Genomic DNA, 56176 nt, shown 5'->3' with positions numbered 1-56176 from the left:
ACGACAAAAGCGTCACCACCCCCTAGAATGAGTCGCCTGTTTCGAAAGGCCCCCCCTGATGATAGCGATTCTCGAGATAACGCCCCTGCCCTACGGTGAAGATCCACTGGCCTATTTCCAGGCGCTGCGCGACCTTCCCGGGGCCGTCCTGCTCGACAGCGGCAAGCCTGCCGCCCCGGGCGGGCGCTATGACATCATCAGTTGCGACCCCGTGTCGGTCATCACGGTCGACGGGCAGGGTGTGGTCCGCATAGATGACGAGGTGCAGCATGGCCTCAATCCTTTCCTAGCGCAGCAGGCCTTGCTGGATAGCCTGACGCACGAACTCCCCCATAGTGACCTGCCCTTTCTCGGCGGCCTGATAGGCTACTGGGGCTACGACCTGGGGCGCACCCTCGAGCCGGTCGGGCAGTCGGCAAGGCAGGTGGTGTCCCTCCCGGACAGTCGTGCGGGACTATACGACTGGGCGCTGATTCAGGATCATCAACGGCATGAAAGCTGGCTTGTGGCCACGCCCGAGAGACGCATACAGGTACTCGGCTGGCTAAAACGCAATGTCGCCCCCCTAGGCGACTTCCAACTGCTCGCCCCTTTCGAAGGAGAAATGGACCGCGACGGCTATGCACGGCGATTTTCCGCCGTTCAGCATTACATCCGCGCTGGCGACTGCTATCAGATCAACCTGGCTCAACGGTTCAGTGCGCCGTTCAGCGGTGATCTCTGGAATGCTTACCTGCGCTTGCGCCAAGCCACGCCGACGCCGTTTGCCGGCTATATGTCATGGACAACAAGCCAGGGCCGACAGGCCATCCTGTCACTCTCCCCGGAACGCTTCCTGCACTGCGATTCCGACGGCCATATCGAAACTCGGCCGATCAAAGGCACGCGACCTCGAGGGGGCACACCGGAAGAGGATGACAAGCTGGCCAGAGAGCTGACCGAAAGCCTCAAGGACCGTGCCGAGAACGTGATGATCGTGGACCTGCTGCGCAATGACCTGGGACGCGTATGCCGACCGGGCAGCGTACGGGTACCGCAGCTCTGCGGGCTAGAGAGCTACGCCAACGTGCACCACCTGGTCAGTATCGTGTGCGGCGAACTGGCGGCGGGAAAGCGGCCGCTGGATCTGCTGGCGGCCGCTTTTCCCGGCGGTTCGATCACCGGTGCGCCCAAGGTGCGGGCCATGCAGATCATCGATGAGCTGGAGCCCAGCCGGCGTAGTGTCTATTGCGGCAGCCTGGGCTTCGTCGACGTGCGGGGCAATATGGACACCTCCATCGCCATTCGCACCGCGGTCGCAGATGACGAGAGGATCCATCTTTGGGGCGGTGGCGGATTGGTCGCCGATTCCGCTGTCGAAGCGGAGTACGTCGAAACCCTCGACAAGATTCGCCACCTCATGCAGGCATTGACGGCTCACGGTTTGGAATAAGCCGCACCGATTTACCGCTCATTTGGCTATATTTATCCAATGAAACGATATTGGGGTCCGCTCTGTCGCCTTTGATAGGGTATGGCCAACGCCGTCAACGACCCCGGAGCCATAATGGCAGACCTCGATACCATCAATCAGGAACTCGGCAACGACCCGAGCGCGCTGATTCGCTGGGCTCTCACCCAGGGCCAGCGCCCCATCGTCACCACCAACTTTCGCCCCTTCGAGGCGGTGATCCTGCACATGGTGATACAGCAGCAACCTGACATCCCCGTGGTGTGGATGGACCACGGCTACAACACCGATGCGACCTACCGTTTCGCCGATGCGCTGGTCGAACGCCTGAATCTCAACCTGATCAGCTACCTGCCGCGGCGTACCCGGGCACATCGTGAAGCACTGGAAGGCTCCATGCCGGGTATCGACGACCCCCGCCACGAGGCCTTCACCCAGGAGGTCAAGCTGGAGCCGTTCGAACGCGCCCTGCGAGAGATGGCGCCAGACGTCTGGTTCACGGCACTGCGTGCCGAAGATACCCCGGAGCGTGCCCGCATGGCACCGGTCAGTCGTAACGCCAGCGGCCTGCTCAAGGTGTCACCCCTGCTGCACTGGAGTGCCAAGGAGCTGTATGGCTATCTGCAGCAGCACGACCTCCCCAACGAGTTCGACTACTTCGACCCCACCAAGGTGGAAGCGAAGCGCGAGTGCGGCCTGCACCTGCAACACTGAGCTTTCCCCCATACCTACCTAGCGGACCGACCCAGACACGGTCCGCTTTTTTTGCTGCGGGACCCGTGCGCAGGCCCGGCTGCCGGCAGAGTGCTTAGCGCATCGGCAGCGCAATGTCCTTGAACAGTTCGGCTTCGTGTCGTGGCCCGGCGGCAAGGGCGGCATCGACCAGGTCGCGGTCGAGATGACCAGCGAATCCCTTGACGAAATCATACATGTAGCCGCGCATGAAGGTGCCACGACGAATTCCGATCTTGGTCACCGAGCTTTCGAATAGATGCCCGGCCTCCAGGGCCACGAGGTCATCATCGAGCGCTTCGTCGTAAGCCATGTGGGCGACGATCCCGACACCCAGGCCCAACCGCACATAGGTCTTTATGACATCGGCATCGGCCGCAGTGAGCACCACATTGGGAGTCAGGCCATCGGCGCGGAAGGCGTCATCGAGCTGTGAGCGGCCGGTAAAACCGAATACGTAGGTTACCAGCGGCTGCTCCGCCAGGCGCTCGAGGGTCAGTTCACCGCCATCCGCCAAGGGGTGGCCCCGCGGTACCAGTACGCAGCGGTTCCAGCAATAGCAAGGCAGCAGCACCAGATCGTTGAACAGTTCCAACGATTCGGTGCAGATGGCAAAGTCTGCCATACCGTCGCTGACCATCTGGGCGATCTGTTTTGGCGTTCCCTGCTGCATATGGAGAGCGACGTCGGGATACTTGCGAGTGAACTCACCGATGACCGGGGGCAAGGCGTATCGGGCCTGGGTATGAGTCGTGGCAATGGAAAGGCTGCCCCGCCGCTCGTCGCTGTGCTCCTGGGCGACCTGCTTGATGTTCTCTGCTAACCTCAGCACCTGTCCAGCCAGCTCGACGATGGCTTCCCCCGCCGGCGTGACCCGTGTCAGGTGCTTGCCACTGCGTGCAAATATTTCCACCCCGAGCTCGTCCTCCAGCAAACGTATCTGCTTGGAGATACCGGGCTGAGACGTGAACAGACTCTGGGCGGTCGCCGAGACGTTGAGATTGTGGCGGGTCACTTCCCACACATAGCGCAGCTGCTGTAATTTCATCGTCGACTCGGCTCCCTGATGCCCAGCGAAACATGCTCGATAGCGATTAGTGTTTGGCGTCTAAGTACAAAATAGCATAACGCTAATCACTATCGCGACTGAGGGGAGTTTCGTCGAGGGACAGGCAAGGGGCGACGCGTTTTCCGACAACAATTGGTACACAGCTATAACGAGAGCTGACGAATTCGAGGCATACCACTACAGCACGGCACAAGGAAGCCAGGGAACACGACTAATCTTCATTCAAGAGGGTACAAGACCGGGCGCCGCAGAGGGTATTTGCCAGCGGCACGGCCGACCGCTAACATCTGCCGACCGGATATGCCGATGCATGTCACCCCGATTCGCTCGATGTAGCGCAACGTAACTGGAGAATCACATGGCCAATAACGTCGATGTCACCAATGCCAACTTCGAGCAGGAAGTCCTCAAGGCCGAACAACCCGTGCTGCTGAAGTTCTGGGCTCCCTGGTGCGGCCCCTGCAAGGTCATGGCCCCGGTGATCGACGAGGTTGCCGAAGAACGTTCCGACAGCCTCAAGGTGGTCAGCATCAATGTGGACGACGCACCGGAGATCGCCGCCGAACAGGGCGTACGCGGCGTACCCACCGTGATGCTGTTCAAGTCGGGTTCCAAGGTCGCCTCACTGGTCGGCGCCCAGTCCAAGTCTCAACTGGTGCAGTTCATCGACCAGAACGGCTGATAGCCCCCAAGCCTTACTCCTCGTCTCGCCCCGGCCCCGGCCGGGGCGATGTCATTGGAGCACGGCGAGAAGCGTCCGGCTCATCCGAAGAGGTATGCTGCGTACCATCCGGCGCGATCCTGTCCGAGATGGGCCGCCTGCCTGGCCCCAGCATATAAGCGATCCAGCGAGTCTGCGGATGGCTGTCCAGGGCGATCTTCAGCGTCATGGTCAGCACCACCGAGAGCAGCATGCCCACCACACCCAGCATCCACCCCCAGACTACCAGTGACAGGAAGGCAACGAATGTCGAGAGGCCCAGGGCGCGACCCATCAGCCGAGGCTCGACCAGGTTGCCCAGTACGAAATTGATTCCCAGGTAGGCCATGGCCAGGCCGAAGGCCTCAACCAGACCGCCGTCTCGGGACACCAGCAGTAGCAGGACCGGTGGCACCGCGGCTATGGCGGAGCCGATGTTGGGGATGTAATTGAGCGCGAAGGCCAGCACGCCCCATAGCAGCGGAAAATCCACGCCTGCCACGACGCAGGCAAGCCAGGCCATGACGCCGGTAAGCAGGCTGACGAAGGTCTTCACCGCCAGATAGCGCTTGAGCGTGACACTGAACTCCTGAAAGCGGCGCAGGCTGGCTTCAGGGTCATCGAGGGCGTAGGCCACCTTGCGGCGAAAATTGAGTGTCTCGAACAGCATGAAGATGACCAGTAGCGCCACCACCATGCTCTGCATCAGCAGGTTGCCCAGGCCGCCGAGCAGGGCCGAGAGCCAGCCCCCTTCATCCTCGCCTTCAACCAGGGCCCCGAGGGTTTCCGGGTTGATGGCAAGGCCCATGGAAGCGAGGCTGTCGAGGATGTTGAGATAATGTTCGTAAAGCCGCCCTTCGATACCCGGCAAGGCTTCGATGAAGGTGCCGAAGGCATTGACCGCCAGCAAACCGACCAGCGAGAGAAAGCCGCCGATCACCAACAGCGTGACAACCACCGCCAGATGCGGCCCGAGCCCCAGTCGTTGAAGTGCATTCACCGGGGAGGTGCAGATCACGGCAATGAAAAGCCCCAACAAGATCGGGATGATCAAATCGGCCCCGGCACGAATGCCGGCTACGATGACGACCAGCGCCGCCAGCGCCAGTGTCAGAGTGAGCGGAAGCCCATAGCGTACATTATCGTCACGGTGCAGCATGCCATCTATCCATGTCTGGCGAGTCCTGCTTATCATGACCCCTAGCGGGCTAGTGCACAAACTTGCCGTCCTGGGCTCGGCCGACTGCCCTACCTGCTCCCCTTGATCTAGTCATCATTGCCGTATGGAGGCTACTGATGTTCACGATGCGTTTACGCTGCCTGTTGCTGGGCGGCCTACTGATGACAGCTCCGCTAATGACGACCGCCACTCTGGCCGATGAGCCGCGCGGTCGATTGGTCGTTCAGGCCGAAGCCCAACTCGATGTGGTACCGGATCGAGCCACGCTCAGCGCCCGACTTTGGGAGCGCACCCCAGCGGTGGCGCAACATGAGGAAGAAACCGATAGCCATGCCCTGCGCGAGGCCAGGGATCGACTGGAGGAGCGGGCAGCAACCTTGATTCAAGCCCTGGAAGAAGCCGGGGTGGAGCGTGACGATATCAGTGCAGGCTCGCTTGCGGTGCAGCCGGAATACGTGTCCCCGCGGCGCAGCGACAGCGAACAGGAACTGCTGGTGCGCACTCGTCTCGAACGCCCTTTCCAGGTTCGGGTCGATGACCTGGAGCGATTGCCGCGACTGCTTGACGCGCTGACCGAGGCTGGCGTCAATGCCATGGATGGCATCACCTACGACCTCACCGATCGCGACGCCGCGACCGACGAGGCACTGGTGATGGCACTGGAAAAGGCAAGCCGCAAGGCCGAGCTGATGGCGCGCACCATGGACGTGACGCTGGGGTCGGTGGCTCATATCAGCGAGACACGCTCACCGATCTACGTACCGCGCATGATGGCGATGAGCGCCGACGCCCGTGAGAGCGCCGGACAGGTCGACTACAGCCCCGGGACGATCGTCATCGAGGCGGGTGTCAGCGTCAGCTGGGAGATCGAGAATTGATGGTGGCGATGCCGCCCAGATAGGGGCGTAGCGCTTCAGGCACGGTGATGGAGCCATCGGCATTCTGATGGTTTTCCATCACCGCAATGAGGCAGCGTCCCACTGCCAGGCCCGAGCCGTTGAGGGTATGCAGCAGCTGCGGCTTCTTCTGCTCGGGATGGCGAAAGCGCGCCTGCATGCGCCGCGCCTGGAAATCCTCACAATTGGACACCGAGGAGATCTCGCGGTAGGTCTGCTGGCTTGGCAGCCAAACTTCCAGGTCGTAGGTCTTGGCCGCCCCGAAGCCCATGTCACCGGTACACAGCGTGACGACGCGATAAGGCAGCTCGAGCGCCTGCAGAATCGCTTCGGCATGACCGCGCATCTCTTCCAAAGCGGCATAGCTTGTCTCGGGCTCCACCAGTTGCACCATCTCGACCTTGTCGAATTGATGCTGACGGATCATGCCTCGGGTATCACGACCGTGAGAACCTGCCTCGCTGCGGAAGCACGGCGTATGGGCAGTGAGCTTCAGCGGCAGTGTTTTGTGATCGAGAATCTCGTCACGGGCAAAGTTGGTCAGCGGCACCTCGGCAGTGGGGATCAGGTGGTAGCTGCGTTCGTCGTCCAGCCGGAACAGATCTTCGCCAAACTTCGGCAGCTGTCCAGTACCGTAGAGTGAGGCCTCGTTGACCATGTAGGGGACATAGCACTCCTCGTAGCCGTGCTCCAGGGTCTGCTTGTCGAGCATGAACTGGGCCAACGCCCGATGCAGCCGGGCGATCTGCCCGCGCATGACAGCGAAGCGCGAACCGGTCAGCTTGGCCGCCAGCTCGAAGTCAAGCTCCCCCTTGAGGCCCCCCAGATCGACGTGGTCGCGCACCTCGAAATCGTATTCACGCGGTGTGCCCCAGCGGTGAAGCTCGACATTGTCCTCTTCGCTGTCGCCTTGTGGCACGCTATCGTGAGGCAGGTTCGGAATGCCGCTGACCAGCGCGTCCCACTCCGCCTGTACTTCGGCGAGCTGATGCTTGGCAGCATCCAGCCTATCGCCCAAGTCGCTTACCTCGTCGAGCAGCGGCTGGATATCCTCGCCGGTGGCCTTGGCCTTGCCGATCGCCTTGGAGCGGGTGTTGCGTTCGTTTTGCAGCGCCTCGGTCTCGGTCTGCAAGCCACGACGCCGGGACTCCAGCGCCTCGATTCGATCGGCGTCGAGAACGAAGCCTCGCTTGGCCAGTCGTTGGGCGACCGAATCTAGGTCGCTGCGCAGCAATTTGGGATCGAGCATGGCGTCCAGCCCCTGAAAAGCGAAACGGTAAAAGACGGTAAAACGGCGAAACATTGTAGGCAAAAGGCCGCCCGGGTGCCACGCCAGCCTGACGGCGGGGTGCGCGCGACCACCCAGACACGATAAAATAGGCCCATTCTCCTGACTGACCGGCTCGCCCGGCAGCGTTACCCGACGAACCAAAACCATGATCGCACGACTGGACAGCAAGACACCGAGCGGCACGGCAGCTCTCGGCGCTCACTATCTCCGCTTCCTCGACGCCCTGAGGGCTGCGGGTTTCGAAGGCGAGATCGCCCCGGACTACGCCAGTCGCACCGTGCTGGCCACCGACAATTCGATCTACCAGCGGCTGCCCCAGGCGGCGCTGTTTCCCCGTCATGTAGATGATCTCGAGCGGATTGCTCGCCTGGCCGGTGAAGCGAAGCATCGCAAGGTCGTGCTCACTCCGCGGGGCGGCGGCACCGGTACCAACGGCCAGTCGCTCACCGACGGCCTGGTGGTCGACCTTTCTCGTCATATGAATCGAATTCTCGAGATCGATGTCGAGAACCGCCGGGTGCGGGTTCAGGCCGGCGTGGTCAAGGATCAGCTCAACGCGGCACTGAAGCCTCATGGGCTGTTCTTCGCCCCGGATCTCTCCACCTCCAACCGCGCCACCATCGGCGGCATGATCTCCACCGATGCCAGCGGCCAGGGCAGCTGCGAATATGGCAAGACCCGCAACCACGTGCTCGAACTCGATACCGTGCTGCTCGGCGGCGAGCGTCTGACGACCCAACCCGTGGACGATGCAGTCCTCGAGACGCTATGTCACCGCAACGGCATCATCGGCAATGTCCACCGCACCGCCCGGGAGATCGTCGATACCCAGCGCGAGCTGATCGCGGCCAAATTCCCGCCGCTCAACCGCTGCCTGACCGGCTACGATCTGGCGCACCTGAGGGATGCGGAAGGCCGTCTAGACCTCAACAGCCTGCTGTGCGGCTCCGAGGGCTCGCTCGGGTTTCTCAACGAAGCGGTGTTGAACGTGCTGCCGATCCCCAAGCACTCGACCTTGGTGAATGTGCGCTACGCCGGTTTCATGGATGCCCTGCGCGACGCCAAGGCGTTGATGGCCGGCAGTGCCGCGCCGACCTCCATCGAAACGGTAGATGACAAGGTACTGCTGCTGGCCATGGAGGATTTCGTCTGGGACAGCGTGGCGGCATTCTTCCCCAACGAGGCGCCCGTCACTTCCACCGAGGGCGATACCGCCACCGCCGAGCGCCAGGCAGTGACCATCCGTGGCATCAACCTGGTGGAGTTCAACGACGACGACCCCAAGCGGCTCGCCGAACGGGTGGCCACCTTCTGTCGTCACCTGGAAGCCGACGAAAGCGTGCCGCGCCTGGGCTACACGCTGGCCGAGGGGCGCGACCAGATTCAACAGGTCTACGGCATGCGCAAGCGCGCGGTGGGGCTGTTGGGCAATGCCAGAGTCGACGAGAAAGGCGAAAAGCGCCCGATCCCCTTCGTCGAAGACACCGCGGTTCCACCGGAGCATCTGGCCGACTACATCGCCGAGTTCCGTGCCCTGCTCGACGCCCGCGGGCTCAGCTACGGCATGTTCGGCCATGTCGATGCCGGCGTGCTGCACGTGCGCCCCGCCATCGACATGAAGGACCCGGTACAGGAGCGGCTGATTCGTGAAGTTTCCGACGAGGTCGCCGAGCTGACCCAGCGCTACGGCGGCCTACTGTGGGGCGAGCATGGCAAGGGCGTACGCTCCGAGTATGCACCCAAGTTCTTCGGCGAGCTCTACCCCAGCCTGCAGCGGGTCAAGGCCGCCTTCGACCCACATAATCAGCTGAACCCGGGCAAGATCGCCACGCCTGCCAACGCCGATGCCGAAGCACCCGTCAAGCTGGTCGACCCGGGCCTGCTGACCATCGACGGCGTACCCACCCGCGGCCAGCTCGACCGACAGATCGACGAGCGGGTATGGCAGGCCCACGCCGCCACGGTTTACTGCAACGGCAACGGCGCCTGCTACAACTACGACCCCAATGACGCCATGTGCCCGTCGTGGAAGGCGACCCGCGATCGCATCCACTCGCCCAAGGGTCGCGCCAGCCTCGTTCGCGAATGGCTGCGCCTGCAGGGTAACGCCGGGGTCGACCTGGTAGAAGAAGCCCGCCAGCAACGGGAGCAAGGGGTATGGGGTTTCTTCAAGCACTTGCCGACGCGCGTGCGCAACACTTGGCGGCGGCGCGACGAGACCGATTTTTCTCACGAGGTCTACGACGCCATGGCGGGCTGTCTGGCGTGCAAGTCCTGCGCCGGTCAGTGTCCGGTGAAGGTCAACGTGCCCGACTCGCGCACTCAATTTCTCGAGATCTACCACGGCCGCTACCTGCGCCCGGTGCGGGACTACCTGATCGGCGGCATGGAGTTCTTCGTGCCCTATCTCGCTCATGCCGCGCCCCTGTACAACGCAGCACTGGGCAACCGCCTGGTAGACAGGCTGCTGTCGCAGCACCTCGGCCTGGTCGATAGCCCACGGCTCTCCCGGGCGCGGCTGGCTAAACAGCTGCGCGCCTGGGGCGTGGCCGAGGCCACGCCGGTCTCGCTGAGCTTGCTCAGCGAGGCACAGAAGGCCAGAAGCGTGGTCATCGTGCAGGACGCCTTCACCAGCCACTTCGAGGCCGAGCTGGTGATGGATATCGTCGAGCTGCTCTCTCGGCTCGATGTGAAAGTGTTCGTCGCGCCCTACTCGGCCAACGGCAAGCCTCTGCATGTGCAGGGCTTCGTCGGCGCCTTTGCGCGCACCGCGACAAAGCAGGCGCGCCGACTGCGTGCGCTGGCCGAGTTCGGCGTGCCATTGGTGGGTATCGACCCGGCCATGACCCTGACCTATCGACAGGAGTACGTGAAGGCGCTGGGGTCCGACAGTGTGCCCGAGGTGCTGATGCTGCAGGAATGGTTGGTGGCACAAGGCAAGCGCCTGGTACCCCCTGCCCTGACAGGCAAGCTGGAAACGCTCGACGACCCGGAATACCGCCTGATCTCCCACTGCACCGAGAAGACCAACGCCCCGGGAAGCCCCAAGGCGTGGCAGCAAATATTCGCCGCCTTCGGTTTGGAGCTCGAACTCGTTGCCACCGGCTGTTGCGGCATGTCCGGCACCTACGGCCACGAAGCGCGCAATGTGGAAACCTCGAAGGCCATCTACGCCCAGTCGTGGCAGCCGGTGGTCGAGGACGATACCAATCGGGGTCGTCTGCTGGCTACCGGCTATTCCTGCCGCAGCCAGGCCAGCCGTCTCTCCGGCCAGGCCTTGCCGCACCCGCTTCAGGGGCTGCTCGCCCATCTGCGCCAGCTGAACTGGTAACGAAAAAGCCGGTGGCGACCCAAGGTCGCCACCGGCCTGTCGAGCTAAGAAGCCGCATTCACATCGGCCAACTGATTGCTCAGAACGACTCCCACTCCGCCTCACGAACAGCAGAAGGTCGAGCCGAAGCCAAGCGCGGCTGGATGCGCTGCACGACAGGTACGGGTGTCACGGGCTTCACCGCACCGCTCTCCCGCCTGTTCTCTTCGCCCCTGACTGCGCCCACTTCATCGCCCAGTACGAAGGAGCCGATCAGAGCGCTGAGCTGTTCGGCATGATGGCGCATCTCACCAGCGGCAGTGGTCGACTCCTGAACCATTACCGCGTTCTGCTGAGTCATGGTATCCATCTCGGCGACGGCGGTATTGATTTGACCAATACCCGCGCTCTGCTCCTTGGCGCCGGCCGTGATTTCGCCAATCACGTCCGTCACCTTGCTCACGCTGGCCACGATCTCGCGCATGGTTTCTCCTGCACTGCGCACCAGTTCGGCGCCGGAATGCGTGTGCTGCACGGAGGCATCGATCAAGGCACGGATCTCCTGAGATGCGGCACTGGAACGGCTCGCCAGCGTGCGCACTTCCTGAGCCACCACGGCAAAGCCACGACCGTGCTCACCCGCACGAGCCGCCTCGACCGAGGCGTTCAATGCCAGAATGTTCGTCTGGAAGGCGATGGCATCGATCATGCTGATGATTTCGCTGATGCGCGTGGCGGAGGTATTGATATCCTGCATAGTGTGCTCGACCTTTTGCATCGAGACTTCACCCTTGTGAGCCACAGACGCCGTGGCTTGAGCCAGCGTATTGGCATGCTGAGCGCTGTCGGCGCTGTGATTGACGGTCGCCGTGATCTCCTCCATGGAAGCCGAGGTCTCCTGCAGGTTCGCCGCCGCCTGTTCGGTACGGGTGGCGAGCTCCTCCGAGCTGCGCGACATCTCACCGGCAAAGTGATGCACGCTATGCGAGCTCTTGCGTATTTCGCGCAGCGTCTCCTGAATGCGTGAGGCGAAGGCATTGAACTGATTGGCCAGCTCACCCACCTCGTCGTTTGTGTGCGCGGCAAGGCGCTGTGTCAGGTCGCCCCGGCCCTGGGCGATGTTGCGCATGGCCTCGGCCGTCTGACGAATGGGTCGCAGCGAGCGACGTACCAACAGGGCAGCGAAAGCTGCGATGCCCAGTACAAACACAATGGTGAGGATTGCCGAGGCGATGATCGAACGACGCAGCTCCTGGCCGAGTTGCGCTTCGGCGGTTGCCATGGCCTCATCGACTTCGTTGAGATAGATTCCGCTTCCCATCATCCACTCCCACTCCGGGATGGCGACGGAATAGGAGTACTTGGGCTCGACTTGCTGGGTGGCAGGATTCTCCCAATCATGTCGATAGAACCCGCCCCCCTGGCGAGCCCTGGAGACGAGCTCCTGGACGAGGTAGTCACCGTCTGGCCCCTGTAGTTCCCACAGGTTTCGGCCTTCCAGATGCGGCATGAAGGGGTGTACCACCACCACCCCTTGATAGTCATAAACGAAAATGTAGTTGCCGTCGTCGAAGCGCAGGCTGCGGACGATGTCATGCGCGCGAGCCTGAGCTTCCGCTCGGCTCAACTCCCCTGCTTCCACCAGGTGGCGCAAAGAAGTCTGCGCCGATTCGACCACATCCTTGATACCCTGCTCACGCGCCTTCACCAAGGCCTGGCGCTGGTTATCCAGCATTGAGCGGGAGTCGGAGAGTTGAGTGGTGATGTTCATGACCTGTAGCGCCAGCGCCAATAACATCAGCGGCAGCAATACCAGCAACAGCATACGAGTCTGCAGACGCATGGTCCGTCTCGTTCTCTTGGCGAAAGCTTTCATTTCCCAGATCCTCGATAATCAGCGCCGCGGGCGTGGTTCGCCCATCTGGCATTGCGACAGTACCGCTACCCACCTGCCGTCAGGAGGAGAGGGAGAGTGGTGGTATGCGTCTCGACGCGGTCTATGCCGCGTTTCGTCCGCCTGACATCGGCCGAAGCGAACAGAACTTGAGCAGTGAGTCTTACCTGGCTCAAGACGGGTATCGCCAGGAGCTGGGGCTTCCAAAAGGGTTTCTCCACCGCCTCGGCTGAGAAGAGAGAAACCGACAGGAGCGCTATCGGGGTGAGGAAGGAATCAATGGGCAAACCAGGAGCACGATCTCTAACCAAGCCTGGCCGCATCCGCTTCTGGGCCTGCGTACCCATCTACGCCCGCTGAGCTGGTAAGCTTGTAGGCTCGATCACTAGATCTTACATGGACTTATCGACAGGAGACGGATGATGAAACTCAAGCCACTAGTGACTGCCACGGCTCTCGGGCTCGGACTGGGTCTTGGCATTGCAGGCCTGGCCAGTGCCGCTCAGGTTACGCATCTGGGAGGCGACATCACCGAAGAAGAGGTGCTGGCGACACAGCAAGCCTGGGGCGACGCCCTGGTCGCGATCTCCAATACCTACCAGGCGGAAGGCATCGAAGCCGCCAGAGAGCTAGCGCAGGAAGTGATCGACAGCGCCTACGGATACGACATGGCCGCTGTACTCTTCAAACCCACCCTGGCCGCCGCCCCGCAAACCTTCCGCACGACGCCCGAAGGCGCCCTGGCCTACTTCGTCGGTCATAGCGACGAATACAGTGAAGACAGCGGGTTTGCCCTGAAGGGCTGGCAGGAGGTCACCATCGAAAACGCCGCGATCCTTATCAGCGGCGACGTCGCCCTGACGATGGGTAACGTGTCCATCCTCGATGCCGATGGCAATACCACCACCGTGGACAAGACCTGGGGCTACCACCTGGACGACGAAGGTGTTCTGCGTATCGTGCTGCACCACTCATCCCTGCCCTTCAGCGCGGAAGAGTAAGCACGAGGCAACGACTGGTGTAGCCAAAGGTTGCACCAGATGGGCCGATGAACACACGAAGGCCGGCGGAAACGCCGCCGGCCTTTGGAACCGCACGTAAGCGTAGGATACGATGATGGTGATCTGCGTAGTGCTCGGGACTGCTTTGGCTGTTCAACCGGTAGAGTGATCCCAGCGAATATCCCCAGCCGTACATGCTGAATCGATGACTAGGGGCCAGTTTTAACAACATACCGTCAGGTCAAGCCAACAAGTATCAGGATGTCATCTTCGTACGCCGGCTAGTACTTTCAGCTTCCGCAAATGACATGCCTCAACTCCCTTTAATCATTGATTCTCTCTACATTTTCTAACGGCACCCAGCCCGGCTGCGTATCGTCAGCTTTTTCACACCATAGCCAGCCGTTCAACGCCTGCTTGCCGAAGAGCACTTCACCTTGCTCAACATCGAGCTCTCTTGCCGTGTAGTCAGCGAGAGCACGGCCGGCTGAACCATCAAGAAACTCTATGACCTGGCCCGGCACCCAGCCGGGCTCCTGCCCCGATACACTGCAGAAAAACCAGTTCTCCCACCCCACCTTCCCGCCGTATCGTTCGCCAACGGTAAGCAGAGCTCCTTTGTCGAAAGTTATGGGATTAGGAAACTCACTTACATGAGGACTGATAACAAGGTATTTCGCGCCACTCATATACCCTCCTTGCCTTGCATTCAGCAACACGCAGACTGTGCAATCGCTGCTGCAAAAACGCCGGTTACCTCAAGCCTCAGGCTCGTGGCACACCACCTCGATGTTGTGCCCGTCCGGACCGAGGACGAAGGCGGCATAGTAGTTCTCGTGATAGTTCGGGCGCAGGCCGGGAGCGCCATTGTCCTTGCCACCCGCCAGCAGGGCGGCATGATGGAAGTCCACTACCTGCTGTCGAGTGTCAGCCTGGAACGCAATGTGGAGGGGAGCAGGCTTCTCCGTAGCTTGGTATAGACACAGCGAGGCATCGCCCTTACCGCAAATCTCTATGCCATACGACGGCTCGCCGCCCCCCATTGCCACCACCCCAAGCGGCTCGAGAGCTTTCAGGAAGAAGGCTTTGCTAGCTTCATAGTCGCTGACGCCGAATTTGACGTGATCAAACATGATTCCTCCTTCCTATCTCAAGCTAATGGCAATCTCACGCCTCGTGCGCCTTCCAGCGACACGCATCAAGGCTCATATCAGAAAATCTGGCTGTAAACGACGATTCCAAGGGACTACATGCATACAAACCAAGACGCACTGGCTCTCGAGCCGGGAGCGGCGGATTGCTCTTCCCCATTTCCACCGTTGTCTCGCCAAGCTTATGCAGATGGAATATACGCATCTGGTTGAAACCAATACCATCGAAAGAAGACTCAAGCAGAAAGTCCGGCCCTCTCCGACTAAGCCTAAACCAAATACAGGGTGGCAAGGCAATGTCGGACGTTGCCCAATCTGAATAACCAAAATTAGTCACCACGCTTCCCAGGCGGGAATACTCATCACTCTCGTACTCAATCGATGCCTTGAACCAGTTCTCCGTATCCAGATAGACCACCACCCCACACTGGTCGAATCGATTTTTGTACTCAAAAGAAACCTTTACTGTGAAAGTGAAATTCTCATCGATGTCGAGCAACAAGCTGGGGGCATTGTCATTTCTGAATCCATAATAGGAACCCTGCCAAAAAATCGGTCCCGGGCTCTGTTGTGATTTCCACGAACTCTGATGTGGCACGCCATCTTTCCGGTGCAAATATCCATTTACCTTCAGTGAAATCCGCCATGACTTCAGCTCCAACATTCCCCAGAATCGACCTAACCCACCTTTAAGTTCTAATGTTAACCAGGCAAGGAGAGCCAAAAGTATTGCCAAATAATGGCACTTAATGAAAAAGGGCTGCCGCGCGGCCGCCCTTTCATTACGATGGCTTTTCGATTAGAAGAACAGCCGTCGCAGCGCCTCACCGGGATCGGCCTCGCGCATGAAGGCCTCACCAACCAGAAAACCGTTAACGTCATGTTCGCGCATGCGCAGCACGTCGGCCTGGGTGTGGATGCCCGACTCCGTCACCACAGTGACCTCGGCGGGAATGCGCGGCAACAGTTCCAGAGTGGTCTCCAGGCGTGTTTCGAAGGTATGCAGGTTGCGGTTGTTGATGCCCACCAGGCCGATACCCAACTTGAGTGCACGCTCGAGTTCCAGAGCATCGTGCACTTCCACCAGCACGTCCATGCCCAGGGCTTCCGCCTGCTGCTTCAGATCGGCCATGCGGGGATCGTCGAGGGCAGCAACGATCAGCAGGATGCAGTCGGCGCCGATGGCGCGCGCCTCACTGACTTGATAGCCGTGGGTGATGAAATCCTTCCGAATGACCGGCAGCTGACAGGCCTCGCGGGCTTCGATCAGGAAATCCTCATGGCCCTGGAAGAAGTCGGCATCAGTCAGCACGGAGAGGCAGGCGGCTCCGCCTTCGGCGTAGCTGATGGCGATATCGGCCGGATGAAACTCTTCGCGGATCACGCCCCGAGAGGGAGACGCCTTCTTGATCTCGGCGATCACGGCAGGGTCTCCTTCGGCGATATACCGGTCGAGTGCCGCAATGAACCCGCGTGGGGCGCTCTGCCGTTCGGCCAGGGCCAGCAGCTCCTGCTCGGTGACGACGCGACTGCGTTCGGCCACCTCCTCGTCCTTGCGTTTCAGAATGCGGGTGAGAATGGTCGGGGCGTCCTGGGATGGGCTCATTGGGCTATCTCGGTACGGGCGGCGCTGGCCGCAGGTGAAACCGTTAGGCGGATCATCTTACCTACCAACGGATCGACATGGAAAGTTGCAGCTATCAATGAGGCGCTTGTCACCATCGGTCCATCCTCAGCGTGGCATGGCGTCTTGAGGAGGGCCATGACAAAATTGCCCCATGGACGCGCCCCCCGCCTTTGTCGGCCCCTTCACCAGCGTATGGCCCTGGGCCTCGCCCCTACCGGGCGCCCGCCTGGTAGCGACTCGCTTTGACCCTGCTCTGTTCGTCGAACAGGGAGATGATGGCTGTCATGGCATTTTTCTTCCGCCCCGCCTGCGTAGTGCCGTTGCCAAGCGGCAAGCGGAATTCGTTGCCGGTCGCCTCTGCGCACGCCGCTCGCTGCACCTGCTGGACGGTCGGGATGCGGTGCCCGGCATGCACGAGGATCGTTCGCCGCACTGGCCCGACGGCTGCGTGGGGGCCATTACCCACAGCGACGGCTGGGCCGCGGCGGTGGTCGCCCATCGTCAGGCCTACCTGGGGATCGGGCTCGACGCTGAACGACTACTGGACGAGGGCCAGGCCCGTCGACTGGTCAGAAAAGTCCTTACCCCGCAGGAAGCCGACCGTCTGAATGCAATGGCAAATGCGGACATCGGGCTCATGGTGAGCGCGACCTTCTCTCTCAAGGAAAGCCTGTTCAAGGCGCTCTACCCAGTGGTAGGCCGGATGTTCCATTTCCAGGCCGCGGAACTGGTGGCCTGGCACGGCATAGGCACGGTTCGCCTGCGCCTGCTCACTGACCTGGGGCACGGCTGGACGCCGGGTCGCGAGGTGGCGGGAGAGGTCTGCATGTTCGAAGGACGTCTGCTCAGCCTCGTGGCCGTGCCCGCCCAGCACTGCGATGCCGATTGAGCAGCGCTTGCGGCAAAGCAGCATGCCTGAACATGCATGAGATATATTGCCAATCGCACCACAACCACATACGATAACGATTATCATAACGCATGGAATGGATGACCTATGGCCTCAGTCGCTCAGCGCCGGCCACGCATCCTAGTGGTCGAGGACGACCGGACGCTGAATGCTCAGATCTCCAGTCTCCTGGAAGGCAAGGGATACCGCACACAGCAAAGATACGAAGGTGAAGGAGCACTGTTATGCGCTCTCAGCCAGCACTTCGACCTTATTCTGCTGGACGTGCTACTGCCGACGCTTGACGGCTTCGAAGTGCTGGACAGACTTCGCAAGACGCGCCAGACCCCAGTGATGATGCTTACCGCTTGCGGCGCAGAAGAGGAGCGCATCCTGGGCTACCGACGCGGCGCCGACGATTACGTGCCCAAGCCGTTCGGCTTCACTGAGCTACTGCTGCGCATTGAGGCCTTGCTAAGACGCACCTTGGGCAGCACCGATCAACGCGCCGATCCCGACGAGCTGACGCTGGGGCCGCTCAAGCTCGACCGAAGCACGATGGATGTGCGTCACGGCAGCGCTGACATCACGCTCACCCCCATCCAATTCCGTCTTCTCTGGTCCCTGGTGCTTCACCAGGGGCAGGTCCTGAGCAAGCCCTACCTCTACCAGTTGGTACTCGAGCGTGAGTTCAGTCGCTACGACCGCAGCCTCGATATGCACCTGAGTCGTGTCCGTCGCAAACTGATAGAAGCGGGCCTGGCTGCCGACCGACTGCAGACGGTACACGGCAAGGGGTACTGCTTCCTGTGACCCGGCCTCTGTTCTGGAAACTGTGCGGCCCGTTGGTACTCGGTGCCATTGTCCTCGTCTGGACGGTCACTTTTCTTGGCACCGAAGCCGAGGAACGAATGAGCTTCATTGCCGAGCACCACCAGCAGACTTTGAAGCAGTGGGGCGAAACGGCGGAGCGGCTATATATCAGCGGCGACGTGCAGGCACTTGCTGACTGGCTGGTGGAACTTCAGGCGCGCGAGAACACCTGGGCCGCCGTGGTGCGTTCCGATGTGACGCCCCTGGCAGGCAGCACGCTGTCGGCACAATTTGAGGAAGGCTTTCGGCTTGGGCGCAACGTCGAATGGAAGATTCATCTCTACTTTCCCGACAACCCCATCATGGACCTCACTTTCGTCGATGGACGGACGCACTTCCTGATCACCTTGCCCCAGCGCATGCGCCCGGGGAACCACCTTCCCCAGGCCACGCTGTTCCTCAAGGTAGCCTTGCCCTTGGTCGCATTGGTACTGCTCACGCTGGCCATCTACAACGTGTTGATGGGGCCGCTGCGTCAGCTGGAGCTGGCCACCCGGCAGTTCAGCGAGGGCAACCTGGGCGTCAGGGTGCGCTCCCACCTGGGCAACCGCAATGATGAGCTCACTGCCCTGGCGGAAACCTTCGACAGGATGGCAGAGCGAACCGGCGAACGCATCCTCACCCAGCGACAGCTGATTGCCGATCTCTCCCATGAGCTGAGAACCCCACTGACCCGTATCGACATGGCAGTGAGCTGTGCGGAGGAGGGCATCGATACCCAACATTTCCTGCCCCGGATTCGCCGCGAATGCCGTCAGATGCGCGGCCTGGTGGAAGATGCTCTGACACTGGCTTGGCTGGAGAATGAAAACCCCAGCCTCGACCAGGAGAGCCTGGATCTCACCGACCTGCTCGACAGTGTCTTCGACGATGTGAGCTACGAGTTTCCGAGTCATCGGTTCGTTAGGGAGTGGCCTGCTCAGGCACGAATCGAAGCCACCAGCCACCGGGCCCTGTCCCAGGCGGTGGAGAACGTGATTCGTAACGCCTGCCATTACACGCCGTTCGGCGGGACCATACGGTTGCGCCTGTGCTCGCAGGACAGCGGTTACCTGCTCAGCGTCGAGGACGAGGGACCCGGCGTTCCAAGCGATCAGCTGGAGCTGATCTTCACGCCTTTTTACCGCACCGCCCGGGGTCGTGACGAACGACCAGATGGCTATGGCCTGGGGTTGGCATTGGCCCGTCGCCAGGCCGAAGCGGCGGGTGGCTGGATACGTGCCGAAAACCGCCACGAACGTGGCCTACGCATGTTGCTCTGGTTTCCCGGGAAGCGTTCTGCACAGCCTTGAAGCCCCTTGTGTAACAAATGTAAAAGCAGTTCACATTGCTCATGACTTAAACAAGAATGCGCTCCAAATAAGAATACTTATCACTCAATGGAGCGCAGTCACCCTATGCACAACGTCTATCCCGGCAGCAGCACTTGGCCACGAAATCCCTTATGGCTGGCCATCGCGCTCATCGGTGCCAGTACTACCGCCCTGGCGCAGGCCCCAGATCAGTCGCTCGACACCCTGCAGATTACCGCCGAACGCACCACCGAAAGCGACCAGGTTGTCAGCGCTGAAGAACTCGAGCGCCGCCAGGCCAGCGACCTGCAGGACATTTTCGCCGATATGCCCGACGTCGCCGTAGGCGGCGGCGCGCCGGCGGCTCAAAAGGTCTATGTGCGTGGTCTGGAAGACACCATGCTCAATGTCACCGTCGACGGCGCCACACAGTCAGGCTATCTCTTCCATCACCAGGGCCGCCTGGTGGTCGAGCCGGAGCTGCTCAAGCAAGTCGACGTCGTTGCCGGCGCCGGAGAGGCGACCAACGGTCCCGGAGCCTTGGGCGGGGCCATACGCTTCGTGACCAAGGACCCCGAGGACCTGCTGCGCCCAGGCCAGAACTTCGGCGCCCTGCTCAAGGGCGGCTACTTCAGCAATACCGACGGCTACAGGGCCTCCACCTCGCTCTACGGCCGCCTCAACGATGACTGGAGCGCCCTGGGAACGCTGACCCAGACCGACCATGGCGACTACAGGGACGCCGAGGGCAATAACCAGCCCTACACGGGTACCGAGAGGTTCACGGGGTTCGGCAAGCTGGTGGGACATCTCACCGATGAACAGCGCGTCCAGCTCAGCTATGAGCGAACCGAGGACGAAGCCTATCGCCTGCATCGCCCCCACTGGCGGCCCAGCGCACGCAACGCTCCCATCGACCAGCAGGTGGTTCGCGAAACCGTCACCGGCCAGTACGGTTTTACGTCGAACGCCAACGACTGGCTCGACCTGGACCTGACGCTCTACCGCACCGAGGCATCCCTCGAGCACATCGACGGCCCCTACGGCGACTACATCGGTGCCATGGAGAGCTATGGCGGCGACCTGCGCAACCACAGCCAGGTTGGCAATCTCACCCTGACCTACGGGATCGACTACCGCAAGGACGAGGCCAGTCTGCGCAGCCCGCTCTACGGTACCGATCGTGAAGAGGGCAGCGTGGTGGGGCTCTACCTGCAGAACCACTATCAGTTGACCGATAGGCTACGGCTCAGCGCCGGCGCCCGCCACGACTGGTTCGAACTGGACGAGCAGCTTACCGGCAACAGCTTCAGCGAGTCCGGCTGGAGCCCCAATGTGGGCCTGCGCTTTGACGCCACCGAGCAGCTCACCCTGCATGGCGGGTGGGCCCGTGCCATACGCGGCACCCAAGTGAAGGAGCTGTACGTTCTCGACTACTACCGCAATGCGGAGGATCGCAGCGAAGAAGTCGCCGATAACGTCGAGCTGGGCGCCACCTATCGACACGGCAACCTCTATCTTGCCGCCGAAGTGTTCGAGACGCGTATCGACGACGTGGTGGGCCAGGTCGCGCCAAGCACGCTCGGCAACCTCGGCGAGCTGAAGACCCGCGGCTTCAATGCGCGCATTGGCTACGACTGGGATCGCTTCGACGCGTCCCTGGCCTTCAGCCGTGCCCGGCCCGAGCTCGACGGGCAACCGCTGACCGACAACGACTGGTCCCTGGGCACCAGCATCGGCGACAGCTGGGTGGCCAACGTCAATTTCCAGGCCACCCACGCTCTCGATCTCGGCTGGACGGGGCGCTTCGCCGAACGCCTGACCCACGTGGCCGATGACTTCCCGCAGAAAGCCGGCTACGGGGTCAACGATGTCTATGCCAGCTGGCGCCCCCTGGCCGGCGACCACCTGACGCTTTCGCTCAGGGTCAATAACCTGTTCGACAAGCAGTACTTCGACCACGCTAGCTACGGCGATGCCGGCGACATCGCCCACGGCCTGCCCGACCCGGGACGCGATTTCCGCCTCAGTGCGACCTATCGCTTCTGAGCCGAGAGGTAGCAGCAACATGACGAGAAGGGGCGCCGTTGGCGCCCCTTCTCTTTTTTGCTTCTTCAGGCTGGCCGCGTCTCAGCGGAAAGCCACGGCCGACGGCAAGGTGCTGGCTACAGGGTTCAGCCGCTCACGCAGCTGCTGCTGATCGCGCTTCAACACCTCATGGCAATCGCCGCCGAACCACTCCAGCGAGACATCCATCGGCTCGCGGCTCTCCATCAGCCAGTCGAGCAGCGGAGCGTAGTCGCAGGCGCCCTCCAGTATCGGCACCATGCCCTGACGACATCCTGCCGGTGAGTAGACGTTAGCCGGAGCAAAGACGCCAAGCTGACTGCGCTGGGCAATGTTCTTGAAGTGGTAGTGCCGTACCCAGGGAGCCAAGTCTTGCAACGCCCCCAGCGGATCGACGCCGGATTCCCATACGTGCAGCACATCGAAGTTCACCCCGAGATTTGGGTGATCCACCGTCTCGAGCAACTCACGGGTGGCGGTCAGATCGTCGGCCAGGGTATTGGGGTGTGTCTCCACAACCAGGGACAGCCCTTCGTCTGCCACACATTGAGTGAGGGAGCGCAGTCGGTTCGCCAGCTCACCGCGCTCGGCCAAGCTGAGTGCGGCACTGCTTCGATGCCCGGCAAAAGTGCGCAGCTTGTCGGCTCCCCAATGACGAGCCAGCCGGCACAGCTCACGGGTATAGGCCTGTGCGTCTCGCTCCGCACCTTCCAGAGGCAAGTAGTCGCTGATCATCGGAACGCAAAGCCCTTGACGACGTATCCATTCGCCGTCGACGGCAGCGTGTTCGAGCAGATGACGGGCGTGCACGCCCCATAGCTCGATGCCGTCGAAGCCCGTGCGCGTCGCCCAGGCGGCGAGCTCCGGCAATGAGACGAGATGATGGCGGAAGGAGATGGTGCACAGATGCAGGCGGATCATGACATGACTTCCTTGTGGGAGATGGCTTGGGGCAGCGCCTGGGTCGGCTGACCCAGCCACCAGGCATCGAACAGCGCCTGCAATGCCCGCTTGATACGAAATTCCCTTGCGTCCTGCTCGTTCAGCAATTCCTCCACGCCAGAGGCCAGTCCCGGCTGGCGGGTCATCGCCAGTTTCATGGCGCGATACTGAATCCGCGTGTAGGTCTTCACCAACGCCTCGATCTCCTCGCACCAGGCTTCGAACCAAGGGTCGCCCTCGGCCTGCCGCCCCTGTTGCTCCAACAGCCAGGCGAAGGCGTGCTCGTAGGCGTACTTGCGGATCGCCATCACCGGAATCTCGCGCAAGGCGGGAGTGAGGTGCACCAAGGGCTCTTGCGCCGCGGGACCGACGTGAGCACGCAGGATGTGCCGCAGTGCGTCGGTGAAGGGGTTCTCGTCGCGCTTCATGCACTGTCGAAAGTAAGCCGCCACGGTGTCCCGCGGCGTGTGACGAATCTCCAACCCATCGAAGTAGAAGCCACCCGCAGCAGCCGGCGAACGCACGGCGTCGAGAATCCGCGTCTTGGGCAGCTCACCTTCCCAGCGAAAATCGGGGTCGGACATGAACCAGATATCGGGGTCGCCGGTGGTCTCGAGCATCACATAGTGGGGAAAGGGATTCTGATGGAACTTGTTCTCCCGCTCCGGTAGCCGGTACATGTCCAGCATCACCATCACCTGGCGATCCGCGGGGCGCTGCTCGACCAGCTCCACCAGGCGGTCAACGTTGGCCTCCTTGTCCAGGCCATGGGCATACCACTCTTCGATACGAATACCGTAGAGCAGCCGATACCACTCGCGGAAGCCCTCGTGACGGGTATGCGGCGAGTGATAGGAGAGTTCGTGACGCGCGTTGACCGAGAAGTCGGCGTCCCAAACGCCGAAGTAGAAAGGACGATGATCCACCCCCGGGGTGCGCTTGATGATCTCGCACACACAGCTGACGAAGCAGTGCACCTTGATCATGAGGCCAGCTCTCCCTGCCAGCGCTCCAGCAGGTCGACGAGATCCTCCACCCGCTGCAGGTCATCGCCGATCACGGCGTCCTCGGGTACCGCCAGGCCATGCTCGAGTTCCAGGTGCACGAAGAGCTGCAATAGCATGATGGAGTCCAGCGCCAGATCTTCATTGAGCCTGGCATGGGGACTGAAGCGGCTAAGATCGGCCTGAGGCAGGTGCCGTTGCAGGACCTCGGCGATAACCTCCAGCAGACCCTCATTGCTGCGATTCATGACGCCACCTCATCGGCCTGAACGCTCGCCTCACAGGGATCGCAATGGGCCTGGGCCAGCCGATGGCGGCTGATCTTGCCGTTGGGAAGTTTGTCGATGTGCTCCACCTGCTCCAGCACCATGGGCACCTGATGCGGCGCCAGCCGTTCACGGCACCAGCGCCGCAGGGTTTCGCTGTCCAGCATCTCGCGGGCCACGAACTGCAGGCAGACTCGCTCGCCGGCGTAGAGGTCGGGGCGCTTGAAGGCCACCGCTTCCTCTACCAGCGGATGACGCAGGAAGACGTCCTCGACGTCACCGGGGTAGACGTTGATGCCCGCCACGTTGATGGTGTCATCCAATCGTGCCAGGAAGTGCAGCTGCCCCTGATCGTCGAGAAAACCCAGGTCGCGGGTTTCGATGACGCGCTCAGTCTCTGCTTCGACGACGCGAATCTCCTCCGGTACCTCGGCGGAACGTCCCGCACTGACGCTGAGGTGGGCCAGGGGCCGTCCCATCAGCCCGGGGGAGTCGGCACGCGGCGCAATGGCGATGCAGCCCGCCTCGGAGCAGCCGTACTGCTGACAGACGCGTCGGGCACGGGAACCGATGGTCTCGAGCAGCGGGCCCGGCAGGGCCGCACCGGATAGCATCACGGTATGAAAGCTCTGCTCCTGCGGCAGCATGCGCACCAGCAGGCTTACCAGGGTGGGCGCTGCATACAGCAGATGCCGCGGATGGTCGCGCAGGGTGCCGAGAATATAGCGCGGATTGAGGTTGGTGATGATGCGAGGCGCCACACCACGCCGCAAGCCGGCGAGAAAGCCGCAGATCAGTCCGTAGGAGTGAGTGACCGGGCAGGCGACGATCGGGATGAGGCCTTCGGCCTCGATGAACTCCGTTACATAGCTCTCCAGCTCCCGATCGATGGCGGTCCACGCGCGTGCGATGGTCTTGGGGCGACCGGTGGTGCCGGAACTGAGCTGAATGAGCTCTCCGCCGGGAGCGGGCTCGGCGACATGTCGCCCAGGCATGGGGGCCAGGGGCTCGAGAGTGGCGTCATCGCCGTGCAGCAAATGTTCGCAACCGGTCTCCCGGGCCAGCTCGCGAGCGGCCTCCAGGGGCGTGCCGGGGTGAATGGGCAGGACGCTGCCGCCCTGCGCCTTCAAGTGCAGGCAAAGCGCCAGCCACTGGAAGCTATTCCTGAGGCAGACGGCAAGGCGTCGGCCCTGCGGCGCGGCAACGACTCGATGACGACACAGGGCCTCGATGGCCCGGTCGATATCGGCACGGGTATAGGGGGTGGTATCCACGACGAAAAGGGGATCGGTATGTGTCACGCTAACCTCGGTGTACGGCTCGGTTCTCGGGAGCCCCGGCATCTGCCAGAGCGTTGGGAACAAGGTGATGACATTCGGCGGCTTCGGCCCCCCGTAACTTGTGAGTGATCAGCGCCTCGGCAGCGATCCATGGGCGCCGGTAATCCAGGCACACCAATCGCTCGGACAGTTCGGGATGGGCTTGGGCATAGCCCGCCAGACAGTCGTTGACATGCGTCCAGAAGAGCGCCTCGGGCAGGCGGTAATAGCGCTCCATGAGCAGTGCCAGCTCGCTGAGGTGAAACACGAAGAGCGTATCCATCACCAGCTCGCGCAGGGCTTCCACAGCCCCCATGCGGTAGTAGCGATCATCGGGAGCAGAATCATAGAGGGGTTGACGCACGCCGAAATCGGGGCGCGGAGCGCCCTCGGGCAGGAAGGCATCGACATACTCCACGCTGTCGTGAAAATCGCGCAGCAGCAGAGCCACCGGCCAGCCTTCGCGCACTACCAGCAGCCCGTTCTGAGCGTGGGCTTCGACGGCGATACCGTGGGCTGCCAGCAGGTGCCATACCGGCAGTATCACGCTGCGGATCGCCGCTTTCAGCCAGGGCAAGACACCGTGACTCTCGACCCATGGCTGGATGAAAGGTCGACCGTCGGCTTCCACAGTAAACAGCGCATTGAGAGGCACTGCGCGCTCCCCGGCCGACAACTGGGAGGCGATACTGCGGCGCCAGATGGCCCCCAGCTCACCGGCCAGAGCATTGCTCTCCTCCGGGCGCGCGGGGTGGCCGGCATAGATAAGTCCGGCATACTCATCGAGCAGGCGCAGCGGGTAACGCCGTTCGAAGCGGGGGTCGCCCTCGACGGTCGCACGCAGCCAGCGGGAGATCGCCGGCGCCGAGGGCACTGAGTGAGGCTCCAGGTGCCGCCTCGCGGAGGTGTTGCCGATGCCCAGGGGAAGCTTGATGCAGGCCTGGCCCGGGCGGCTGGCGTTGAACAGCGAACGCAGCGACTGACTGGGGCGGTAACGATCGCCTAGCGCTCCCAGGGCGATGATATCGCCGCGCGCCAAGGCCGGCGCCAGGACACCGTTGCGCAGCGCCTGCCACTGCCACGGGTGCACCGGCAGCACGCCGTGGCGATGCGGATCACCGCCCGCTCGCTGCAGCGCCACTCTCAGCGCCTGGGCTGTCTCCATCCCCAGCTCATGGCGCCAGAAGAGATCCTCTTGCAGTGGCAGGCAGGCCAAACGCTGATCACGCGGCACGGCAAGCCAGTGCAAGCGAAAGGTGTTCCCCGCCTCGGGGCCGAACACTACCTGATCATGCTGGCTGAACCCCAGGCGGGCCTTGAAACAGGGGTGATAGGGGTGCCCCTCGTGGAGCGCGCTGTCGAGCGCCTCCGCATCCAGTGTCCGACGTTCGGACTCCCGGCGGCAGTCGCGGGCATTGCAGACGGTCGCCTGCAGCTCGTGCAAGAGGGCCGAGCGACGCTCTGGCGGCGCCGCCAGCCGTTCGACCAAGCCTTCCAGACCAAGAAAGACCCGCTGCCCGTCGCGCATCAGGCACAGGCTCTGCACATTCAACCGAATGCGCCCGAAGCCCCGGACCTGCCCCTTGCATCGTCCTTGCAGCTCGCCCAGCGAGAAGTGCAGCCACTGCCAGCCGGTCATGCAGGCAGCACCACGGTGAGGCACCAGGCCTTCGAACAACAGCGCCTCCAGCAGCTGGCGGATCACGCGTGACTCTACCGGCTCGGGGCGGGCGCAGCCCTCGACGGCTTTCGCCGCCGCCGTTTCAGGCCACGTCATGACGAAGATCGCTCGCCACTTCGCGAATAGCCTCGGTGCCGAGGACGAGCGAGGCCAGCAGCGGGTTGGGAATGCGTGTGTACACTGCCATCTCGAGTTCTGCGTTCAACTCGTCCACGTCATGCACGCGAGTCAGCAGGTTACCTTTGTAGGGCAGGCTTGCCTCTTTCAGCAGCATGTCGACTAGGGGTCCTGCCGCCCCCACCAGACTCCTGCGCCACCGCTCCAGAGCGCCTCGCACCATGTCGAGCAGGACCCTCTCCTCCACCAGTCCATCCTGGCCGAAACGCGCAATCACCGAGAACAGCTGATTGGCTATCAGGTAGTAGCAAAAGCGGTCTCGAATCATCTCGTCCCGATAAAAGAGTTCCGGCGTCTCGGCAACTTCGGGACACAGCGTTTCCAGGCTCGGGCGGCACGCTTGCGAGAGGTAGAAACCCTGATTGTCGCGATAGTAATAGCGGGACGGATAACCGCCACTGAGGTCCAGCAGGCTGTTCTGCTGATGCGCCTCCAGGGCGATACCGTGAGCATCGTAGAGACGAAGCGCGGGCTTGATGGCACAGCTCAGATAGTGACTGAACCAGTCAAGGCTGACGGCGGTCAAGCTACGCCCCTCGTTGAGCGCCAGCCCTTCGACGAGGCAATAAAGGCGTGAAGGACGACCCTCCAGCGGGTCCTGGGTCAACGTTGCCAGGGAGATCACGCCTCGGTCCCGGCCTTGAGTGAAAGGGTTCTCCCGCAGAATCAGCTCGAAGCCGCTCTCGCGCAGACCCGGCAGGCGCACGGTGAGATAGGCGGGATCCTGGAGAAAGCAAAAGTCGGGTTCGGCCGACAGAAAGCCGGTGCGCGCCAGCAACCGCGCCATGACCATGCCCGCACGCAGCTCGTGGGCCTTGTTGACACGCAGGGAGTTGGTAACCTTGACGGGGATGGAGAACTTGATCATCCAGTCCGCCTCTTCGCAGTAAAGCGTACGTACCGAAGATGTCGCGGCAAACATCGGGCCCAGGCTACCCAAGGGCTGAATCAGGCCGCTGGCCATCGCCTCGATGACTGCCGGCTGGGTGAGCAGCCACTGGGCCTGTAGCGGATGGGCCGGCACCACGACCTGCTCGGCAGACAGCCTTGGCTTCACCGCGCCTTTCGCCATGATGGCCGCCACCAGCCCAGCGGCATCGGCGTCGAGACAGGAGCCCTGCTCGATGAGATCGCGATGCACCGCAAAACACGTCAGTTGAAACGTACCTGCCATCTCCGGGGCATAGGCGGCGTGCTGCCACTCGGATAGGCCCTGGCGGCTCTTGGGGGTGGGATGGGCGGAGTGACCGAACAGCAAGGCTTGCTCGGTATCGATGAAGCGGTCCGAGTCCAGCCGGGGGTCATGGCGGCGCGCCTCCACGTAGCGCATCATCACGCTGTAGCTGTCGGCGAGGCGGTACATCAGTTCGAGCTCACGAACCTTGCGCAGCTCCGGCACCATCCCTGAGGGCCGCGCGTAGAGTTCACGCACCAGCATGGACATGGCCTGGAGCGGCTCCAGCCGTTGCCAGCGGTGCTGGGCAAGACGCCGATGCCAGATCCGGCCGAAGCGATGGCGCCCCGCGCAGGAGCGGTAGAGCACCTCGATCGCCAGCCTTGCTTGCTGCGAGGCCAGCTGGAACTCACATATCTCGCTCTCCAGGCCCGCTCCCACCCCTGCGACCCGTTCAGCGGCCCCGCCCCAGCAACCGGGATCGACCTCTCTCAAGTAGCAGTGCATGAGCGCCTGAAAGCTGGCGTGTTCCGCGATTGCCCTGGACGACGGTCCCATTGTGATACCCCATGACGATTGCCTGGGGTAAAACTAAATGAGAATCATGATCAAACGAATCGGTTTTACAACTTTTACATCCTGCCGCTCTGGGGCAATAGCCGAGCAGGCCGGAAGCGTAGAAAGAGGGCCAGAGCCAAGGCGAAGGTGAGCCACTCGGCAAGGGGCAGTGCCACCAGCAGCGGCCATTGGGGAAAGAAGTTGGCAATCGTCAGCAACAGCAAGGCCGGCAAAAGCAGGCTTCGCGCCAGGGCCACGGCGGCAGAAGGCAATGGCTTGTGCATGGCAGTCAGGTAAACCGACAGCAGCACATTGAGACCGTTGATCAGAAAGAGAGGCCAGAGAACGATGAGAAAACCATCCGCCAGCCGCGCAGTTTCCGGATCCGCGGCAGGATCCAGAAACAGACGCACCAGCCATCCCCCCTGGAACCAGACCGCAACGACCAATAACCCGCCCAGCGCCAGAATGACGCTGGCCGCGCAGCCCATGAAGCTGCGGATCCGCCGGGCGTTGCCCACCCCCAGGTTGTGACTGAGGAGTACGTGCATGGCATCGGCAATGCCGTAGAACACCATCAGACTCATGAAGATGAGGTAGTTGACCACAGTAAATGCCGCCACGCCCGTGGCCCCCAGGCTGATCATCAAAAGCCAGTTGATCACCAGCATTACCAGACCAACCGAGGCCTCGTTGACCCACTCCGAAACCCCGTTGGCGCCCGCTTTCACTACCTCACCCCAATTGCGCTGACGCAGGCGGAAGCGCAACCGCCTGTGCCCTATCCCGAAATAGCACAGCAGAATGGCAAGCTGCAGGAGCTGAGCGATTCCGGTAGCCACGGCAGCTCCGCGCAGTCCATATCCGAGATACCCGATCAGCAGAGCATCAAGCGCGATATTGGTACCGGCGCCGACGATCAGCGCCGTCGTGGCCAGGCCGGGGAAGCCATCGAGGCGGACGAAATAGTAGAGCACCATGGTGACAAGCTGTATCACCAGCACCCAGGCGAATATGAGGAAGTAATCCGACATGAGAGGGAAAAGATCGCTAGACCCTCCCAGCAGCCGATAAAGTGACTCGTGAAACCACAGGCCCAGCCCCGCCGCACTCAGCGCCAGTACGAAGGTGGCGATCAGGCATTTACTGAAAATCGCCGAGGCCGCCGCCGGGTCGCCCTCGCCCAAGGACTTGCCGGCGCGCACGGTACCGCCCACTGCCAGCGCCAGCGCCAGGCCGAACAGCATGGCGAAGCAGGGAATCAGCAAATTCAGCGCGGCCAGCGCCTCGCCGCCGACGAAGTTGCCTATGAAGATTCCGTCGACGATGTTGGCCGTGGTCAATGCCAGCAGGCCCGCCACCGAGGACAAGGCGTAGCGGAGAAAAACTGGCCAATGAGGTCCGGACAGGATCGGATCTTGCCGCTCAGGGGGGCTGCTGGTAACCATGATAAAGACTTCCTGGCCCATCGAGATCCGTCATGATCGGCTCGGTCCTGCGATGCACGAGGACAGGCTCCTCAACACGCTCTCCGACGTCATGACGATCATCGAAATGAGAATGATAAGCAGCCACAATAGCGCATTATGCGCCTATCAGGAAATCAATACGCGGGTGAAGTCCGCCAGCTCCTTCATTTTCTCCAGGGGGAGCTTCGAGGCCTGGGCATCCTGGGCCATCAAGACGCCCTCTTTGAGGGTATCGGCGATCCCTGCGCAGTAGAGAGCGGCCCCGGCATTCAAAGAGACGATATCGGCCGCTGGCCCCTCGCCGACCAGCGCCTCGCGCACCAGCCTGAGACTGTCCTCGGCGCTGACCACCTTGAGCGGCGCCAGCTCCTGACGTTCGATATTGAAATCCTCGGGCGTGACACTATAGCGGCGTATCTCGCCATCCTTGAGTTCGGCAACGTGGGTAGGCGCGGCCAGGGAGATCTCGTCAAGCCCGTCCTCCGCATGTACCACCATGACGTGGCGACTGCCGAGATACTTCAGCACTTCGGCCATTAGCGGCACCAGCTCGGCCGAGTAGACGCCAAGCACCTGATTCGGCGCCCCGGCGGGATTGGTCAGAGGTCCCAATATATTGAACAAGGTACGCACGCCCATCTCCCGCCGCGGGCCGATGGCGAAGCGCATGGCGGGGTGGTGGTTGGGCGCGAACATGAAACCCACGCCCACCTGCTCGATACAGCGTGCCACCTGCACCGGCTTCAAATCGAGGTGGATGCCGGCCATGTCGAACAGATCGGCACTGCCGGAGGAGGAGGAGACGCTACGATTACCATGCTTGGCCACGTGGGCGCCGGCAGCGGCCGCAACGAAACTGGACGCGGTAGAGACGTTGAACAGGTTGGCCCCATCGCCGCCCGTGCCGACGATGTCCACCACGTTCTCGGCATGAAGATGCACTCGCTTCATCAAGTCACGCATGACCTGAGCGGCGGCGCCGATCTCCTCGGGGGTCTCCCCTTTCATCGCCAGCCCCACCAGCAGCCCGCCAATCTGGGCATCGGTGGCTTCACCGGTCATGATCTGGTGCATGACCGCGTGGGTCTCGTCGAAACTCAGGTTCTCACGGCGCATCACCGCAGCAATGGCGTCTCGCATCTGCATGGGCAGTCACTCCTCTTTGGGGCGGGTCAGCGACGCTTCAGGAAATTGGCCAGCAGCTCATGCCCCTGGCGAGTCAAAATCGACTCCGGGTGGAACTGCACGCCCTCGATGTCCAGCTCACGATGACGTAACCCCATGATCAAATCAGGCGTCACGTCGTCAATATCGGTCCTGGACGTCACTTCAAGACAGTCGGGTAACGTTGCGGCCTCAACTACCAGGGAGTGATAGCGAGTGACCTCCAGCGGATCTTCGAGCCCGGCGAAAACGCCCCGACCATCGTGCCGAATTCGCGAGGTCTTGCCGTGCATCACCTGGGGTGCACGCACGACCTTGCCACCGTAAACCTGGCCGATGGCCTGATGCCCGAGACAGATGCCCAGAATGGGCAGGCGACCGGCAAAATGCTGGATCGCCGCGAGTGAGATACCCGCTTCGTTGGGGGTGCAGGGGCCCGGCGAAATGACCAGATGGGTAGGTGCCAGCGCCTCCATCTGTTCCAGCGTGATGGCGTCGTTGCGGTAGGTCACCACGTCGGCACCGAGCTCACCCAGATACTGCACAACATTGAAGGTAAAGCTGTCGTAGTTATCGATCATCAGCACGGACATGGCGTAAGGTCCTGTTCCAGCGTATCTGTCAATTCCAGTCGTAGGGGGCGACCAGCCGTGCTGGGCTGCTTCAGGCACAAAAAAGCCGCCCCGACGGCGGCATTTTTTCAGTCGTCAGCGTGCCGCCCCTCGCTCAGGAGCGCCACCACTGGGTAGAGTTCGGCGTATAGGCATCTGCGTTCATGTTGCAATAGTGCCGTCGTGGCAGTCGGGCTGTCAACGCCGGAAACGCGGCTCGACCTGGGACCCGACGTGCGTTGGTCTCAGGCAGGCAAGTCTCAGCTGGTCAGCTAACCTCCCAGTCTCTATCATCGGGCAGTGCGCTACCGCAAAAAGGAGATTGACGATGCGCTCTTCCCGCCTTGCCCGCATATGGCTGACGTTCCCTTTGGCCGCCATGGTCGGCAGCGTTACCGTAGCGTCAGCCAATCCCAAGGTAGTGGCCAGCTTCTCGGTTCTCGGAGACATGGTCAAACAGGTAGGCGGCAACGATATCGAACTGGTGTTATTGACGCCTATCGGCGCCGAGGTGCATGAGTGGGAGCTTACCCCCAACAACTTCATCGCCCTGGAAGATGCCGACATCGTCTTTTACAACGGCTACCAGCTCGAACAATGGATGCGTCAGGTGCACGCCACGGTGGGCAACAGAGCGCCGCTGGTGCCGGTGGCGGAGGCCTCTGAATATCCGACCCAGCCGATCGTCACGGGGGAATATACCGGAGAGCCGGACCCACATCTGTGGATGGATCCGCGTGCGGTGGCGGCCTACATGCAGGTCATTGCCGATCGACTCGGCGAGCTTTACCCACAGGCAGCGGACAATTTCCAGGCGCGCGCCGCCGCTGCCAGAGAAACGCTTGTACGGCTGCATGAGGAAATAGAAGAGCTGCTCGCACCGATTCCCGACGAACACCGCCTGCTTGTCACCACGGAGGCGGCCTTCGTCTACTTCGCCCAGGCCTATGACTTCCGCCACGACGGCATATGGGGCAGCAATTCCGAGACCGAGGGCTCTCCCCAGCAGTACATGCGCATCGTCGAAATGATCGAGCGATCCCAACCGGGCGCGCTGTTCTGGGAAAGCACCCTGTCGGATCGCTACATTCGCAGTATCGCCGCCGATACGGGGGTTGAGGTGGCCGGCCCACTCTATGTGGATTCAATCGGCGAATCCGGCAGCGAGGCCTCGAACTACGTCAACATGATGCGTCACAACGCCAGTCTGATCCGCAGCGCCCTGGCTGGCGATGGCGATGGCGACGACATGAAAGAAGACAAAGAAGAAAAGGAAGAAGAGAAGGCCGCCCGGAGAAGCAGAACGAAGAACGAATGAGAGCCTCCTGTAGGATTGTTCCACCGGCCCTGTCGCTCATCGAGCAGCAGGGCCGGTTGCCTTCAGCGACTAGAGATTGTCCAACCCCCTCTCGGCCATGGCCACGGCTCGGAAGATGGCGCGCCCCTTGTTGAGCGTCTCCTGCCACTCCATCTCGGGTACGGAATCGGCCACCACTCCGGCCCCGGCCTGTACATGCAGCTCGCCGTCCTTGATCACCGCGGTACGAATGGCAATGGCGGTGTCCATGTTGCCGTGCCAGGAAAGGTAACCCACCGCACCGGAATAGATGCCGCGCTTGACCGGCTCCAGCTCGTCGATGATCTCCATCGCCCGGATCTTGGGTGCCCCCGAGAGCGTGCCCGCCGGGAAGGTGGCGCGCAGTACGTCCATGGCGGAAAGCCCCGGCTTCAGTCGCCCGGTGACGTTGGAGACGATATGCATGACGTGGGAGTAGCGCTCCACGGCCATCTGGTCGGTCACCTGTACCGACCCCGTCTCGCATATGCGGCCAACGTCGTTGCGCCCCAGGTCGATCAGCATCAGGTGCTCGGCGATCTCCTTGGGGTCGGCCAGCAGCTCGGCCTCGAGCGCACGGTCCTCCTCCTCGGTTTTGCCGCGTACCCGAGTGCCGGCGATGGGTCGTACCGTGACCTCGCCATCTTCCAGCCGCGTGAGAATCTCCGGAGAAGAGCCCACCACGTGGTGATCGCCCAGGTTGAAGAAGAACATGTAGGGCGAGGGGTTGAGGCTGCGCAGCGCACGGTACAGGTCCAGTGGCGAAGCCTGATATGGAATCGACATGCGCTGGGAGGGCACGCACTGCATGACATCGCCGGCCAGCACGTACTCCTTGATCTTGTCTACCGCCGCCTTGAAGCCGTCTTCGGTGAAGCCGGAGGTGAAATGCCCCTCCTCTACCGCAACGCGCCCGGTGCCTGGGCTGACGGCTTGCGCAACGGCGCTGCGCAGGCGCTGCTCCAGCCCTTCCAGACGCGCTACGGCCGATGCATAGGCATCCGTAGCCGCGGGGTCGGCATGGGTCCACAGCGTCAGTCGTCCGGACAGGTTGTCGAACACGACCAGTTCGTCGCACACCATCAGCAGAATGTCAGGAACGCCGAGAGGATCGGGCTTCTCGACACCGCGCAGACGCGGCTCTATATAGCGAATGGTGTCATAGCCGAAGTAGCCCACCAGACCACCATCGAAGCGGGGTTGATCGTCGAGCTGTGGCACTCGGAAACGGGTCTGGAACTGCTCTATCCAGGCAAGAGGGTCGCTCACTTCAAGCGCTTGTCGGCATTCGCCATGACGGAAGTGGCTGACATGGAAACCACGTACCTCGATACGCTCATGACTCGGCAGCCCGATGATCGAATAGCGCCCCCACTTCTCGCCGCCCTGAACCGATTCCAGCAGGAAGGTCCAGGGCTCGTCGGCCAGCTTCAGATAGGTCGAAAGCGGCGTATCGAGATCGGCCAGGACCTCGCGAGTGACCGGAATGCGGTTATAGCTGGCCTCGGCCAGGGCACGGAAACGATCGGGCGTCATCATGACGAATTCCTCGAGAGTGGGATGGTGTCGACGAGTTCTGCCAGGGAGTCAACCAGCGCATCGGGCCGGCTATCGCCTATCGGCTCACCATGGTTGTAGCCATAGGTTACCGCCAGGGTTCGAAAGCCGGCAGCGTGCCCTGCCGCCACATCATGGCGAGAGTCCCCCACCATCAGGCAGGCCGCAGGCGCCCGGTCGAAGCGTTCGGCCACGTGGCGCAAGGGAGCCGGATCGGGCTTCTTCTGCGGCAGGCTGTCGCCACCGAGGCAAAGCGCGAAGTGATGCTCGAGGCCAAACTGCTCGAGGATGGGCTGAATGAACGCGGCAGGCTTGTTGGTGATCAGCGTCAGCGTCAGTTCTCTGTCCCGCAGCGCATCCAGGCACTCGCGCACCCCGGGATAGAGAGAAGTTCTCGAACCGGGGTCGCGTCCGTAGTACTCGAGAAAGGCCGTATGGGCTCGGGCCAGAAGCTGCTCGTCGGGCATCTCCTGCCGAGCAAACGTCAGCGCCCGCTCCATCAGTATGAGAGAACCGTTGCCCACCCAGTCGCGTACCCGAGTCTCGCCCGCCAAGGGTAGTTCCAGTTCAGCCAGGCTGGCATCGACGGCCGCTGCCAGGTCGGGGACGGAATCTATCAGGGTGCCGTCCAGGTCGAAGCTGACCAGCCGTATGCCGCTCAAGATGGGGTGCATGGTGATTCCTCGTGACTCGACCGGCCTGCCAGCCAGGCCCTTTTGCGTGCTGCCGTGAGCCGCTTGATCTCGGCCTCGAGACGCAGCGCTTCCGCATGACCGCCGACCGGCTCCTGATGCACCAGCGTCAGCGGGCTCCGTCCGCGCAGCGACTTGGCCCCGCGCCCGGCGGCATGCTGAGCCACGCGCCTGGCCACGTCGGTGGTGATACCGGTGTAGAGCGCCCCTCGAGGCGTTTCCAGCATATACAGGTACCACAGTGGCGACGGGTTGGTCATGGTGCCGGCCTACACCGATGCCAGCTGCTCGCGAAAATCGCGCACTACGCTGTCGTAGCGGTGCGGATCGCTATCACTGCCGGCATTGAAGATGGCCGAGCCTGCCACGAAAGTGTCGGCACCCGCGCGGGCAATGTCGGCAATGTTATCGACCTTGACGCCACCGTCGATCTCGAGCCGGATGTCCCGACCCGAGACGTCGATGCGCCGGCGCACCTCACGCAGCTTGTCCAGCGTGGCGGGAATGAAGGCCTGTCCACCGAAGCCGGGGTTGACGCTCATCAGCAGGATCATGTCGACCTTGTCCATGACGTAGTCGAGATAGGAGAGCGGCGTGGCGGGATTGAATACCAGCCCGGCCTTGCAGCCTCCGCTGCGAATCAGCTGCAGCGAGCGGTCGATATGCTCCGAGGCTTCCGGGTGAAAGGTGATATAGCTTGCCCCGGCATCGATGAAGTCGCCGATCAATCGGTCCACCGGCTTGACCATCAAATGGGCGTCGATGGGAGCGGTGACGCCGTGCTTGCGCAGCGCCTCGCAAACCATCGGGCCGATGGTCAGGTTGGGCACGTAATGGTTGTCCATGACGTCGAAATGAACGATGTCGGCCCCGGCGGCCAGCACGTTGTCGACTTCCTCGCCCAAGCGGGCAAAGTCTGCGGAAAGGATCGAAGGAGCTATCAGAAAGTCGCGTTTCGCGTCACTCATGGGAGAAACCAGCCATCGCTCGTGGAAAGGCGCCATGGTACCAGACTGCTCCGAGAGCCGACTCAAGACAGCCAATGAAGCTTATAGAAAAAAAGAATAAAAACCCGGATTGTAATTCCACATGCGCAGACATACCCTTGCACTCAATGACCTTTCCTGTCGGAGATATGCGCATGTTGCTCCCCACCCTACGCCGTACTCTCATTGCCGCCGCCCTGGGCCTAAGCCTGGCCACTCCGGCCATGGCCGCAGAGCGCGAAATCCTCAACTCTTCCTACGACATTGCGCGTGAGCTTTTCGCGGCGATCAACCCCGAGTTCAGCAACCACTGGCAGGGGGAGCAGGGCGAGGAGATCGGCATTCAGCAGTCCCATGGCGGCTCCTCGGCCCAGGCCAGAGCCATCCTTCAAGGGCTGCGTGCCGACGTGGTGACCTATAACCAGGTGACCGACGTCCAGGTGCTGGCAGACGCCGGACTGGTGGCCGAGGACTGGCAGCAACAGCTGCCCAACAACGCCTCGCCCTACTACTCCACCACTGCATTCCTGGTGCGCAAGGACAACCCCAAGGGGATCGAGAGCTGGGACGACCTGGTACGTGAAGACGTGAGAATGGTCTTTCCCAACCCCAAGACCTCGGGTAATGGTCGCTATACCTACCTTGCCGCCTGGGGCTTTGCCCAGCAGGAGTTCGACGGCGACGAGGAACGGATCCACGATTTCATGCGCACCTTCCTGCGCAACGTGGCGGTGTTCGATACCGGCGGCCGCGGTGCCACCACCAGTTTCATCGAGCGCGGTCTCGGTGACGTACTCATCAGCTTCGAGTCCGAGGTCAACAATATTCGCCAGGAGTACGGCAGCGACGACTATGAAGTGATCGTGCCCCCGGTGAGCATTCTGGCCGAATTCCCGGTAGCCGTGGTCGAGCCCAACGCCGAGCGCAACGGCAACCTCGACCTGGCCCAGGCCTATGTCGAATATCTCTACAGCGAAGAGGCCCAGCGTCAGCTGGCCGGTTTCAACTATCGCGTGCATCACGAGACGGTAGCCGAAGAGTTCGCCGATCATTTCCCCGAGACCGAGCTCTTGCTGGTCGAGGATATCGCCGGCAGCTGGGAAGAAGCGATGGAAACCCATTTCGGCAGCGGCGGCCTGCTCGACCAGTTGCAGCGGCGTCGCTGATGCTTGCACCGCATGACCGATACGACGTGAGCGAGGCAGTATGAGCAGCCGTTCCTTCGCCTTCGCCCTCGGCCTCGGCAGCACCCCTACGCGGGTGCTGCCGGGTTTTGGCCTTTCGCTCGGTATCAGCCTGACCTTCGTCTCGCTGATGCTGCTGCTGCCCATGACCGGTCTGTTCGGCCAGTTGGCTGGGCTGAGCCTGGCCGAGTACTGGGCGATCGTCACCAATGAGCGGGTGGTGGCGAGCTACGTGGTGACCATCGGGGCCGCTGCCGTGGCGGCCGTCGTCAACGGCGCCTTCGGCCTGCTGCTCGCCTGGGTACTGGTGCGCTACGAATTCCCCGGCAAGCGTCTGCTCGATGCGCTGATGGATCTGCCCTTCGCCCTGCCCACCGCCGTGGCCGGCATCACCCTGGCCACGCTCTACTCCAGCAATGGCTGGATGGGCCAGCTGCTCGAACCGCTGGGGCTGCAGGTAGCCTACACCTGGGTCGGCATCGCCCTGGCCATGTCCTTCACCAGCATCCCCTTCGTGGTACGCACGGTTCAGCCGGTACTCGAGGACATGCCCTACGAGATGGACGAAGCGGCCCTGACCCTCGGCGCCTCCGACTTCACCGGCTTTCGCCGCGTTATCCTTCCCCATTTGTGGCCGGCGCTGGTAACCGGCACCGGGCTTGCCTTCGTGCGCTCGCTGGGGGAGTTCGGCGCGATCATCTTCATCGCCGGCAACATGCCCTACGAGACCGAAATCACCGCGCTGATGATCTTCGTGCGCCTGCAGGAGTATGACTGCGCCGGCGCTTCAGCCATCGCTTCGGTGGTGCTGTTCGTCTCGCTCGCCCTGCTGCTCGCCATCAACGTCTGGCAGGGACGCTTCATCAAGCGTCTGCATGGAGGACACGGCTGATGCAACGAATCGGTGATGGTCGTGCCGTTCGGCGCCTGCTGATCGGCGCCGCCGTGGTGCTGGCAGCGCTGTTCCTGCTGCTGCCGCTGGTGGCAATCTTCGCCCAGGCCTTCGCCCGGGGCTTCGACGTATTCTGGGCCAACGTCACCAACCACTACACCCTGGCGGCGATTCAACTGACCCTGGTCATCGCCTTGTTGACGATTCCCGTGTGCCTGGTGTTCGGTGTGGCCCTGGCCTGGCTGGTGACACGCTTTCGCTTCCCCGGCCGGCGTATCCTGCAGACGCTGATCGACATACCCTTTGCCGTCTCTCCGGTGGTAGCCGGCCTGGTCTATCTGCTGCTCTACGGTCGCACCGGCTGGCTGGGCAGCTGGCTCGATGGCCATGACATCCAGCTGATGTTCGCCTGGCCCGGCATCCTGCTGGTCACCATCTTCGTCACCTGCCCCTTCGTCGCCCGTGAGTTGATTCCCCTGATGCAGGCCCAGGGCTCACGCGAGGAGGAGGCGGCCGTTACCCTGGGCGCACCGGGCTGGACGATCTTCCGCCGGGTCACACTGCCCAATATTCGCTGGGCACTGCTCTACGGCGTGATCCTGACCAACGCCCGGGCAGTGGGCGAATTCGGCGCCGTCTCCGTGGTCTCCGGCGCCATTCGGGGCCATACCAACACCCTGCCGCTACATCTGGAGCAGCTCTACCAGGACTACAATACGGTAGGCGCCTTCGCCAGCGCGTCGCTGCTGGCTCTGATTGCCCTGCTCACACTGGTCGCCAAGGCCAGTCTGGAATGGCGCGCCGCGCGCCGGGAGGTTCACCCTTGAGCATCCGCCTACAAAACATCGGTAAGCATTTCGGCAAGAGCCGGGCGCTGGAACCGATCGATCTGAACATCGCCGAAGGCGAACTGGTCGGCCTGCTCGGCCCCTCCGGCTCCGGCAAGACCACGCTTCTGCGGATCATCGCGGGGCTGGAAGTGGCTGATCGCGAGCCTGTCGGACGTATCCTGTTCGGCGACCGAGACGTGACCCACCTGCACGTTCGCGACCGCCGCATCGGTTTCGTGTTTCAGCACTATGCGCTGTTCCGGCACATGTCGGTGTTCGACAATGTGGCTTTCGGCCTTACCGTCATGCCGCGCAAGAGCCGCCCTTCCAGCGGCGAGATCCGCAGCCAGGTGCACCGCCTGCTGGAGATGGTCCAGCTCGAGCACATGGCCCACCGTTACCCCGCCCAGCTCTCCGGGGGGCAACAGCAGCGCGTCTCGCTGGCACGGGCCCTGGCCCTGCGCCCCGACGTGCTGCTGCTCGACGAGCCCTTCGGCGCACTGGATGCCAAGGTCCGCCAGGAGCTGCGCCGCTGGCTGCGCCATTTGCACGACGAGCTCAACTTCACCAGCCTGTTCGTCACCCATGACCAAGAAGAGGCGCTGGAGCTTTCCGATCGGGTGGTCGTGATGAGCAACGGCCGTATCGAGCAGATCGACACACCCGACCAGCTCTATCGCCATCCGGTCAACCGCTTCGTGTTCGAGTTCCTGGGCGATGTCAATCACTTGGAAGGTCGCGTTCGCAACGGGGTGTTGACCTGCGGTGACGCCCGTCTGGCAGTCGACTTCGCTGACGGTCAGGAAGAGCTGCTGCTACGCCCCCATGAGCTCGAACTGGCGACGAGCCCCTCGCCCGAAGCGCAGATGCCGGTGACCGTGACGGCTATCTCGCCAGTAGGTGCCGAAGTTCGCGTAGAGCTGGAAGCGGACTGGATGGGAGAGCCTTGGCTGGCCACGGTGAGTCATGCCGATTACGAAAGACTCGCCCTCACTCGGGGCATGCGGCTGTATGCCCTGCCCCGACGCTGGCATCGATTTCCCGCCGAACGAAGCAAGCAAGGCAAACGCAGGGCTGCCACGGTGAACTGAGCACTGCAGTGGCGCTCAGGCTGTCGCATTTTCTTGGCGAGACCAGGCCATGAGCGTTTCCTGTTCGCCGCTATGGGGCTCGCGGCGCTCTTCCACGACCTGGAAGCCGAGCCGGCGATAAAAGGAAACCGCCCGAACGTTGCGTGAGTATACGCACAGGGTGATGCGCTCCCGCTGGCTCATGGCGTACGCCATCAGTTGGCTGCCATGCCCGAAGCTCTGCAGCTCGGGCTCGATGAACAGTGCTTCCAGATGATCGTCGTTGAGGGCGGCGAATCCCACCGGGCGACCAGCGGCTTCGAGCACCCAGGTTTCCGCTCCGGGCAGGTAGATCTGCTCCATGTCCTTGGCACGCTCACGCCAGAAACGTGAAGGGATGAAGCTATGGGCCATCAGTGAGGCACGAAGCCAGATATCGATGAGCTGCGGAATATCCTCTCTCGTGGCGGGGCGTATCATCCGGTGTACTCCTGTCCTGAGAGGGGGTGGGAATTGTCAATAACAGGCACGAAGCCAGTGTAACCGTATTGCCGTCGTACGGTGCAACGCTGTTGCCCTCCGTCACCTGGCGATATACTGCGCAAGCGACTGAAGCCAGCGTCTTTCGCTGCTTTACGCAAGGCCAAACGCGGGCCCAACCCCCTGGCCCGAACGACGAATTCCAGGAGCAACAATGAACCGACGTCATGCCCTGTGTGCCATGGCAGCCCTATTGGCAACTGCCCTGCTGGCCGGCTGCGCCAGCCCTCACTATCTCCAGCTCAATCCCCAGCGCAGCGTCTCGGTCCATCAGACCGGCAGTGGCCAGGCCGTCACGGTGGCAGCCGTGGACGAACGCGACAGCGATGTCATCGGCACCCGCACCGGCAGCGCCATGTCCACCGCCGTCATCACGGTCAGCGCACATGAGCTGATACCGCAACTGCAGCGCGAGGCCGAGCTTGCCGTGCGTGACATGGGCTATTCGCCAACCACGGAGCCCGGCAGCGGTCGCCCCAGCCTCACGGTTACCCTGCTGCACCTCGGCTATGAGCGCGGCGACAGCCGCCCCGTCATCGATGAGGCACGCCTGGAAGCCGTCCTGGAGGTCAAGGTAACCAATCAGGGCACCACCTATACCGGCACCTATACCTCACGGCGTAGCCAGAGCTATGCCGTGAGGCCTGGCCGTGACGCCAACCGACGCATGCTCAACGACCTGATCGGCGACGCCCTGGATCGCGCCTTCAGCGACCCGGAACTCGCTCGCCTGCTGGCCCGCTGAGGGCCACGAGTCGCATGGACGACGGGGCCGCCCGCAAGCGGCCCTGATCGCCTCGGTCAGACCGAGGGCCCCCGCCTCACCAATGCCCAGACGCTTTCACGAAAACCACTCCCCTCCTCGGGCTCCCCGTCTTCCAGGTGGGTGACCTGAAAATTGGGTTCGAAGAGTTCGCGAATTTCGTCGCCAGGAACGTGAAATGGCGGTCCGCCCTCCTCGTCACCGGGCTCACGTGCAAGCGCGATCAGCAGGCCGCATGCACCGGGCGGAATCAGCTGAGCGAGGTGAAAGGCATAGCGCTGCCTTGTGGCAGGCGGTAAGGCAATCAAGGATGCGCGGTCATAGAAGGCACCAATCTCGGCCGCCTGATCGATATGAAAGTGGAAGAAATCGCCGCACCACAGCTCGACGCTGCCTTGTCGACAGATCGAAAAGGGGTCCTGCCGATAGCGGGAGATCTCGCCAACGCCCTCGTTCACGAACTGTTCGATGGCTTCACTGGATAGCTCGATCCCCAGCACGGGGTGATCGCGCTGCGCCAACCAACGCATGTCCAGGCTCTTGCCGCACAAGGGGACCAGCACCTTGGTGCCTGCCCGTACCTGCAGCGCAGGCCAATGGCGGATCAGCGCCGGATGCGCCTCGTGGCGATGAAAACCGATACGCCCTTCGCGCCAGCGATCGAGCCATTCTCGGGTCATGTCACCACCTCAGAACCAGCGATCGCGCTTGCGCCGCTTGCGGGGCAGGTGCGGAACGATCAACCCCACCAGCAGTCCGGCGCCGGCCACCCCGCCGCCGTACATGAAGTAACGCATCAGCAGGTCTTCTTCCTGGGTATCCAGGCGTGCCTGCAGCTGACGGATGGTGCTACGCGAGCGGTCGGCTTCACTGTCCAGCTGATGATTGCGCTGCTCAAGCTCGGCAATACGTTGCTCGCGCGCGTCGAGGGTCTCGGTCATGGCTGAGACCCTTCCCTCCCAGGTCTCGTTGATGCCACCCAGCTCCTCCTCGAGCTGCGCAACCTGTTCCTCGAGTCGCGGTAACTGATCGCGGGCACTCGGCGACCCCTGCAACTCGCTACTCAATATCCACACGCGGTCGCCCTCGGCGCTCTCGACCCGGCTGTAGTTGCCGCTGGTTTCAAGCAGGGTAACCGGCTCGCCAGCGGTCAAGGTGCCAACGATACGGTAGCCGTCAGTAGGGCCACTGCGTACGTAGGTGCTCAACTCATCCGAAACCCAGCGCTCGGAGCCCTCTGGCTGCTGAGCATGCAGAGGCGAGCTCACCAGACCCAGCGCGATACCCGCGAGAATAAACTTGAATCGATGCTTCATGCCGTTGTCCTGGCTATCCAGGCCACGCATCCATAATCATGGCATGCCCGTGGCGAGTGTCGTTCAGCGGCCTGTCCACAGAATCTGTGGATAAGCCCCGGGAAAACCGCTGGAAAGGCAGCGTAGCGGCGCCCAGCCCCGGGGCTGCGTCAGGTTGATCATTTCCTGAGCAGGGTATGGCCGGGGTCATAAATGCGGGCGTGCCGCTCAGCGCTCGCCCTTGGGCGGTAGCATCGGGCCACGCGGAAATTCCGCCACGCGCCCCTCGCTCTTGACTGCTCTGGCCGGCCCCTCACGCTCCACCTCGTCGATACGCACGATGGCATTCAGCGGCAGGTAGCTGCGCTTGACGCCATCGAAAGTGTGTCGCAGGCGATCGGCGGAGGGGTCGACCACCAGCTTCGAGCCATCCTCGAAGACAAATTCCTCGACCTCGATGAAGCCCCAAAGTTCGCTCTGGAAGATTTCCCTGGCGTAGAGCTCCCAGATTTCGCCCTGCTGGTGAAAAACCACCCGATAGATCGGCTTGGCCGCCATAAGGCCGTCTGTCCTCAACGTTCTGTTACGCTTATATATCCCGCTATGGGACTGCCAAGCGCTAGCGTACCACAGGCGCAGCATGCCGCGGTGCCCCACTGGCCCCATCAGGCCGCCTTCCGTATAATGGCACGCACCTTCGAGAACGGCTTGATAAAGCCCATTCCCGCGACACTCCACTCACCGGTGACGCACGCGTCGGACAACCGACCCTCTATCCTATGGCGAAGAAACTCTTCATCAAGACCCACGGCTGCCAGATGAACGAGTACGACTCCGCACGCATGGCGGATCTGCTCGGCGAATCGCACCAGCTCGAATTGACCGACGACGAAGGCGACGCCGACGTCATTCTGCTCAACACCTGCTCGATTCGCGAGAAGGCTCAGGAAAAAGTCTTCCACCAGCTCGGCCGCTGGAAGAAACTCAAGGAAGCCAACCCCGATCTGGTGATCGGCGTGGGCGGCTGCGTGGCCAGTCAGGAAGGCGAAGCGCTGCGCAAGCGTGCGCCCCATGTCGACATGGTGTTCGGCCCGCAGACTCTGCATCGGGTACCGGCGATGCTGGATGCCCGGCGGGACAACCAGATTTCGGTCGTCGACGTTACCTTCCCCGAGATCGAAAAATTCGATCACCTACCCAAGCCAAGCTCCGACGGCGCCTCCGCCTTCGTATCGGTCATGGAGGGCTGCTCGAAGTACTGCACCTTCTGCGTGGTGCCCTATACCCGCGGCGAGGAGGTCTCGCGTCCCTTCGAGGCGGTAATGGAAGAGGTGATCCACCTGGCCGACCAGGGCGTGCGCGAAATCAATCTGCTGGGCCAGAACGTCAACGCCTATCGCGGCGAAAACCAACTGGGCGACGAGATCGACCTGGCGGAACTGATCGCCTGCGTGGCAGCGGTGGATGGCATCGACCGCATTCGCTTCACCACCTCACACCCGGTCGAATTCAGCGACAGCCTGATCGAGGCCTATGGCGAGATTCCCGAACTCGTCAGCCATCTTCATTTACCGGTTCAGGCCGGCTCCGACCGCATACTGGCGGCCATGAAGCGTGGCCACACGGTCGAGGAGTACGTGGAGAAGATGGAACGCATCCGCGCGCTACGCCCGGACATCAGTTTCTCTTCCGACTTCATCATCGGCTTCCCCGGCGAGACGGAGGAGGATTTCGAAGCCACCATGAATTTGATCCATCGCATCGGCTTCGACCACTCCTTCAGCTTCGTCTACTCGGCACGCCCCGGCACCCCGGCCGCGGCACTGCCAGACGACACCCCGGAGAGCGTCAAGAAACAGCGTCTGGCGATCTTGCAGGAACGTATCAACCAGCAAGCCATGCAGATCTCGCGCCGCATGGTGGGCACCACCCAGCGCATTCTCGTCAGCGGTTTTTCGCCCAAGGACCCCGGTCAGCTGTCGGGCCGAACCGAGAACAACCGCGTGGTCAACTTCCGTGCCGCCAATCCCACCGAGCTGATCGGCTACTTCGTCGACGTCACCATCACCGAGGCGCTGCCCAATTCTCTACGCGGCGAATTGGCGTCGCCGGCACTACAATGACGACAGGAGATGCCCCGGTTCTGAGATTCGAACCGGGCTCCGCGATCTGAAAGCATTGCCCTGCCGAAAGGCAGGGCAGTAAGCTGGGTGCCCATACACGCAACGGATGGATTTCACCACCTTGAGTCAACTCGCCTCACAGGCCAACCGCATCATCACATTGAGCCTCGAGCCCAATGATCCACAGCGCCTCGCCAACCTTTGCGGTCAGCGGGACGAGCATCTCAAACTGGTCGAGTCGCGCCTTGGCGTGACGCTGCGCAATCGCGGCAACGTCTTCCAGCTCGCCGGCCCCGGCCACCGGGTAAAGGCGGCAGCCAACGTGCTGGAGCACCTTTATCGCGAGGCCGAAGCCAGTGAGTTGACGCCGGACACCGTGCATCTCTTCTTGCAGGAATCCGGACGTGAAGCGCTCGACGAAGAGGAAGGGCCCGTCGACGACGAGGTGCTGCTGCGTACGCCCAAGGTACTGATCAAGCCCCGTGGCCAGAATCAGCAGAATTACGTCTCGAGCATACGGCAGCACGACATCAACTTCGGCATCGGTCCGGCCGGAACCGGCAAGACCTACCTGGCCGTCGCTGCGGCAGTGGAAGCGCTCAATCATCAGGAAGTGCGCCGCATCCTGCTGGTACGCCCGGCCGTAGAGGCCGGCGAGAAGCTCGGCTTCCTGCCCGGCGACCTGGCGCAGAAGATCGATCCCTACCTGCGCCCGCTCTACGATGCCCTCTATGAGATGCTTGGCTTCGAGCAGGTGGGCAAGCTGATCGAACGTCAGGTGATCGAGATTGCCCCGCTGGCCTACATGCGCGGGCGCACCCTGAACAATGCCTTCATCATTCTCGACGAAAGCCAGAACACCACGCGCGAGCAGATGAAGATGTTCCTGACCCGTATCGGCTTCGGTTCCACCGCCGTGATCACCGGTGACGTCACCCAGGTCGACTTGCCTCGCGGCCAGAGCTCCGGCCTGATCCAGGTGCTCGAGGTGCTCAAGGGGACCGCCGGCATCGGCGTGACTCACTTCGCCGCCAAGGACGTGGTGCGCCACCCACTGGTACAGCGCATCATCGAAGCCTACGAAAGCTTCGAGGCAGATCAGGAAGTTCAGGAGCGCGCTCGTCGCGAAGTTCGCGAGCGGGAACGGGAAGCCCTGCGCCAGGAGCGTGAACGATACAGGGACGACGACAGGAAATGAGCCCGGCAGCGATCGTCGACCGCCAGCTTGCCGCTACCGGCCGGAACGTGCCGGAGCAGGAGCGGCTGGAAACCTGGGTAGCGGCCGTGCTGTCGCGCTTCCCCGAGGAGACGCGACACGAAGTGACCGTTCGCTTCGTCGACGTCGAAGAGGGCCAGGCTCTCAATCGCGACTATCGCGGTTACGACAAGCCAACCAACGTGCTTTCCTTTCCCTTCGAGGCCCCACCCGGGGTAGCGCTGCCGCTGCTCGGCGATCTGGTACTATGTCATCCGGTGGTGATGCGTGAGGCTGACGAACAGGGCAAGCGTCTCGTGGATCACTATGCACACCTGGTAGTGCACGGCATTCTGCACCTGCTCGGCCACGACCACCTCGAAGAAGAGGAGGCCGAGGAAATGGAGCGGTTGGAGCGTGAGATCCTCAACGGTTTTGCCATTGCCGACCCTTACGCAACGCCACCGATGACAAACGAACAACAAGATGACCGCAAGGACGAGACGTAAGCGATGAGTGACGACCGAACGACCGGCCAAGGTGGAAGGTCCTGGCTCGACAAGCTGCTCGGCGCCCTCTCGGGTGACAGCGAAGGCCCCAGCTCGCGGGAAGAGCTGATGGAGTTCCTGCGTGAAGCGTCCACCCGCCTCAAGCTGGATCAGGACGCCATGATGATCATTGAGGGCGCTCTGCAGATAAGTGACCAGCAGGTGCGGGAAGTGCTCATTCCACGCTCTCAGGTAGCCGCCATTGCCGTGGATCAGCCCGCCGAGGAGTACCTGGCCCTGATCAACGAAACCGGACACTCGCGCTACCCGGTGATCGGCGAGAATCTCGACGAGGTGAAGGGCCTGCTGCTGGTCAAGGATCTCCTCAAGCTGCTGAACCAGCCCGCCGAAGAGCGTGAGGGTTTCTGTCTCGAGGACGTGCTGCGTCCCGCCATGTTCGTGCCGGAATCCAAGCGTCTGAACAGCCTTCTAAAGGAATTCCGCGACACTCATAACCATATGGCCGTGGTGGTCGACGAGTATGGCGGTACTGCCGGCATCGTCACCATCGAAGATATCCTCGAGCAGATCGTCGGCGATATCGAGGACGAACACGATACCGACGAAGATGACGATATTCGTGTTCTCGGCGAAGGCCGCTACGCCATTCGCGCCCTGACCCCCATCGAGGATTTCAACGAGCGCTTCGGCACACGCTTCTCCGATGACGAATTCGATACGGTGGGCGGGCTGGTGATGCAGCGCTTCGGCCACCTGCCCGGACGTGGCGAGCATGCCGAGCTCGGCGGCTGGCGCTTTACCGTTCTCAATGCCGACAACCGCCGCATACGACTGCTCGAGGCCGTTCAGCAGGACGAATCGACGCCCATTCAGGATTGAACCGCCCTTCAGGATGCCATACACCATGAAACAGACACGTCTGCCGCCTGCTCTCGGCTACCTGGCGGCACTCGTTGCAGGCGTGCTCACCACGCTGACCGCTTCACCCTACGAGCTCTGGTGGCTGGGCCCGCTGGCTGCGGGTCTCGTCTACTGGGCGATCAGACCATTGCGGGCACGCCAGGCGGCGCTGCTCGGCTGGTGCTATGGAATCGGCCTGTTCGGCACGGGCGCCTCGTGGGTCTACGTCTCGATCCACGACTATGGCTATACGGGCATGCCACTGGCGGTGTTCCTCACCACCCTGTTCGTCTGTGCCATGGCCCTGTTCGCCGCCGCAACATTGTGGCTCTATCGCCTGCTGTGCGGACCGCGCCTGGCCTTCCTCACCTTCGCCGGCGCCTGGGTACTGGGGGAATGGTTGCGCACTTGGCTGTTCACGGGCTTCCCGTGGCTGCTGCTGGGTACCTCTCAGGTTGACTCCCCCCTGGCGCCATGGGCACCCATCGGCGGAGTGTATCTGCTCTCGCTGATCGTCGTTCTTACCGGCACACTGGGCGCGGAATTCCTGCGTCGCCGCTGGTGGGCCGCCCTGCCCATCGCCGCCCTGTGGCTCGTTCCTCTGGCTCTGCCCACGCAGTGGACCGAACCCTCCGGCGATCCGCTGCGAGTGGCACTGCTGCAAGGCAACCTCGATCAGTTGATCAAGTGGACCCCGGAAGGCCAACGCATGGCCGCCAATACCTATTTGACGATGACCCAGGCGTACGCTGACGAGGCCGACCTGGTCGTCTGGCCCGAAGCGGCGCTGCCCATGTTCGAGGACGAGGCCGAGCCCATACTCGCCCGCGCCCAGGCCCACCTGGCGCCGGGTAGCGCCCTTGTCACCGGCATTCTGCAGCGTGAGGGGCGCGGGCTCTATTACAACAGCGTGATCGGCCTGGGCAACGCCGAGGGGGAGTATCGCAAGGCCCATCTCGTGCCCTTCGGTGAATACCTGCCACTCGAGCGCTGGCTACGTGGCACCATCGCCTTCTTCGACCTCCCGATGCCTGCCATGACGCCAGGCCCCTCGGGGCAGCCGCCGATTCGCGCCGCCGGCACCGTAATCGGCAACGCGATCTGCTATGAAATCATCTATGCCGATCTGGTGGCCGAGCAGGCCCGAAACAGCGAACTGCTGCTGACGGTTTCCAATGACACCTGGTTCGGCAAGTCGATCGGCCCACTCCAGCACCTTCAGATGGCCCGCCTGAGGGCGCTGGAAAACGGTCGCTATGTGGTGCGAGCCACCAGCAATGGGGTCACGGTCGTGATCGACCATCACGGTCGGATCGTAGCCCGCGCGCCCCAGTTCGAGACGGTGGCACTACTTGCCGAAGCCGTGCCGATGCAGGGCCTGACACCCTTTACCCGCACTGGAAGCTGGCCGGTATGGCTGCTCAGCGCTCTGCTGGTCCTACCCGGCCTGCGACTGGCAACGCGACGCCAGCGAGGGTTCCGCGATCGTTGACTCCTCTCGTAAACGTCGAGAGCTCCAACGCAACGAGGCCCGCTGATGCGGGCCTCGTTGCGTTGGGCATTCAAGCAACAGGATCAATCGGTTTTGGACGTCACTTCGCCCAGCACCTCGGGTATGGTCATGCGAACGTAGCGGCCCGGAGCTTCTTCAAGCAGCTTCAGCTCCCCCTCGCCCGGTTGACGAGCCGGTACCATCTTGCTGCTGTCGGCATACCCGCCCTCGGTCATCCAGCGCTGCCAGTGAGGCCACCAGGAGCCCTCGTGGGACTCCGCCCCGGCGAGCCAATCCTCATGGTTGGCCGGTAGCTCGTCGTTGGTCCAGTAACCGTACTTGTTTCGCTGCGGGGGATTGACGATACCGGCAATGTGGCCGGAGCCGCCCAGCACGAAGGTGACCGGCCCCTTCGGCAACAGCGCCCCATAGTAGGTGCTGTTCCACTTGGCGATGTGGTCCTCGCTGGTGGAGATGAAATAGCTTGGTGTCGATATCTTGCGCAGATCGATCTTGACGCCATCCAGCTCGATACCGCCCGGCTCCACCAGTCGATTCTCCAAATACATATGACGCAGATACCAGCCATGGGTGCCCGCCGGAAGGTTGGTGCCATCCGTGTTCCAGTAGAGCAGGTCGAACGGTGCCGGATTTTCGCCCTTCAGGTAGTTGCTGACATAGAAGGACCAAAACAGGTCGTTCTCGCGCAGCAGGTTGAAGGTATAGGCCATGGAGCGGCCGTCGAGGTAGCCGTCCTGCTCCATGCGCGCTTCGATACCCTGCAAGATCGGCTCGCTGAGCAGCACTCCGAGCTCGCCGGGATCGCGGAAATCCTGGAGCGTTGCCATATAGGTGACCGACTTGATCTTGCGCCCGCGGCGGGTGCTGGTGAGGTAGGCCACGGTAGAAGCCGCCAGCGTACCGCCGATGCAGTAGCTGAGCAGGTTGACCGATTTTTCGCCGCAGGCCTGCTCGATGGCATCCATGGCTGCTATCGGCCCCATCTGCATGTAGTCGGCCCAAGTCAGGTCGCGCTGCTCGGGCCCCGGGTTGCGCCAGGAGATCAAGAAGACGGTGTGACCCTGATCCACCAGCCACTTGACCAGCGAATTGTCCTGGCGCAGATCGAGAATGTAGTACTTGTTGATCCAGGGCGGCATGACAAGCAGTGGCGTCTTGAAAACCGTGTCGGTGGTGGGCGTGTACTGGAGCAGCTGAATCAGCTCGTTCTCGTATACCACGTAGCCGGGCGTCACGGCGATGTTGCGCCCTATCTCGAAGGCGCTGCGGTCAGTCATGGCTACGTTCAGGCCGTCGGCGGAATTGGCCAGGTCACGGCGCAACTGGGCCAACCCTTCGACCAGGTTCTGGCCCTTGGTTTCCTGGATGCGACGCATCACTTCAGGATTGGTGGTGATGAAATTGGTCGGCGCCATGGCGTTGACCAGTTGGCGGGCATAGAACGCCAGGTTGCGCTTCTGCCGCTCGGGCAGGCCATCGAGCTGCTCGACCAGCTCTTCGACAGCCCCCGAGAACAGCAGATACTGTTGCAGTATGGCGCGATAGAAGGGTTCCTGGTGCCAGGCTTCGTCCTTGAAACGTCTGTCGTTCTTGAGTGGCGATACCAACGGCTCGCCGAGATTGCCGGCCATGGCTTGAAGGCCTTGCTGCCATAGCTGGTACTGATCCTGGATGAGGCGCGCCTGGGTCTGCCATAGCAGCTGAGGATTGCGCATCAGCGAATCGGCCCCTGCCTGAAAGGCGTTGCGCATGTCGGCTTGAATGGAGTCGGCGGCCGTATCAGGCGTCATGCGCTCGAGCAATTCCTGCAGCAGGGCCTGGTAATGCTGGCCCATTTCCTGAAGCTGGTCGTTCCACTCTCCCAGTTCGACCTGTGAGGTATTCGCATCCCCTGACCGCATCGCCCTCTCCTCTGTTCGGACCCTTCCTATTTTGGACCCTTTTTCTTGGATTCAAATCAGGGCCAACCAGTCACCCCCATGAAGCATCGGCCTCATGGAGATGACTGCATTACACCCAGCCTTGTGCAGCCGGATGGCTTTCAGCTCTTGCGCGAGGCCTGACTGCTGGCTTTGGCCGGTGTGTCCGACTTGCTCGCAGCCGGCTTAGCGTCGGCACCACCCTGCTGGGCTTGCTTGGCCTGATCAGTCAGCTCCTGGCTGACTTCTCCGAACAGCTTCTCCAACTCGGAGCGGAACTGCTGGCTCATCTCGCCAAGCGCCTGCGCATCTTCCATCATCTGACGCGATAGCTCGCTCATCATTTCGGCCTGCTGGGCACCGAAAGACTGAAGATCCTGTGCATCGCCGATCTCGGAGGCGCTGCGCATACGCTCTGTACCCATTTGGCTGTAGCGCTTCATGGCTTCGAGCTGATACTCGGTCATCTTCTCCATGTTACCGAGCATGAGCGAGTTGAGCTTGCGCATGGGTTCGAAGAAACGCCGCGTCTGCTGATTGAATTCATCGAGCATCTTGTCCTGCATGGGGTAACCTCCTGTGAACCGGGAACATGCGGGGGCAGGCGCCAGCGCCTCGCCGGGCGTCTCATCCAGCGCCTCTCAGCACCGTGCGCCAAGCGCACGAGCACATTGGAACAGCGTCATGCTGCACCGCACAAAGCGTAGCCTGCCAGGACTTCCTCTGCAATACCATTGCACTTTCAGCAGAGAAGAACCCACCTCACCTGACAACGGCTACTCCGAACGTCGAGAGCGAGAACGCGCGCTGGCCGTACCTGTCTTGTCCGCCGGTTTATCCGCGGCAGACGACTCGCCCTTCTCAGCAGGCGCTTGCGTCTTGCCCATGGAGTTCCCGGCCTGGCGCAGCATGTCGAGCATCATCTGCTGATAGGTACCGAAGCTCGCCAGCCCCTGGGAGAGTCCCTGGCTCATGTCCTGTGTGAAGCCTTGCTGCAAGAAGGGCTTCATCAGGCTCATGGGATCGTAGCCCTCGACGCCGGACTCCATCTGCTTCTGAATCCGGTTCATCAATTCCTTTTGAAAGGCCTCCACGTCCGGCAGCCCCAGGGCACGACGGAATTCCTCAGGCGTCAGGTCGAACTCGACGTTTATCTTCATGGCATTACCCTGCTTCAATGTTCTATCAGTGTAGCAACCCGACGCCAGACGCAAGCCCTGCGAGCCAAACTCAACGCAGCACGGGGGTCTCGACGCGCACATCACCATTCTGAGCCCGGTGGCGCAGCAGGTGATCCATGAGCGTCAACGCCATCATCGCCTCGGCGATCGGCGTCGCGCGGATACCGACGCAGGGGTCGTGGCGCCCCTTGGTGACGACTTCCACAGGGTTGCCATGCACGTCGATGCTGCGTCCGGGAAGGGTAATGCTCGAGGTCGGCTTCAGTGCCAGGTGGGCAATCAGAGGCTGCCCGGAGGAGATGCCGCCGAGCACGCCGCCGGCATGGTTGGAAAGAAATCCCTCGGGGGTCATTTCGTCACGATGCTCACTGCCACGCTGTGCCACGGCGGCAAAGCCATCGCCAATCTCCACGCCTTTCACCGCGTTGATGCTCATCAATCCGTGGGCAAGTTCGGCATCCAGACGATCGAACACCGGCTCACCCAACCCCGGCGGCAGCCCCTCGGCTACCACGGTGATCTTTGCGCCCACCGAATCCTGATCACGACGCAGCTGGTCCATGAAGGCCTCCAGCTCGGGCACCCGTTCCGGATCGGGACAGAAGAACGGATTGTCATTCACCGTTTCCCACTGCTTGAAATCGATCTTCAGCGGTCCGAGCTGGCTCATGTAGCCGCGCACCCTTATGCCCTGGCTTTCCAGGTACTTCTTGGCTATTGCGCCGGCCGCCACGCGCATGGCGGTTTCACGGGCACTCGAACGGCCGCCGCCGCGGTAGTCGCGAATGCCGTACTTGTGGTGATAGGTGTAGTCGGCATGGGCAGGGCGAAACTGGTCCTTGATGTTGCCGTAGTCCTTGGAGCGCTGGTCGGTATTCTCGATCAGCAGACCTATCGTGGTGCCGGTGGTCACTCCCTCGAACACGCCGGAAAGAATGCGCACCTGATCGGGCTCGCGACGCTGGGTGGTGTGACGCGAGGTGCCCGGGCGGCGGCGATCCAGATCGCGTTGAAGGTCCGCTTCGCTGAGCGCAAGCCCGGGGGGGCAACCGTCGACGATGGCGCCCAGCGCCGGGCCATGGCTCTCGCCGAAGGTGGTGACAGTGAACAGCTTGCCGAAGGTATTGCCGGACATGGGCGTTCCTCCCGATATCTTGTTAGTGGATCAGGCGAAGGACGCCGCATGGGCGTCGAGTTCCGCAGCGGTCAGAGCGAACACACCCTGCCCGCCACGCTCGAAGTCGAGCCATAGGAAGGGCACGTCGGGGAAGGCTGCCTCCAGGTGGCGATCGGAGTTGCCCACCTCGACGACCAACACGCCGTGATCGGTCAGATAGCCCCGAGCCTCGCGCAGGATGCGCCTCACGATATCCAGCCCATCGGCACCGGCCCCCAGCGCCAGCTCGGGCTCGTGGCGATACTCGGCAGGCATGATCGCCAGGTCGCGGGCATCGACATAGGGCGGGTTGGAGACGATCAGGTCATAGCGCTGACCCGCCAGCCCCTCGAACAGATCCGAGAGCACGGCTCGCACCCTGACGCCCACGTCATGGCGCTGGATATTCTGCCTGGCCACGGCCAGCGCCTCGGTACTGACATCGGAGAGATCCACCTCGCTGGTGGGAAGGTGCAGCGCCGCGGCAATGCCGATACAACCCGAGCCGGTGCAGAGATCCAGCACTCGTGCCGGCGGTTCATCGGGAAACCAGGCGGCGAAGCCGCTCTCGATCAGCTCGGCGATGGGTGAGCGCGGAATCAGCACGCGCTCGTCGACATCGAATGCAAAGCCGGCGAAGAACGCCTCGCCCAGCAAGTAAGGCAAGGGCCGTCGCGTGGTGATGCGCTCGCGCACCAGGGCGACAATGCGCGCTCGCTCCATCGGCAGCAGCCGAGCCTCGAGTACGGCCGGATCGACGTTCCAGGGCAGATGCAGGGCACCCAGCGTCAGTGCTACCGCTTCGTCCCAGGGCGAGTCGGTGCCGTGACCGTGGAACAGGCCGGCAAGATGAAATTCACTCGCCGCCCATCGCAGGTAATCGCGCAGCGTGATGAGGTCACGACAAAGCGCCTCATCGTCAAGGGTCAGGGTCGAACGGGAATCGTTGGAGTTGGCCACGAAAGGTCCTGCGCAGTCGGTTGTCATCGATGAATCGATTGTACCCGCGGCGGCAGGCGGTTCACAGCTGCGCTCAGGTCGCTATACTGGCCGCTGGATGCCAATGCGAGTCCCCATGAGCGAAAAACGCCCACCCGATGACGATGACGAGGAAGCCAACGCCTTCCGCCAGGCGCTGCGCGAAGCCGGTGTACGCCGCATTGCCGTCAATCGTGCCGACCCGGGGCGTCCCAAGCGTCGCAATTCCTCCGCGGCCGAGCGGCGCGCCGCTGCCGTGGCGGCAGATTCGGAGGGCATCGCCAGTCGTACCAGCGACGGCCGCGTGGAGCCGGTGCGACCTTCTGAATTCCTCGATTTTTTTCTGCCCGACCTGCCCTACCGCACCCGCAGCCAGTTGAAACGTGGCCAGATCGCCTGGGAAGCGGGGCTGGACCTGCACGGCTACAGCCTCGACGATGCCCGCCTGGAGCTGGAGAGCTTTCTCAAGGAGGCGGCAGGCAGCCGTATGCGCTGCGTTTTGGTGGTGCATGGCAAGGCCTGGGGCAGTACCGCGGACTATCCGGTGATCAAGAGTCACGTCAATGCCTGGCTGCGGGAATGGCCCTCGGTGCTGGCCTTTTGCTCGGCGCGCGAGGGCGACGGCGGTACCGGCGCGGTCTATGTGCTGCTGCGTCGACGGGGATTCGACGCCTAGCCCTCCGGCCCGCCACCCGATTCGCGATCGAAAGGCATCTGTGGTGGTTCGACAACCATGCCGCCACTACCACCGTCACCCGTGCGGGTCCGCCCCTCGTAGCGATCCAGGGCTTCCATGGCCAGGTGACGCCCCAGGCGGATGAGCGCCTCGGCACGGTGGAATTCAAAAGCGCCACATACCGTCTTGGGCACCTCGATCAATACATCGGGGGGGTAACCGGCGATCTTGTACTTGGCCAACGAGGCCTGGGTGATATCGAACGAGGCCAGAATCATGTCGAGCCGACCCCAGGCTCGGCGACCGTTGGTCGACCCTTCACGCGGTACGTTCGCCTTCCTCGCCTCATTCTCAGGCCCGCCCAACCCCTCGAACAGCCAGCGCGTGGCTCCCCGCACATCCATCCAACGCTTGGCGACGGCCTGCGCTTCAGCCGCCTCCTGCGCTTCGGAGGGCATCAGGTCCTCCAGCGTCACCGGCCGGGCGCTGTGCGCCGTCACGTTGACGGCCAGCATCATGTCGGCATGGGATGAAACCGTTGGAGTGATCGGCAGCGGGTTGAGCAGCCCACCATCCACCAGCGTACTGTCGCCGATATGGACCGGGGTGATGACGCCAGGGATGGCGATGGAGGCACGGATCGCACGCAGCAAGGGACCCGACTGAAACCAGACTTCGCGCTGGCGTATCAGATCGGTAGCCACGGTGGTCACCGGTATCGGCAGCTCCTCTATCCGTGTGTCACCGATCAGCTCCTCGAGCTTGCTCATCACCTTGCTGGCACGCATGGCGCCCATGGGGCTCCATGTCACGTCGACCAGCTTGAGCACGTCGAAGTAGTCGAGCTCGCAGACCCAGTCGCGATAGGCGTCGAGTTTCCCTGAGGCATAGACGCCGGCGATGACCGCGCCCATGGAGCAGCCGGAGATGGCAGCGATCTCGTAACCTCGCGCTTCCAATACCTCAATCACGCCGATGTGGGCATAGCCGCGGGCCCCGCCGCTGCCCAGGGTCAGCGCCACCCGTTTACCCTGCTCTTGCGCCTGCCTGCTACTCATTGCGCTCCTCTCGTCATACCCCCGGATCGGCTATTG

Annotated in this window: 53 protein-coding genes; 22 read left to right on the top strand and 31 right to left on the bottom strand. The window is 62.3% G+C overall.

Annotated features, from left to right (window positions below; all coding sequences use genetic code 11):
- Window positions 1-58: 58 nt before the first annotated feature.
- A complete protein-coding gene (gene pabB, locus AC2VNO_RS01335; RefSeq protein ID WP_486932459.1) occupies window positions 59-1432 on the top strand; it encodes an aminodeoxychorismate synthase component I in 1374 nt (457 codons plus the stop codon).
- Between the two features lie 114 nt (window positions 1433-1546).
- Window positions 1547-2164 (top strand): phosphoadenosine phosphosulfate reductase domain-containing protein, encoded by a 618-nt coding sequence (locus tag AC2VNO_RS01330; RefSeq protein ID WP_486932458.1) that lies wholly within the window; start codon window positions 1547-1549, stop codon window positions 2162-2164.
- A 94-nt stretch (window positions 2165-2258) separates the two neighbouring features.
- Here AC2VNO_RS01330 and cysB read toward each other — a convergent pair whose 3' ends face one another.
- A complete protein-coding gene (cysB, locus tag AC2VNO_RS01325; protein WP_486932457.1) occupies window positions 2259-3230 on the bottom strand; it encodes an HTH-type transcriptional regulator CysB in 972 nt (323 codons plus the stop codon).
- Window positions 3231-3609: 379 nt separating this feature from the next.
- On the opposite strand from cysB, the gene trxA reads away from it, so the two are divergent.
- Entirely contained in the window at window positions 3610-3933 is a 324-nt protein-coding gene (gene trxA / locus AC2VNO_RS01320) for a thioredoxin (RefSeq protein WP_228578014.1), read from the top strand.
- Between the two features lie 13 nt (window positions 3934-3946).
- Here trxA and AC2VNO_RS01315 read toward each other — a convergent pair whose 3' ends face one another.
- Window positions 3947-5110: an AI-2E family transporter gene (locus AC2VNO_RS01315; protein WP_486932456.1), complete on the bottom strand. Its 1164-nt coding sequence runs from the start codon at window positions 5108-5110 to the stop codon at window positions 3947-3949.
- A 137-nt stretch (window positions 5111-5247) separates the two neighbouring features.
- Here AC2VNO_RS01315 and AC2VNO_RS01310 point away from each other — a divergent pair, with 137 nt between their 5' ends.
- Window positions 5248-6009: an SIMPL domain-containing protein gene (locus AC2VNO_RS01310; protein WP_486932455.1), complete on the top strand. Its 762-nt coding sequence runs from the start codon at window positions 5248-5250 to the stop codon at window positions 6007-6009.
- Here the strand turns inward: AC2VNO_RS01310 and serS are convergent.
- Window positions 5987-7276 (bottom strand): serine--tRNA ligase, encoded by a 1290-nt coding sequence (serS, locus tag AC2VNO_RS01305; protein WP_486932454.1) that lies wholly within the window; start codon window positions 7274-7276, stop codon window positions 5987-5989. The two genes, AC2VNO_RS01310 and serS, sit on opposite strands and share 23 nt — an antisense overlap.
- A gap of 187 nt (window positions 7277-7463) precedes the next feature.
- On the opposite strand from serS, the gene ydiJ reads away from it, so the two are divergent.
- Complete coding sequence (gene ydiJ / locus AC2VNO_RS01300) at window positions 7464-10649, top strand: D-2-hydroxyglutarate dehydrogenase YdiJ (protein ID WP_486932453.1); 3186 nt, start codon at window positions 7464-7466, stop codon at window positions 10647-10649.
- Between the two features lie 79 nt (window positions 10650-10728).
- Here ydiJ and AC2VNO_RS01295 read toward each other — a convergent pair whose 3' ends face one another.
- Window positions 10729-12471: a methyl-accepting chemotaxis protein gene (locus AC2VNO_RS01295; protein ID WP_486932452.1), complete on the bottom strand. Its 1743-nt coding sequence runs from the start codon at window positions 12469-12471 to the stop codon at window positions 10729-10731.
- Window positions 12472-12944: 473 nt separating this feature from the next.
- Between AC2VNO_RS01295 and AC2VNO_RS01290 the strand changes: the two genes are divergently transcribed.
- A complete protein-coding gene (locus tag AC2VNO_RS01290; protein WP_486932451.1) occupies window positions 12945-13523 on the top strand; it encodes a phosphoribosyl-AMP cyclohydrolase in 579 nt (192 codons plus the stop codon).
- 323 nt (window positions 13524-13846) lie between these two features.
- On the opposite strand, the gene AC2VNO_RS01285 is transcribed toward AC2VNO_RS01290, so the two are convergent.
- From AC2VNO_RS01285 to trpC, 4 genes are all read right to left on the bottom strand, one after another.
- A complete protein-coding gene (locus AC2VNO_RS01285; RefSeq protein WP_486932450.1) occupies window positions 13847-14212 on the bottom strand; it encodes an SH3 domain-containing protein in 366 nt (121 codons plus the stop codon).
- A 69-nt stretch (window positions 14213-14281) separates the two neighbouring features.
- Window positions 14282-14656 carry a VOC family protein gene (locus AC2VNO_RS01280; RefSeq protein ID WP_486932449.1) on the bottom strand — a complete coding sequence of 125 codons (375 nt, stop codon included), beginning with the start codon at window positions 14654-14656 and terminating at the stop codon, window positions 14282-14284.
- A 34-nt stretch (window positions 14657-14690) separates the two neighbouring features.
- Window positions 14691-15338, bottom strand: coding sequence for a DUF1349 domain-containing protein (locus AC2VNO_RS01275; protein ID WP_486932448.1), 648 nt, complete (start codon window positions 15336-15338; stop codon window positions 14691-14693).
- 135 nt (window positions 15339-15473) lie between these two features.
- Entirely contained in the window at window positions 15474-16280 is an 807-nt protein-coding gene (trpC, locus tag AC2VNO_RS01270; protein ID WP_486932447.1) for an indole-3-glycerol phosphate synthase TrpC, read from the bottom strand.
- 172 nt (window positions 16281-16452) lie between these two features.
- Here trpC and AC2VNO_RS01265 point away from each other — a divergent pair, with 172 nt between their 5' ends.
- The 4 genes from AC2VNO_RS01265 (at window position 16453) to AC2VNO_RS01250 (ending at window position 21404) form a co-directional block, all read left to right on the top strand.
- Window positions 16453-17190, top strand: a complete 738-nt coding sequence (locus AC2VNO_RS01265; protein WP_486932446.1) for a 4'-phosphopantetheinyl transferase family protein — start codon at window positions 16453-16455, stop codon at window positions 17188-17190.
- A gap of 108 nt (window positions 17191-17298) precedes the next feature.
- Window positions 17299-18003, top strand: a complete 705-nt coding sequence (locus tag AC2VNO_RS01260; protein ID WP_486932445.1) for a response regulator transcription factor — start codon at window positions 17299-17301, stop codon at window positions 18001-18003.
- Window positions 18000-19355 carry a sensor histidine kinase gene (locus AC2VNO_RS01255; protein ID WP_486932444.1) on the top strand — a complete coding sequence of 452 codons (1356 nt, stop codon included), beginning with the start codon at window positions 18000-18002 and terminating at the stop codon, window positions 19353-19355. Before AC2VNO_RS01260 ends, AC2VNO_RS01255 begins: the two co-directional genes overlap by 4 nt.
- 105 nt (window positions 19356-19460) lie before the next feature.
- Entirely contained in the window at window positions 19461-21404 is a 1944-nt protein-coding gene (locus AC2VNO_RS01250) for a TonB-dependent receptor domain-containing protein (RefSeq protein WP_486932443.1), read from the top strand.
- An 81-nt stretch (window positions 21405-21485) separates the two neighbouring features.
- Here AC2VNO_RS01250 and AC2VNO_RS01245 read toward each other — a convergent pair whose 3' ends face one another.
- The 9 genes from AC2VNO_RS01245 to AC2VNO_RS01205 form a co-directional block, all read right to left on the bottom strand.
- The gene (locus AC2VNO_RS01245) at window positions 21486-22343 is read right to left on the bottom strand and encodes a sugar phosphate isomerase/epimerase family protein (RefSeq protein ID WP_486932442.1); all 858 of its coding nucleotides are present in this window, start codon (window positions 22341-22343) and stop codon (window positions 21486-21488) included.
- Window positions 22340-23350 carry a DUF6005 family protein gene (locus tag AC2VNO_RS01240; RefSeq protein ID WP_486932441.1) on the bottom strand — a complete coding sequence of 337 codons (1011 nt, stop codon included), beginning with the start codon at window positions 23348-23350 and terminating at the stop codon, window positions 22340-22342. Before AC2VNO_RS01240 ends, AC2VNO_RS01245 begins: the two co-directional genes overlap by 4 nt.
- Window positions 23347-23616, bottom strand: coding sequence for a phosphopantetheine-binding protein (locus AC2VNO_RS01235; RefSeq protein WP_486932440.1), 270 nt, complete (start codon window positions 23614-23616; stop codon window positions 23347-23349). Before AC2VNO_RS01235 ends, AC2VNO_RS01240 begins: the two co-directional genes overlap by 4 nt.
- Window positions 23613-24935 (bottom strand): AMP-binding protein, encoded by a 1323-nt coding sequence (locus tag AC2VNO_RS01230; RefSeq protein ID WP_486932439.1) that lies wholly within the window; start codon window positions 24933-24935, stop codon window positions 23613-23615. Before AC2VNO_RS01230 ends, AC2VNO_RS01235 begins: the two co-directional genes overlap by 4 nt.
- Window position 24936: 1 nt before the next feature.
- Complete coding sequence (locus AC2VNO_RS01225) at window positions 24937-26730, bottom strand: IucA/IucC family protein (protein ID WP_486932438.1); 1794 nt, start codon at window positions 26728-26730, stop codon at window positions 24937-24939.
- Complete coding sequence (locus AC2VNO_RS01220) at window positions 26717-28543, bottom strand: IucA/IucC family protein (protein ID WP_486932437.1); 1827 nt, start codon at window positions 28541-28543, stop codon at window positions 26717-26719. Before AC2VNO_RS01220 ends, AC2VNO_RS01225 begins: the two co-directional genes overlap by 14 nt.
- Before the next feature lie 74 nt (window positions 28544-28617).
- Window positions 28618-29991, bottom strand: a complete 1374-nt coding sequence (locus AC2VNO_RS01215) for an MATE family efflux transporter (protein ID WP_486932436.1) — start codon at window positions 29989-29991, stop codon at window positions 28618-28620.
- A 147-nt stretch (window positions 29992-30138) separates the two neighbouring features.
- The gene (trpD, locus tag AC2VNO_RS01210) at window positions 30139-31158 is read right to left on the bottom strand and encodes an anthranilate phosphoribosyltransferase (RefSeq protein ID WP_486932435.1); all 1020 of its coding nucleotides are present in this window, start codon (window positions 31156-31158) and stop codon (window positions 30139-30141) included.
- Between the two features lie 26 nt (window positions 31159-31184).
- Entirely contained in the window at window positions 31185-31769 is a 585-nt protein-coding gene (locus AC2VNO_RS01205) for an anthranilate synthase component II (protein ID WP_228573539.1), read from the bottom strand.
- Window positions 31770-32115: 346 nt separating this feature from the next.
- Here AC2VNO_RS01205 and AC2VNO_RS01200 point away from each other — a divergent pair, with 346 nt between their 5' ends.
- Window positions 32116-33105, top strand: a complete 990-nt coding sequence (locus AC2VNO_RS01200) for a metal ABC transporter solute-binding protein, Zn/Mn family (protein ID WP_486932434.1) — start codon at window positions 32116-32118, stop codon at window positions 33103-33105.
- A gap of 69 nt (window positions 33106-33174) precedes the next feature.
- Here AC2VNO_RS01200 and trpE read toward each other — a convergent pair whose 3' ends face one another.
- The 4 genes from trpE to rpe are packed head-to-tail and all read right to left on the bottom strand — an operon-like array spanning window position 33175 to window position 36340.
- A complete protein-coding gene (gene trpE / locus AC2VNO_RS01195; RefSeq protein WP_486932466.1) occupies window positions 33175-34659 on the bottom strand; it encodes an anthranilate synthase component I in 1485 nt (494 codons plus the stop codon).
- On the bottom strand, window positions 34659-35354 hold the full coding sequence (locus AC2VNO_RS01190) for a phosphoglycolate phosphatase (RefSeq protein WP_486932433.1): 696 nt from the start codon (window positions 35352-35354) through the stop codon (window positions 34659-34661). Before AC2VNO_RS01190 ends, trpE begins: the two co-directional genes overlap by 1 nt.
- On the bottom strand, window positions 35339-35632 hold the full coding sequence (locus tag AC2VNO_RS01185; RefSeq protein ID WP_486932432.1) for a GIY-YIG nuclease family protein: 294 nt from the start codon (window positions 35630-35632) through the stop codon (window positions 35339-35341). Before AC2VNO_RS01185 ends, AC2VNO_RS01190 begins: the two co-directional genes overlap by 16 nt.
- A gap of 9 nt (window positions 35633-35641) precedes the next feature.
- Complete coding sequence (gene rpe, locus AC2VNO_RS01180; RefSeq protein ID WP_228573534.1) at window positions 35642-36340, bottom strand: ribulose-phosphate 3-epimerase; 699 nt, start codon at window positions 36338-36340, stop codon at window positions 35642-35644.
- A gap of 173 nt (window positions 36341-36513) precedes the next feature.
- Between rpe and cysP the strand changes: the two genes are divergently transcribed.
- Genes cysP through AC2VNO_RS01160 form a run of 4 tightly spaced genes read left to right on the top strand, consistent with a single transcriptional unit; the run spans window position 36514 to window position 40355 of the window.
- Window positions 36514-37524: a thiosulfate ABC transporter substrate-binding protein CysP gene (gene cysP / locus AC2VNO_RS01175; RefSeq protein ID WP_486932431.1), complete on the top strand. Its 1011-nt coding sequence runs from the start codon at window positions 36514-36516 to the stop codon at window positions 37522-37524.
- 40 nt (window positions 37525-37564) lie between these two features.
- Complete coding sequence (gene cysT, locus AC2VNO_RS01170) at window positions 37565-38434, top strand: sulfate ABC transporter permease subunit CysT (protein ID WP_486932430.1); 870 nt, start codon at window positions 37565-37567, stop codon at window positions 38432-38434.
- On the top strand, window positions 38434-39261 hold the full coding sequence (cysW, locus tag AC2VNO_RS01165) for a sulfate ABC transporter permease subunit CysW (RefSeq protein WP_486932429.1): 828 nt from the start codon (window positions 38434-38436) through the stop codon (window positions 39259-39261). The genes cysT and cysW overlap by 1 nt, the downstream gene beginning before the upstream one ends.
- Window positions 39258-40355 (top strand): sulfate/molybdate ABC transporter ATP-binding protein, encoded by a 1098-nt coding sequence (locus tag AC2VNO_RS01160; RefSeq protein ID WP_486932428.1) that lies wholly within the window; start codon window positions 39258-39260, stop codon window positions 40353-40355. The genes cysW and AC2VNO_RS01160 overlap by 4 nt, the downstream gene beginning before the upstream one ends.
- 15 nt (window positions 40356-40370) lie before the next feature.
- Here the strand turns inward: AC2VNO_RS01160 and AC2VNO_RS01155 are convergent, their stop codons facing one another.
- Window positions 40371-40814 carry a GNAT family N-acetyltransferase gene (locus AC2VNO_RS01155; protein ID WP_486932427.1) on the bottom strand — a complete coding sequence of 148 codons (444 nt, stop codon included), beginning with the start codon at window positions 40812-40814 and terminating at the stop codon, window positions 40371-40373.
- A gap of 214 nt (window positions 40815-41028) precedes the next feature.
- Here AC2VNO_RS01155 and AC2VNO_RS01150 point away from each other — a divergent pair, with 214 nt between their 5' ends.
- The gene (locus AC2VNO_RS01150; RefSeq protein WP_486932426.1) at window positions 41029-41619 is read left to right on the top strand and encodes a YajG family lipoprotein; all 591 of its coding nucleotides are present in this window, start codon (window positions 41029-41031) and stop codon (window positions 41617-41619) included.
- Window positions 41620-41675: 56 nt separating this feature from the next.
- Here the strand turns inward: AC2VNO_RS01150 and AC2VNO_RS01145 are convergent, their stop codons facing one another.
- From AC2VNO_RS01145 to AC2VNO_RS01135, 3 genes are all read right to left on the bottom strand, one after another.
- Window positions 41676-42317 carry a thiopurine S-methyltransferase gene (locus AC2VNO_RS01145; protein WP_486932425.1) on the bottom strand — a complete coding sequence of 214 codons (642 nt, stop codon included), beginning with the start codon at window positions 42315-42317 and terminating at the stop codon, window positions 41676-41678.
- 9 nt (window positions 42318-42326) lie between these two features.
- Window positions 42327-42953: a TIGR04211 family SH3 domain-containing protein gene (locus AC2VNO_RS01140; RefSeq protein WP_486932424.1), complete on the bottom strand. Its 627-nt coding sequence runs from the start codon at window positions 42951-42953 to the stop codon at window positions 42327-42329.
- Between the two features lie 207 nt (window positions 42954-43160).
- On the bottom strand, window positions 43161-43490 hold the full coding sequence (locus AC2VNO_RS01135) for a DUF1820 family protein (RefSeq protein ID WP_228573520.1): 330 nt from the start codon (window positions 43488-43490) through the stop codon (window positions 43161-43163).
- 221 nt (window positions 43491-43711) lie between these two features.
- Between AC2VNO_RS01135 and miaB the strand changes: the two genes are divergently transcribed.
- The 5 genes from miaB to lnt all read left to right on the top strand — a co-directional run bounded on the left by miaB (window position 43712) and on the right by lnt (window position 49151).
- Complete coding sequence (gene miaB, locus AC2VNO_RS01130; protein ID WP_486932423.1) at window positions 43712-45055, top strand: tRNA (N6-isopentenyl adenosine(37)-C2)-methylthiotransferase MiaB; 1344 nt, start codon at window positions 43712-43714, stop codon at window positions 45053-45055.
- A 121-nt stretch (window positions 45056-45176) separates the two neighbouring features.
- Window positions 45177-46253: a PhoH family protein gene (locus tag AC2VNO_RS01125; RefSeq protein WP_486932422.1), complete on the top strand. Its 1077-nt coding sequence runs from the start codon at window positions 45177-45179 to the stop codon at window positions 46251-46253.
- The gene (gene ybeY / locus AC2VNO_RS01120; RefSeq protein ID WP_486932421.1) at window positions 46250-46759 is read left to right on the top strand and encodes an rRNA maturation RNase YbeY; all 510 of its coding nucleotides are present in this window, start codon (window positions 46250-46252) and stop codon (window positions 46757-46759) included. Before AC2VNO_RS01125 ends, ybeY begins: the two co-directional genes overlap by 4 nt.
- A 3-nt stretch (window positions 46760-46762) precedes the next feature.
- Window positions 46763-47638: a CorC family transporter gene (locus tag AC2VNO_RS01115; protein WP_486932420.1), complete on the top strand. Its 876-nt coding sequence runs from the start codon at window positions 46763-46765 to the stop codon at window positions 47636-47638.
- Window positions 47639-47663: 25 nt separating this feature from the next.
- Window positions 47664-49151, top strand: a complete 1488-nt coding sequence (gene lnt, locus AC2VNO_RS01110) for an apolipoprotein N-acyltransferase (RefSeq protein WP_486932419.1) — start codon at window positions 47664-47666, stop codon at window positions 49149-49151.
- Between the two features lie 83 nt (window positions 49152-49234).
- Here the strand turns inward: lnt and phaC are convergent, their stop codons facing one another.
- From phaC to prmB, 5 genes are all read right to left on the bottom strand, one after another.
- Window positions 49235-51073, bottom strand: a complete 1839-nt coding sequence (gene phaC, locus AC2VNO_RS01105; protein ID WP_486932418.1) for a class I poly(R)-hydroxyalkanoic acid synthase — start codon at window positions 51071-51073, stop codon at window positions 49235-49237.
- A gap of 140 nt (window positions 51074-51213) precedes the next feature.
- Window positions 51214-51657 (bottom strand): phasin family protein, encoded by a 444-nt coding sequence (locus tag AC2VNO_RS01100; protein WP_486932417.1) that lies wholly within the window; start codon window positions 51655-51657, stop codon window positions 51214-51216.
- 210 nt (window positions 51658-51867) lie between these two features.
- Window positions 51868-52251, bottom strand: coding sequence for a DUF6489 family protein (locus tag AC2VNO_RS01095; RefSeq protein ID WP_486932416.1), 384 nt, complete (start codon window positions 52249-52251; stop codon window positions 51868-51870).
- Window positions 52252-52321: 70 nt separating this feature from the next.
- Window positions 52322-53407, bottom strand: a complete 1086-nt coding sequence (aroC, locus tag AC2VNO_RS01090; RefSeq protein WP_486932415.1) for a chorismate synthase — start codon at window positions 53405-53407, stop codon at window positions 52322-52324.
- A 30-nt stretch (window positions 53408-53437) separates the two neighbouring features.
- A complete protein-coding gene (gene prmB, locus AC2VNO_RS01085; RefSeq protein ID WP_486932414.1) occupies window positions 53438-54388 on the bottom strand; it encodes a 50S ribosomal protein L3 N(5)-glutamine methyltransferase in 951 nt (316 codons plus the stop codon).
- A gap of 115 nt (window positions 54389-54503) precedes the next feature.
- On the opposite strand from prmB, the gene AC2VNO_RS01080 reads away from it, so the two are divergent.
- The gene (locus tag AC2VNO_RS01080; RefSeq protein ID WP_486932413.1) at window positions 54504-55082 is read left to right on the top strand and encodes a Smr/MutS family protein; all 579 of its coding nucleotides are present in this window, start codon (window positions 54504-54506) and stop codon (window positions 55080-55082) included.
- On the opposite strand, the gene AC2VNO_RS01075 is transcribed toward AC2VNO_RS01080, so the two are convergent.
- Complete coding sequence (locus AC2VNO_RS01075; protein ID WP_486932412.1) at window positions 55079-56140, bottom strand: patatin-like phospholipase family protein; 1062 nt, start codon at window positions 56138-56140, stop codon at window positions 55079-55081. The genes AC2VNO_RS01080 and AC2VNO_RS01075 overlap by 4 nt on opposite strands.
- Between the last annotated feature and the right edge of the window lie 36 nt (window positions 56141-56176).

Source organism: Halomonas sp. TH-94, assembly GCF_057473365.1.
This window is presented reverse-complemented; position numbering and strand designations above follow the sequence as displayed.

What these genes read in the sequence shown, in the direction of transcription:
- pabB (WP_486932459.1), top strand. Translation starts at nt 59, where the DNA reads ATGATAGCGATTCTCGAGATAACGCCCCTGCCCTACGGTGAAGATCCA.
- AC2VNO_RS01330 (WP_486932458.1), top strand. Translation starts at nt 1,547, where the DNA reads ATGGCAGACCTCGATACCATCAATCAGGAACTCGGCAACGACCCGAGC.
- cysB (WP_486932457.1), bottom strand. Translation starts at nt 3,230, where the DNA reads ATGAAATTACAGCAGCTGCGCTATGTGTGGGAAGTGACCCGCCACAAT.
- trxA (WP_228578014.1), top strand. Translation starts at nt 3,610, where the DNA reads ATGGCCAATAACGTCGATGTCACCAATGCCAACTTCGAGCAGGAAGTC.
- AC2VNO_RS01315 (WP_486932456.1), bottom strand. Translation starts at nt 5,110, where the DNA reads ATGCTGCACCGTGACGATAATGTACGCTATGGGCTTCCGCTCACTCTG.
- AC2VNO_RS01310 (WP_486932455.1), top strand. Translation starts at nt 5,248, where the DNA reads ATGTTCACGATGCGTTTACGCTGCCTGTTGCTGGGCGGCCTACTGATG.
- serS (WP_486932454.1), bottom strand. Translation starts at nt 7,276, where the DNA reads ATGCTCGATCCCAAATTGCTGCGCAGCGACCTAGATTCGGTCGCCCAA.
- ydiJ (WP_486932453.1), top strand. Translation starts at nt 7,464, where the DNA reads ATGATCGCACGACTGGACAGCAAGACACCGAGCGGCACGGCAGCTCTC.
- AC2VNO_RS01295 (WP_486932452.1), bottom strand. Translation starts at nt 12,471, where the DNA reads ATGCGTCTGCAGACTCGTATGCTGTTGCTGGTATTGCTGCCGCTGATG.
- AC2VNO_RS01290 (WP_486932451.1), top strand. Translation starts at nt 12,945, where the DNA reads ATGAAACTCAAGCCACTAGTGACTGCCACGGCTCTCGGGCTCGGACTG.
- AC2VNO_RS01285 (WP_486932450.1), bottom strand. Translation starts at nt 14,212, where the DNA reads ATGAGTGGCGCGAAATACCTTGTTATCAGTCCTCATGTAAGTGAGTTT.
- AC2VNO_RS01280 (WP_486932449.1), bottom strand. Translation starts at nt 14,656, where the DNA reads ATGTTTGATCACGTCAAATTCGGCGTCAGCGACTATGAAGCTAGCAAA.
- AC2VNO_RS01275 (WP_486932448.1), bottom strand. Translation starts at nt 15,338, where the DNA reads ATGTTGGAGCTGAAGTCATGGCGGATTTCACTGAAGGTAAATGGATAT.
- trpC (WP_486932447.1), bottom strand. Translation starts at nt 16,280, where the DNA reads ATGAGCCCATCCCAGGACGCCCCGACCATTCTCACCCGCATTCTGAAA.
- AC2VNO_RS01265 (WP_486932446.1), top strand. Translation starts at nt 16,453, where the DNA reads ATGGACGCGCCCCCCGCCTTTGTCGGCCCCTTCACCAGCGTATGGCCC.
- AC2VNO_RS01260 (WP_486932445.1), top strand. Translation starts at nt 17,299, where the DNA reads ATGGCCTCAGTCGCTCAGCGCCGGCCACGCATCCTAGTGGTCGAGGAC.
- AC2VNO_RS01250 (WP_486932443.1), top strand. Translation starts at nt 19,461, where the DNA reads ATGCACAACGTCTATCCCGGCAGCAGCACTTGGCCACGAAATCCCTTA.
- AC2VNO_RS01245 (WP_486932442.1), bottom strand. Translation starts at nt 22,343, where the DNA reads ATGATCCGCCTGCATCTGTGCACCATCTCCTTCCGCCATCATCTCGTC.
- AC2VNO_RS01240 (WP_486932441.1), bottom strand. Translation starts at nt 23,350, where the DNA reads ATGATCAAGGTGCACTGCTTCGTCAGCTGTGTGTGCGAGATCATCAAG.
- AC2VNO_RS01235 (WP_486932440.1), bottom strand. Translation starts at nt 23,616, where the DNA reads ATGAATCGCAGCAATGAGGGTCTGCTGGAGGTTATCGCCGAGGTCCTG.
- AC2VNO_RS01225 (WP_486932438.1), bottom strand. Translation starts at nt 26,730, where the DNA reads ATGACGTGGCCTGAAACGGCGGCGGCGAAAGCCGTCGAGGGCTGCGCC.
- AC2VNO_RS01220 (WP_486932437.1), bottom strand. Translation starts at nt 28,543, where the DNA reads ATGGGACCGTCGTCCAGGGCAATCGCGGAACACGCCAGCTTTCAGGCG.
- AC2VNO_RS01215 (WP_486932436.1), bottom strand. Translation starts at nt 29,991, where the DNA reads ATGGTTACCAGCAGCCCCCCTGAGCGGCAAGATCCGATCCTGTCCGGA.
- trpD (WP_486932435.1), bottom strand. Translation starts at nt 31,158, where the DNA reads ATGCAGATGCGAGACGCCATTGCTGCGGTGATGCGCCGTGAGAACCTG.
- AC2VNO_RS01205 (WP_228573539.1), bottom strand. Translation starts at nt 31,769, where the DNA reads ATGTCCGTGCTGATGATCGATAACTACGACAGCTTTACCTTCAATGTT.
- AC2VNO_RS01200 (WP_486932434.1), top strand. Translation starts at nt 32,116, where the DNA reads ATGCGCTCTTCCCGCCTTGCCCGCATATGGCTGACGTTCCCTTTGGCC.
- trpE (WP_486932466.1), bottom strand. Translation starts at nt 34,659, where the DNA reads ATGACGCCCGATCGTTTCCGTGCCCTGGCCGAGGCCAGCTATAACCGC.
- AC2VNO_RS01190 (WP_486932433.1), bottom strand. Translation starts at nt 35,354, where the DNA reads ATGCACCCCATCTTGAGCGGCATACGGCTGGTCAGCTTCGACCTGGAC.
- AC2VNO_RS01185 (WP_486932432.1), bottom strand. Translation starts at nt 35,632, where the DNA reads ATGACCAACCCGTCGCCACTGTGGTACCTGTATATGCTGGAAACGCCT.
- rpe (WP_228573534.1), bottom strand. Translation starts at nt 36,340, where the DNA reads ATGAGTGACGCGAAACGCGACTTTCTGATAGCTCCTTCGATCCTTTCC.
- cysP (WP_486932431.1), top strand. Translation starts at nt 36,514, where the DNA reads ATGTTGCTCCCCACCCTACGCCGTACTCTCATTGCCGCCGCCCTGGGC.
- cysT (WP_486932430.1), top strand. Translation starts at nt 37,565, where the DNA reads ATGAGCAGCCGTTCCTTCGCCTTCGCCCTCGGCCTCGGCAGCACCCCT.
- cysW (WP_486932429.1), top strand. Translation starts at nt 38,434, where the DNA reads ATGCAACGAATCGGTGATGGTCGTGCCGTTCGGCGCCTGCTGATCGGC.
- AC2VNO_RS01155 (WP_486932427.1), bottom strand. Translation starts at nt 40,814, where the DNA reads ATGATACGCCCCGCCACGAGAGAGGATATTCCGCAGCTCATCGATATC.
- AC2VNO_RS01150 (WP_486932426.1), top strand. Translation starts at nt 41,029, where the DNA reads ATGAACCGACGTCATGCCCTGTGTGCCATGGCAGCCCTATTGGCAACT.
- AC2VNO_RS01145 (WP_486932425.1), bottom strand. Translation starts at nt 42,317, where the DNA reads ATGACCCGAGAATGGCTCGATCGCTGGCGCGAAGGGCGTATCGGTTTT.
- AC2VNO_RS01140 (WP_486932424.1), bottom strand. Translation starts at nt 42,953, where the DNA reads ATGAAGCATCGATTCAAGTTTATTCTCGCGGGTATCGCGCTGGGTCTG.
- AC2VNO_RS01135 (WP_228573520.1), bottom strand. Translation starts at nt 43,490, where the DNA reads ATGGCGGCCAAGCCGATCTATCGGGTGGTTTTTCACCAGCAGGGCGAA.
- miaB (WP_486932423.1), top strand. Translation starts at nt 43,712, where the DNA reads ATGGCGAAGAAACTCTTCATCAAGACCCACGGCTGCCAGATGAACGAG.
- ybeY (WP_486932421.1), top strand. Translation starts at nt 46,250, where the DNA reads ATGAGCCCGGCAGCGATCGTCGACCGCCAGCTTGCCGCTACCGGCCGG.
- AC2VNO_RS01115 (WP_486932420.1), top strand. Translation starts at nt 46,763, where the DNA reads ATGAGTGACGACCGAACGACCGGCCAAGGTGGAAGGTCCTGGCTCGAC.
- lnt (WP_486932419.1), top strand. Translation starts at nt 47,664, where the DNA reads ATGAAACAGACACGTCTGCCGCCTGCTCTCGGCTACCTGGCGGCACTC.
- phaC (WP_486932418.1), bottom strand. Translation starts at nt 51,073, where the DNA reads ATGCGGTCAGGGGATGCGAATACCTCACAGGTCGAACTGGGAGAGTGG.
- AC2VNO_RS01100 (WP_486932417.1), bottom strand. Translation starts at nt 51,657, where the DNA reads ATGCAGGACAAGATGCTCGATGAATTCAATCAGCAGACGCGGCGTTTC.
- AC2VNO_RS01095 (WP_486932416.1), bottom strand. Translation starts at nt 52,251, where the DNA reads ATGAAGATAAACGTCGAGTTCGACCTGACGCCTGAGGAATTCCGTCGT.
- aroC (WP_486932415.1), bottom strand. Translation starts at nt 53,407, where the DNA reads ATGTCCGGCAATACCTTCGGCAAGCTGTTCACTGTCACCACCTTCGGC.
- AC2VNO_RS01080 (WP_486932413.1), top strand. Translation starts at nt 54,504, where the DNA reads ATGAGCGAAAAACGCCCACCCGATGACGATGACGAGGAAGCCAACGCC.
- AC2VNO_RS01075 (WP_486932412.1), bottom strand. Translation starts at nt 56,140, where the DNA reads ATGAGTAGCAGGCAGGCGCAAGAGCAGGGTAAACGGGTGGCGCTGACC.